Raw genomic sequence first — 56,056 nt, 5'->3', positions numbered from 1 at the left:
GTGACCCGGCGGCTCACCGGCGAACAGATGACGGTGATGGAGGTCAGAGGCCAGGGGACGTGCTGGTTCGCGGACCGCGCGAGCGAGATCAACCTCGTCCGCCTCCAGGGGGACAAGCTGTACGTGGAGTCGAGCAACCTGCTCGCGACGGACGCCGGACTGCACACCGGCACCACGTTCACCGGGCTGCGCGGCGCCGCGCAGGGCAACGGGCTGTTCACGACGACCGTCGAGGGGCACGGCCAGGCGGCGATCACCTCGGACGGACCCGCGGTGGTGCTCCGGGTCAGCCCGCAGTACCCGCTGACCGTCGACCCCGGCGCGTACATCGCGCACCAGGGGAACGTCCGGCAGTCCTTCCAGTCCGGTGTGACGTTCCGCACTTTTCTCGGGGAGGGCGGCGGCGAGGCCTTCCAGATCCGCTTCGAGGGGGACGGACTGGTGTACGTGCAGCCGAGCGAGCGGAACACGGTGGCGGGGGATCTCTGAGATGGCCTTCCGTGAGATCAACTCCAAGATGGTCGAGGCGACCGTCCTCCCGGGACAGCGGCTGTTCAGTCAGCGCGGCGCGATGCTCGCCTACCGGGGCGAGGTGTCCTTCACCCCCGACATCCAGGGCGGCCAGGGCGGGATCATGTCGATGATCGGGCGCCGGGTCGCGGGCGAGGCCACCCCGCTGATGTCCGTCGAGGGCAGCGGCACGGTCCTGTTCGGGCACGGCGGCCACCACGTCCAGGTCGTCCACCTCACCGGCGACACGCTGTACGTCGAGGCGGACCGCCTGCTCGCCTTCGAGGGCACGCTCCAGCAGGGCACGATGTTCATGGGCGCGCAGGGCGGCGTCATGGGCATGGTCCGGGGCCAGGTCACCGGCCAGGGGCTGTTCACGACCACGCTCAAGGGGCACGGCGCGGTGGCGGTGATGGCCCACGGCGGGGTCTTCGAGCTCCCGATCACCCCGCAGCGGCCGGTGCACGTCGACCCGCAGGCGTATGTCGCCCATCACGGCGACGTGCGCAACAAGCTGTCCACGGCGCTGGGCTGGCGCGACATGGTGGGCCGCGGCTCCGGGGAGGCGTTCCAGCTGGAGCTGAGCGGCAGCGGCACGGTCTACGTCCAGGCGTCGGAGGAGAAGCTGTGAGCGGGTACGTGACGGCGGGCGGTCCGGTGGTGCACGACCCGATGACGCTGCCCGTCGACGACAACGTCAACGCCTACACCTTCTGCGTGGAGCTCAAGGGGAGCCAGTGGTTCCTGCAGAAGGGGAAGATGATCGCCTACTACGGGTCGATCGACTTCAACGGCGTCGGGCACGGCCGTTTGGACCGGCTTGTCCGCACGTCGTTTCATTCGCCTCTGCACGCGGCCGAGTGGGTCGTGGCGGAGGGCTCGGGCAAGATGCTCCTCGCCGACCGGGCCTTCGATGTGAATTCGTACGACCTCGACGAGGGCAACCTGACCATTCGCTCGGGCAATCTGCTCGCTTTTCAGCCAAGTCTCGCGCTCAAGCAGTCGATCGTGCCGGGTTTTCTGACCCTTATCGGAACCGGCAAGTTTGTGGCCGCATCTAACGGGCCGGTGGTGTTCATGGAGCCTCCGATCCGGGTGGACCCGCAGGCGCTCGTCGGCTGGGCGGACTGCCCCTCGCCGTGCCATCACTACGACCATGCGTACATGACCGGCGTGATGGGCGGTCTACGTGCGATGACGGGCCTGGGCGGGGCCTCCGGGGAGGAGCATCAGTTCGAGTTCGTCGGCGCCGGCACGGTGCTGCTCCAGTCGACCGAGACCCTCATGGCCGAGCAGGCCACGGGGGTGGTTCCGCACGCGGCGGGCGTGCCCGGCGGCGGCGTCCACGGTGGTCAGGGGCAGCCGTCCGGGGCACCGCGCCTTCCCGGACAGCTGGGAGACCTCCAGCGTCGCTTCGGGCTGTGAGCGGTAGTCTGCGGAGTGTGACATCGAACGCGTGCGCACCGTCACACCACCCTCACTAGTTCGCCTTTCAACCTTTTAGGTAGACTTCATTCATGGAGACCGAAACGGCCACGCGCTGGCTGACCGATGCGGAGCAGTGCGCCTGGCGCACCCACCTGGAGGTCAACAGGCTGTTGAGTTACCAGCTCGAAAAGGACCTCCAGCCGTTCGGCCTGACAATGAACGACTACGAGATCCTGGTGAATCTCTCCGAGTCGGAGGACGTCAGGATGCGGATGAGCGATCTCGCCACCGCCACGCTCCAGTCCAAGAGCAGGCTCTCCCACCAGATCACCCGCATGGAGAACGCCGACCTCGTCCGCCGGGAGAACTGCGAGTCCGACCGGCGGGGGCTGTTCGCGGTCCTCACCGAGCACGGCCTGGAGACCATGCAGAAGGTCGCGCCCCACCATGTGGCGTCCGTGCGGAATCACTTCATCGACCTCGTCTCGCCCGAGGCCCTGGCGGAGCTCGACAAGGCCCTCAAGCCCATCGCCCAGCACCTTCGCGGGCAGCGCGGCCGCCTCTGACGGCACGCCCCGCGCGAGCGGCGGCGGGCGGACGCCCGGACCGGGCTCCGCCCGCCTGCGCGCCCCACGAGGGCGCCGCCGCCCCGGCGGGCCGAGCGAGCGGGCGGGCGGGCACAAGTCGCCACAGTCCGGCGGCGGCCCCGCGCAGGCCCCGCCCGGGGGCCTCGCGGCCGGCCGCGTCAGCTCCGGGTCAGGCCCGCCACCAGTTCGTCGGCGGCACGGTACGGGTCCAGTTCGCCCGCCACGATCCGCTCCGCCAGCGCACTCAGGCGGCGGTCGCCGTGCAGGTCGGCGATGCGCTCGCGCAGCGCCGTGACGGCGATCGTCTCGACCTCGCGGGCGGCGCGGGCCCGGCGGCGTTCGGTCAGGACGCCCCGCTCCTCCATCCAGGCCCGGTGCTTGTCCAGGGCCTCGACGACCTCGTCGATCCCCTCGGCGCGGGCGGCGACCGTCTTGACGATCGGGGGGCGCCAGTCGCCGGGACTGCGGGACTCGCCGAGGCCGAGCATGTGGTTCAGCTCGCGCGCGGTGGCGTCGGCGCCGTCCCGGTCCGCCTTGTTGACGACGTAGACGTCGCCGATCTCCAGGATCCCGGCCTTGGCGGCCTGGATGCCGTCGCCCATCCCCGGGGCCAGCAGGACGACCGAGGTGTCCGCCTGGGAGGCGATCTCCACCTCCGACTGGCCGACGCCGACCGTCTCCACCAGGACCACGTCGCAGCCGGCCGCGTCCAGGACCCGGATCGCCTGCGGCGCGGACCAGGCGAGCCCGCCCAGATGGCCGCGCGTCGCCATGGAGCGGATGTAGACGCCGGGGTCGGAGGAGTGGTCCGACATCCGCACCCGGTCGCCCAGCAGGGCCCCGCCGGAGAACGGCGAGGAGGGGTCGACGGCCAGCACGCCGACCCGCCTGCCCTGCTTGCGGTACGCGGTCACCAGCGCCGAGGTGGACGTCGACTTGCCGACACCCGGGGAGCCGGTCAGCCCGACCACGTAGGCGTTGCCGGTGAGCGGGGCCAGCGCCGCCATGACCTCCCTCAGCTGCGGGGACGCCCCCTCCACCAGGGAGATCAGCCGGGCCACGGCCCGCGGCCGGCCTTCCCTGGCCTGGGTCACCAGAGAGGAGACGTCCTGCATCACAGCTCCGTTCGCGAGAGGTCGTACAGCGGGGCTCAGGCCTTGGCCACCCGCACGATCAGGGCGTCGCCCTGGCCGCCGCCGCCGCACAGCGCGGCCGCGCCGACCCCGCCGCCACGGCGCTTCAGCTCCAGCGCCAGGTGCAGCACCAGCCGGGCGCCGGACATGCCGATCGGGTGGCCCAGGGCGATGGCGCCGCCGTTGACGTTCACCTTTTCCGTGGATACCCCGAGGTCCTTCATTGACTGCACCGCGACGGCGGCGAAGGCCTCGTTGATCTCGATCAGATCGAGGTCGGAGACCTCCAGGCCCTCCTTCTTCAGGGCGTGCAGGATCGCGTTCGACGGCTGCGACTGGAGGGAGTTGTCCGGGCCGGCCACATTGCCGTGGGCGCCGATCTCGGCGATCCACTCCAGACCGAGCTCCTGCGCCTTGGCCTTGCTCATCACGACCACGGCCGCCGCGCCGTCGGAGATCTGCGAGGAGGTACCGGCGGTGATCGTGCCGTCCCGGGTGAACGCCGGGCGCAGCTTGCCCAGGGACTCGGCGGTGGTGTCGCCGCGGATGCCCTCGTCCTTGCTGAAGACGACCGGCTCGCCCTTGCGCTGCGGGATCTCCACCGGGGTGATCTCGGCCTCGAAGATCCCGTTCTTCTGGGCGGCGGCCGCGCGCTGGTGGGACAGCGCGGCGATCTCGTCCTGCTCCGGACGGGCGATGCCCAGGCGGGTGTTGTGCTTCTCGGTGGACTCGCCCATGGCGATGTTCTCGAAGGCGTCGGTCAGACCGTCGTACGCCATCGCGTCGAGCATCTCCACCGCGCCGTACTTGTAGCCCTCGCGGGACTTCGGCAGCAGGTGGGGGGCGTTGGTCATGGACTCCTGACCGCCCGCCACGACGATGTCGAACTCGCCCGCGCGGATCAGCTGGTCGGCCAGCGCGATCGCGTCGAGGCCGGACAGGCACACCTTGTTGATCGTCAGCGCCGGCACGTTCATCGGGATGCCGGCCTTGACGGCGGCCTGGCGGGCCGGGATCTGCCCCGCCCCGGCCTGGAGCACCTGCCCCATGATCACGTACTGCACCTGGTCGCCGCCGATGCCCGCACGGTCGAGGGCGGCCTTGATCGCGAAGCCGCCGAGGTCGGCGCCCGAGAAGGACTTCAGCGAGCCCAGCAGCCGTCCCATGGGCGTACGCGCCCCCGCGACGATCACCGAGCTGTTCGTTCCAGAAGACATGAGCTGCGATCCCCTTACCGGCTTGCACAGCCGAGGAGTGAACGAGGGTTTACTCGAATGTACTGAGCGGTAGTCCACCCGTCATCCGGCTGTCGGTGTGATCGCGCGCACGTTGCGTAACCACTTCCGAAGCGCTGCACTGACAACATGCTGACGCGAATCGACCACATCGGGATCGCCTGTTTCGACCTCGACAAGACCGTCGAGTTCTACCGTGCGACGTACGGCTTCGAGGTGTTCCACTCCGAGGTCAACGAGGAACAGGGCGTGCGCGAGGCCATGCTCAAGATCAACGATACGTCCGACGGCGGCGCCTCGTACCTCCAGCTCCTGGAGCCCACCCGTCCGGATTCCACGGTCGCGAAGTGGCTCGACAAGAACGGCGAGGGTGTCCATCACATCGCTTTCGGTACGGCGGACGTGGACGCGGACGCAGCCGACATCAAGGACAAGGGCGTACGCGTCCTGTACGAGGAGCCACGACGCGGCTCCATGGGGTCGCGAATCACCTTCCTGCACCCCAAGGACTGCCACGGTGTACTGACAGAACTGGTCACTTCGGCGGCGGTTGAGTCACCTGAGCACTGACCCTCGTACATATGGGCCGGTAGGGTTGGGGGCGGTCGCCGCTCACACCAGGGCGACCGCATTCCGGGGTCCGGGTTTCGGGGGACGAGCGTCGGGGCAGCAGCCCATGCTCCGTCGTTGATCTGACACCATTCCCCGGGGGCCCCGTTCGGCGGATGGACGGAGCTCGTTGGAGAAGCTTGCGACCAGGGGACGGATGGGACCGCGCAGTGCGGGGCTACGAGAGCCAGGAGCGAGAGCCGGCGGCTGACGTCGACCACCTCTCTCGATTCGAAGCCGAGATGAAGCGGCTGAAGACCGAGCGGGAAAAGGCGATCCAGCATGCCGAGGACCTCGGCTACCAGGTCGAGGTGCTGCGCGCCAAGTTGCACGAGGCGCGTCGCACCATCATGTCCCGGCCCGCCTTCGACGGCGGCGATATCGGGTACCAGGCCGAGCAGCTGCTGCGTAACGCGCAGATGCAGGCGGACCAGCTGCGCCAGGAGGCCGAGCGAGAGCTCAGCCAGGCCCGCGCGCAGAACCAGCGCATCCTCCAGGAGCACGCCGAGCAGGCCGCGCGCCTCCAGGCGGAGCTCCACCAGGAGGCCGTGACCCGGCGCCAGCAGCTGGACCAGGAGCTGGCGGAGCGCCGGCAGACCGTCGAGTCGCACGTCAACGAGAACGTGGCGTGGGCGGAGCAGCTGCGCGCCCGAACCGAGTCGCAGGCCCGCCGGCTCCTGGAGGACTCCCGCGGCGAGGTCGACCAAGCCATGGCCGCCGCCCGCGCGGAGGCCGAACGGGTCACCGCGGAGACCCGGCAGCGGCTCCAGTCCGAGGCCGAGGCGGCCCGCGCGGAGGCCGAGCAGTTGCTGCGGCGTGCCCGCACGGACGCCGAGCGGCTGCTGAACGCCGCCTCCACCCAGGCCCAGGAGGCCACCGACCACGCCGAGGCGCTGCGCAGCTCCACGGCGAACGAGTCCGACAACGCCCGCCGCCAGGCCACCGAGCTCAGCCGGGCCGCCGAGCAGCGCATCGCCGAGGCCGACACGGCGCTGCGCGAGGCCCGCGCCGAGGCCGAGAAGGTGCTCGCCGAGGCCAAGGAGGCCGCCGCCAAGGCGCTCACCACGGCCGAGTCCACCAACGAGCAGCGCACCCGGACCGCGAAGGAGCAGGTCGCCCGGCTGGTCAGCGAGGCCACCAAGGAGGCCGAGGCCACCAAGTCGAGCGCCGACCAGGTCGTCGCTGACGCCCGTGCGGAGGCCGAGAAGGTCCTCGCCGAGGCCGCCGAGAAGGCCCGCAGCGCCACCGCCGAGGAGACCGCCTCCCAGCTCGGCAAGGCCGCGCGCACCGCCGAGGACGTCCTCAACCGGGCGGAGGAGGACGCGCGCAACACCACCCGGGCCGCCACCGAGGAGGCCGAGCGGATCCGCACCGAGGCGGAGACCGAGGCCGACCGGCTGCGCGCCGAGGCGCACGACATCGCCGAGCAGCTCAAGGGCACGGCGAAGGACGACACCAAGGAGTACCGCGCCAAGACGGTCGAGCTCCAGGAGGAGGCCCGACGGCTGCGCGGCGAGGCCGAGCAGCTGCGCTCCGACGCGGTCGGCGAGGGCGAGAAGATCCGCGCCGAGGCCCGGCGGGAGGCCGTCCAGCAGATCGAGGAGGCGGCCAAGACCGCCGAGGAACTCCTCTCGAAGGCGAAGGCGGACGCGGACGAGCAGCGCCAGAGCGCCACGACGGACAGCGAGAAGGTCCGCACCGAGGCCATCGAGCGCGCCACCGCGCTGCGCCGGCAGGCCGAGGACACCCTGGAGCGCACCCGCAAGGAGGCCGAGGAGCAGCGCGACGAGGCCACCGAGCGGGCCGAGGCCATCACGGCCGACGCCGAGCGGGCCGCGGCCGGACTGCGCGAGGACACCGAGCGCGCCATAGCGGCCCGGCAGGCGGAGGCGGCCGACGGGCTGACCCGGCTGCACACCGAGGCCGAGGAGCGCATCGCGTCGGCCGAGCAGGCGCTGACCGAGGCCCGCGAGGAGGCCGTACGGATCCGCCGCGAGGCCGGCGAGGAGACCGACCGGCTGCGCGGCGAATCCGCCGAGCGCATCCGCACCCTCCAGGCGCAGGCCGAGGCGGAGGCCGAGCGGCTGCGCGACGAAGCCGCCGCCGACGCATCCGTCTCGCGTGCCGAGGGCGAGACCGTCGCCGTACGGCTGCGTTCGGATGCCGCGGCCGAGGCCGAGCGGCTGAAGACGGAGGCCCAGGAGACCGCCGACCGGATGCGTTCGGAGGCGCAGGCCGCCGCCGAGCGGCTGGCCACGGAGGCGTCGGAGACGCTGGCCGCCGCCCAGGAGGAGGCCGTCCGCCGGCGCCGCGAGGCCGAGGAACTCCTCGGCTCCGCCCGCCAGGAGGCCGACCAGGAGCGCGAGCGGGCCCGCGAGCAGAGCGAGGAGCTGCTGGCCTCGGCGCGCAAGCGGGTCGAGGACGCGCAGACCGAGGCCGTGCGCCTGGTCGAGGAGGCCGAGCGGCGCGCCGGCGAGCTGGTGTCGGCCGCCGAGCAGCACGCCCAGCAGGTACGCGACTCCGTCACCGGTCTGCACGAGCAGGCGCAGGAGGAGATCACGGGGCTGCGCTCCGCCGCCGACCACGCGGCGGACCGTACCCGCCGGGAGGCCGAGGAGGAGGCGGACCGGGTCCGCACCGACGCCTACGCCGAGCGGGAGCGGGCCGGCGAGGACGCCGCCCGGCTCCGGCGCGAGACGCACGAGGAGTCCGAGGCCGCCAAGGCGCTCGCCGAGCGCACCATGGCGGAGGCGATCGCCGAGTCCGAGCGGCTGCGTTCGGACGCGGCCGCGCACGCCCAGAACGTGCGCACCGAGGCCTCCGAGGTGACCGCGAAGGCCGAGCAGGACGCCTCGCGCACCCGGGCGGAGGCCCGGGAGGACGCCAACCGGATCCGGTCGGAGGCGGCGGCCCAGGCCGACACCCTCGTCACCGAGGTCACGGCGGAGGCGGAGCGTCTTCAGTCGGAGACGGCCGCGGAGACCGAGCGGGTCCGGGCCGAGGCGGTCGCCAAGGCCGAGAAGCTGATCGGGGACGCGAAGGGCGACGCGGAGCGGCTGCGTGCCGGTGCCGCCGAGACGGTCGGTTCCGCGCAGCGGCACGCCGAGCGCACGCGCGCCGAGGCCGAGCGGGTCCGCACCGTCGCGGCGGCGGAGGCCGAGCGGCTGGTGTCCCAGGCCCGCGAGGAGAGCGAGCGCACCCTCGACGAGGCCCGCACGGAAGCCAACAAGCGGCGTTCGGAGGCGGCCGAGCAGGTCGACACGCTCATCACGGAGACCACGGCCGAGGCCGACAAGCTGCTCACCGAGGCGCAGCAGCAGGCGCTCAAGGCCACGGCGGACGCCGAGTCCCAGGCGGACACGATGGTCGGCGCGGCCCGCAGCGAGGCCGAGCGACTGGTGTCCGAGGCGACGATCGAGGGCAACGGGCTGGTGGAGAAGGCCCGTGCGGACGCGGACGAGCTGCTCGTCGGCGCCCGCCGGGACGCGACGGCGATCCGGGAGCGCGCGCAGGAGCTGCGCGACCGCATCACGTCCGAGATCGAGGACCTGCACTCGCGGGCCCGCCGTGAGGCGTCGGAGACGATGAAGTCGACCGGTGACCGCTGTGACGCGCTCATCAAGGCTTCCGAGGAGCAGCTCGCCAAGGCGCAGTCGAAGGCCAAGGAACTGCTGTCGGAGGCCAGCTCCGAGGCGGGCAAGGTGCGCATCGCCGCCGTGAAGAAGGCGGAGCTGCTCCTGAAGGAGGCCGAGCAGAAGAAGGCGTCGCTGGTGCGCGAGGCCGAGGAGCTCAAGGCGGAGGCGATCCGCGAGGCGCGCAGCACCGTCGAGGAGGGCAAGCGCGAGCTGGAGGTGCTGGTGCGCCGCCGCGAGAACATCAACACCGAGATCTCCCGGGTCCAGGACGTGCTGGAGGCGCTGGAGTCGTTCGAGGCGCCGGGCGCCGGCAAGGACGGCACGGTCAAGGCGGGCGCGACCGTGGGCACACCCCGTCCGGGTAATGGCAAGCCGTCGGAGAGCTGAAAAGCCGGAGAGCCGGCGAGCTGGAGCGATCGGTCGAGGTCCGCCTTTCGGGGCGGACCTCGACCGCTTTGGTAGCCGGTGCCGGTGTCAGTGCGGGTGCGAGTGCCGGTGCGTCGGAGGTGACGTCGGCCCGATGTGACGCAATCGACGCCGAGGGCCGTGAGGTATGAGGAACCCTCGGCGGATCGTGAGAGTTCCGTTAAGGTCTGGGGTCTTTGACCAGGTTTTTGGCAAGCCCTCCTGCGGCGAGCCACCCAAAAGGGGTGTCATTCTCCAGATCAAACACGTATCCGCTCGATGACACACCGCTTAGGCCCCTAGGATTCCACCTATCACCTCACCGGTCTCATTCGACAGGAACCCCATGAGCGACACTTCCCCCTACGGCTTCGAGCTTGTGCGGCGTGGGTACGACCGCGCTCAGGTGGACGAACGCATCTCGAAGCTCGTCTCCGACCGCGACAGCGCTCTGGCCCGTATCACCGCTCTCGAGAAGCGCATCGAGGAGCTCCACCTCGAGACGCAGAACGCTCAGGCTCAAGTGAGCGACGCCGAGCCGTCGTACGCCGGCCTCGGTGCGCGTGTCGAGAAGATCCTCCGCCTCGCCGAGGAGGAGGCGAAGGACCTGCGCGAGGAGGCCCGCCGCGCGGCCGAGCAGCACCGTGAGCTGGCCGAGTCGGCCGCCCAGCAGGTTCGCAACGACGCGGAGTCGTTCGCCTCCGAGCGCAAGTCCAAGGCCGAGGACGAGGGCGTCCGGATCGTCGAGAAGGCCAAGAGCGACGCCTCGCAGCTGCGTGCCGAGGCCCAGAAGGACGCGCAGTCCAAGCGTGAGGAGGCCGACGCCCTCTTCGAGGAGACCCGCGCCAAGGCCGCGCAGGCCGCCGCCGACTTCGAGACGAACCTGGCCAAGCGCCGCGAGCAGTCCGAGCGCGACCTGGCCTCGCGTCAGCAGAAGGCCGAGAAGCGCCTGGCGGAGATCGAGCACCGCGCCGAGCAGCTGCGCCTGGAGGCCGAGAAGCTGCGCACGGACGCCGAGCGCCGGGCCCGCCAGACGGTGGAGACGGCCCAGCGTCAGGCCGAGGACATCGTGGCGGACGCGAACGCCAAGGCCGACCGCATCCGTTCGGAATCCGAGCGTGAGCTGGCCGCGCTGACCAACCGCCGCGACTCGATCAACGCTCAGCTGACGAACGTCCGCGAGATGCTCGCCACGCTCACCGGTGCCGCGGTGGCCGCCGCCGGCAGCCCGGCCGACGACGAGCCGATCTCCCGCGGGGTTCCGGCCCAGCAGACCCGGTAAGTCCTTCACGACAGCAAAAGGCCCGCACCCTCCCCCGGGGGCGCGGGCCTTCGTCGTACCACCGTCCGGCCGTCACCGAAGGCCCGTCCGAGCCCCGCCGCCGCGTTCCGGTCCGGCCGCCTTCGGGCGGTGCTCCGGGCACTCTCGTACAGTCTTCCGGTCGTCGTCGTACGGCCTTTCGACCGGCGTCGTACGGCCTTCGTCGCGCGGTCGGACGCTGTTTGCCCGCCCGGGTGGCAGTCGCCCAACGGCCGCCCTAGCGTGGGCGGCATGATCGAGCTCGAGGGGCTGAGCAAACGGTACGGCGAGAAGGTGGCGGTCAGCAGGCTGACATTCACCGTCAGACCGGGCATCGTCACGGGCTTCCTCGGGCCCAACGGCTCGGGCAAGTCGACGACCATGCGCATGATGCTCGGCCTCGACCGGCCGACTGCGGGCGATGTCCGCATCGACGGCCGGCACTACGCCGATCTCAAGAACCCGCTGAAGTACATCGGCGCCCTGCTGGACGCCAAGGCCGTGCACGGCGGCCGCAGCGCCTACAACCATCTGCTCTGCCTCGCGCAGAGCAACGGCATCCCCAACAGCCGGGTCCACGAGGTGCTCGACACCGTCGGACTGTCCGCGGTCGCAAAGAAGAAGGCCAAGGGGTTCTCGCTCGGCATGGGACAGCGGCTCGGGATCGCGGGGGCGCTGCTCGGCGACCCGCGGATCCTGATGTTCGACGAGCCGGTCAACGGGCTGGACCCCGAGGGCATCCACTGGATCCGCACCCTCATGAAATCGCTGGCCGCGCAGGGCCGGACGGTGTTCGTCTCCAGCCATCTGATGAGCGAGATGGCGCTGACCGCCGATCATCTGGTCGTCATCGGGCAGGGCAGGCTGCTCGCCGACACCTCCATGGCCGACTTCATCCGGCAGAACTCGCGCGCCTACGTCCGCATCCGCACCCCGCAGCGCGAGCGGCTGCTCGACGTGCTGCACGAGGCCGGCATCACGGTCGTGGAGACCGGCAGCGGTGTGCTGGAGGTGGACGCCGGGAAGCCCGAGCTCATCGGGGAACTGGCCGCGCAGCACCACATCGTGCTGCACGAGCTGAGCCCCCAGCAGGCCTCCCTGGAGGAGGCGTTCATGCAGCTGACCGCCGAGTCGGTGGAGTACCACGCGCATGCCGACGCCGCTCTGCCCCGTCAGTGGGGCGACGGCTGGGAAAGGGGCTGAGCATGGCGGCGACGCAGGTCGTCAGGTCCGAGTGGACGAAGATCCGCTCCGTCGCGTCCACGGTGTGGACGCTCTCCCTCGCCGTGGTCGTCACCGTCGCCCTCGGCATGCTGATCTCGGCGCTGTCGCGGAGCCAGTTCGACCGGATGCCGGTCCGGGAGCGGCTCTCCTTCGACCCGACCTTCGTCAGCTTCGCCGGTATGACCCTGGGCCAGCTGGCGATGATCGTGTTCGGCGTGCTGGTGGTGTCCAACGAGTACAGCACCGGCATGATCCGCACCTCGCTGGCCGCCGTGCCGCAGCGCGGCACCTTCCTGGCCAGCAAGATCGCGGTGGCGACCGTGCTCGCCCTGATCGTCGGGATGGTCACCAGCTTCGCCGCCTTCTTCCTCGGCCAGGCCATGCTCGGCTCGCTGCGCACGGAGATCGGCGAGCCCGGCGTGCTGCGCGCGGTGATCGGCGGCGGCCTCTACATGACCCTCATCGCGATGTTCTCGATGGGCGTCGCCACGATGCTGCGCTCGCCGATGCTGTCGCTGGGCATCCTGATGCCGTTCTTCTTCCTGATCTCCAACATCCTCGCCAACGTCGACGAGACCAAGCGGATCGGCCGGTTCCTGCCCGACCAGGCCGGCGGCAGGATCATGCGGGTGGTCCAGAGACTCGACGACGACACCCCCTACGGACCCTGGGGCGGGCTCGGGATCATGGTGCTGTGGGTGATCGCCTCGCTCGCGGGCGGTTACCTGGTGCTGCGCAACCGCGACGCCTAGTGACCGCGCTGACCTGCGCTGACCTGCACCGACCTGTTCGTTGTTTTACCTTCCCTTGAGCGGAACCGTCAGCACACCGATAGGCTCCTTACCCTTACGGGGGGCGTGCGCCCCGCTGTCCTGATCCTCTCGATGGGTGCGGAGCATGATCGAGGCTGTCGGCCTGACCAAGCGCTACGGCGACAAGACCGCCGTGTACAACCTTTCCTTCCAGGTACGACCGGGTGCCGTCACCGGCTTCCTCGGGCCCAACGGCTCGGGCAAGTCGACGACCATGCGGATGATCCTCGGCCTGGACAACCCCACCGCGGGCTCGGTGACGATCGGCGGCTACCCGTACCGCCGGCTGCCCAACGCCGCGCGCCAGGTCGGCGCCCTGCTCGACGCCAAGGCCGTCCACGGCGGCCGGCACGCCCGTAACCATCTGCTGTCCCTGGCCCAGCTCTCGGGCATCCCGGCGCGGCGCGTGGACGAGGTGCTCGGCGTGGTCGGGCTCCAGGACGTGGCGCGGCGGCGCTCCAAGGGGTTCTCGCTCGGCATGGGGCAGCGGCTCGGCATCGCCGCCGCACTGCTCGGCGACCCCCAGGTGCTGCTCTTCGACGAGCCGGTCAACGGCCTCGACCCCGAGGGCATCCTCTGGGTGCGCAACCTGATGAAGACCCTGGCGGCGGAGGGGCGGACCGTGTTCGTCTCCAGCCACCTGATGAGCGAGATGGCGCTGACCGCCGACCACCTCATCGTCATCGGACGCGGCCAGCTGCTCGCCGACATGAGCGTGCGCGACTTCATCTCGGCCAACTCCGCCGACTTCGCGCGCGTGCGCACCCCGGACACCGAGCCGCAGCTGCGCGAGAAGCTCACGTCCGCGCTCGCCGAGGCGGGCGGCCACGTGCTGCCCGAGCAGGACGGCGCGCTGCGGGTGACCGGACTGCCGCTGCCGCGCATCAGCGACATCGCGCACGAGGCCGAGGTACGGCTGTGGGAGCTGTCGCCGCACCAGGCCTCGCTGGAGGAGGCGTACATGCGGATGACGCAGGGCGCGGTCGACTACCGCTCGACGGTCGACCAGAAGGCCGGGCTGATGCAGCCGCTGCCGCCCGGTGCGCAGCCGCCGATACCGATGCCGATACCCGGGCAGGGCCAGCCGGGCTGGTACGCCCCGCCGCCGCCCCAGCACGGCGGACAGCCGTTCGCGATGCAGCCCCAGGCGCCCGGCCAGGTCCCCGCGGGCCCGTACGGCGGTTACGGCGCTCCCGCCACGCCCAACCCGTACGCGGCGCCCACGGCGCCTCCGGTCACCGCACCGCCCGCCGCCGCGCCCCCGGTCACCGCACCGCCCGCCGCTGCCGCGCCGCCGGTCGCGCCCGCCGCCCCGGCAGCCCCGGCAGCCCCGGCAGCCCCGGCAGCCCCGGCAGCAGAGGCAACGCCCGCACCCGCCACCGACGCTCCGACCAAGCCCGAGGACGCCCGATGAGCACGCCCCAGCCCCCGATGCCACAGGCCGCGCCCGACTGGCAGGCTGCGGCCGGTTCCGCGTACCCCACCTACACCTCGCCGATCCCCGTCGTACGCACGCACCTCGGGCACGCCATCGCCTCCGAGTGGACGAAGATCAGGTCCGTGCGCTCCACGATGTGGACGCTGGGCGTGTTCGTCCTGCTCGTCGTGGGCATCGGGCTGCTGGCCGCCCTGGTCATCTCCGCCAACGCGAGCGAGTCGGACCTGTCCGGCGAGAACCCGCTGTCGTTCGGCTTCTTCGGGCTGCTCATCGGCAGCATGTGCATCATCACGCTGGGCGTGCTGACCACGGCCTCGGAGTACGGCACCGGCATGATCCGCACGACCATGACCGCGTGCCCCTCGCGCGGCCGGGTGCTGACGGCGAAGGCGATCGTGTTCTTCCTCGTCGCCTTCGTGGTCACGTTGGTGTCGGCGTCGCTCGTGGCCCTCGCGGACGTGTCCATCCTGGGCGGGGCGCGGCAGCCGTCGGGCGGCGAGTGGTTCAAGGCCACCGTCGGCGTCTCGTTCTACATGGCGCTGCTCGGCCTGCTGTCGCTGGTGCTCGGCTCGATCATCCGGCACTCGGCGGGCGCCATCACCATCATGATCGGCGTGCTGCTGGCCCCGCTGGTCATCGCGCTCTTCATGTTCTCCTCGTCGCTGGAGAAGGTCCGCGAGGCGCTCTTCGAGTACTCGATCCCGAACCAGCTCAGCGTCTTCTACTCGAACTCGCTCAGCGAGTCCGGGCCGTCCGGCTGGGACCCCCTGTGGATCGCGCTGGGCGTCACGGCCGTCGCGTTCGCCGGCGCCTACGCGCTGCTGGAGAAGCGGGACGTCTGACCTTCGCCCCGGCCCGGCTCCAACGGTCGGGCCGGACTCAGAATCTGGGCGCGTTACGGGACCGCTGCACCCTCGTGGTGCGGCGGTCCCGTGCGTTCCAGCACGCCTTGTGCCAGTGCCGGCGCTCGTCCACGCCCGAGTGCTCGGGCCAGGCGACCACGTGCGGCACGCCGTCTGGGATGTTCTGGTCGCAGCCCGGGCAACGGTAGGACTTGCCCTGCGCGCTCGCTCCGGCCACATGACGCACGTTCCACTCCTCGCCCTGCCAGCTGGTCGTGGACTGCCAGCCGCCGTAGCGGCCGGAGGAGTCGTCCTCCTCGCTCCGGCCGGAGCCGGAGCCCTTGGGACGGTTGCGACGCGGGGACACGGAACACCTCACGGCTCTACAGGAAACACGGACCGTGTCCAGCCTACGCGCCGCCGACCGGGGTACGCGTAGGTCGTCAAACCTCACAAGTCCCCCTCTCCTGGGACCGATTCTCCAGACAATCGGCAAATCTCCCCGTCAGGCCGTGACCTAGGCATGTGTCGGACGGTTATGCCGGGTGGGGGAGCTCCATGTCGGAGCCAAGGAAGCAGGAAAGTGCAATGCGTGTAGGAAGTTTCGTGTTGGCGGCCCAGTTCCCCGGACAGGGCCAGGGAGAGGCGCTGCACCGCGCGGTCCGCTCCGCCGAGGTCGCCGAGGAGGCGGGGCTCGACACGGTCTGGCTGGCCGAGCACCACTTCGTGCCGTACGGAACCTGTCCGTCGGCGGTGACCCTGGCAGCGCTGCTGCTGGGCCGCACCCGACGCATCCGGGTCGGCACTGCGGTCAGCGTACTGCCAACCGTCCATCCCGTGGCCCTCGGCGAGCAGGCCGCGCTGCTGCACGTGACCAGTGGCGGCCGGTTCTCGCTGGGCGTGGGGCGCGGTGGGCCCTGGGTGGATCTGGAGGTGTTCGGTGCCGGTCTGAAGGCGTACGAGAGCGGGTTCCCGGAATCGCTCGATCTGCTGGTGCGCTGGCTGCGCGAGCCCTCGGTGGGGGCGTCCGGCGGGCGCTTCGCCTTCCGTGAAGTCCCCGTGGTGCCCCGGCCGTCGGAGTCCCTGACGGACGGCACGGGCCCCGAGGTGGTCGTCGCCTGCACCTCGCCGGCGAGCGTGCGGCTGGCCGCCGAGCGCGGGCTGCCGATGCTGCTCGGCATGCACATCGGCGACGAGGAGAAGGCGGAGATGGTGGCACTGTGGCGGCAGCACGCGCGCGCGGCCGGGCGCCCGGCGCAGGAGGTCCACGACGCGGCCCATGTCTCGGCCGGGGTCTGCCAGATCGCGGACCGGCGCACGGACGCGGTGGAGGCGCTGACCAAGGCGATGCCGGGCTGGCTGAAGCAGGGGCTCGACGCCCATGTGACGGTGGACGGCCGCGCCCGGCAGATGCGGGACCCGCTGGCGTACACCGAACTGCTCTGCGGGCTGCACCCGGTGGGCACGCCACGGCTGTGCGCCGACCGGCTCGCGGCGACCAGCGAGCGGACCGGAATCGACCGTTTCGCCCTGCTGGTCGAGGGCTCCGGCGATCTGGCCGCGACCGAGGAGAACGTACGGCGGCTGGGCGCCGAGGTGCTCCCGCACCTCGGCTGAACACCCCCGCCGCACGGGGAGCTTGCCGCTCCGGCACTGACTGCACCTCCCGCGGACGGAGCGGCAAGCAGGCGGCTCACTGCGTCAGCAGTCCCGGAACTCGGGGGACTGGTTCAACACCTGACTGCGAACCGAGGTGAAACGGGCCAGCGACTCCTCGACCGAGGCGTCCAGCGGGAACACCGCCACCCGGTGGCAGTTCTGAAAGGCCAGACGCACACCGAAGTGTCGCTGGAGGGCTCCGCGGATCGCGTCGCTCGCGAGTGCGCGCAACAGCTGACCGCGGGCCTGCTCGTCCGGCGGGGGCGTCTGGTTGTCGGCGAACGGGCCGCCGTCGACCTTCAGCTGGGCCACCAGGGAACTGACCATCTCCCACGCGTAGGGCAGGGAGGTCCGGACGCAGTCGACGAATTCTGCTTCGTCGACCTCGCCTCGCTCGGCCTGTTCGAGTAGGGCCGGTGAGACGTCGAGCGACATGGGTTCTCCTCTCGCACCCCCGAGACGCAGGGGTTGCCGGACAGGGAAGGGAAGTTCGCACGCCGGAACACCGAGCACGCTGCGTGTACGCATCGCGACCTCCCGTTTACTACGGTAGGCAACCGCCGGGGGCGACACCAGGAGATTGCACACTTAGGGAACTCCCAGTAAGCACACAATCAGCCACCCGTGAACCCAGGTCATCCTGGGCGAATCGCGTGTACCGCCGCCCGTCGAGTAGCGTTGCGGACCATGCGTCTCGTCATCGCCCGGTGTTCCGTCGACTACGCGGGCCGGCTCACCGCCCATCTCCCCTCCGCGCCCCGCCTGATTCTGGTGAAGGCGGACGGCAGCGTCTCCATCCACGCCGACGACCGGGCCTACAAGCCCCTGAACTGGATGTCGCCGCCCTGCACGCTGAAGGAAGGCAGCGGCGACGAGGCCGGCGTGTGGACGGTCGTCAACAAGGCGGGCGAGAAGCTCATCATCACGATGGAGGAAGTGCTCCACGACTCCTCGCACGAGCTCGGCGTCGATCCCGGCCTGATCAAGGACGGCGTGGAAGCGCACCTCCAGGAGCTGCTCGCCGACCGCATCGACACCCTCGGCGAGGGCTACACGCTGATCCGGCGCGAGTACATGACCGCCATCGGGCCCGTCGACATCCTGTGCCGGGACGCCGCGGGCGGGACCGTCGCGATCGAGATCAAGCGGCGCGGCGAGATCGACGGTGTCGAGCAGCTCACCCGTTATCTGGAACTGCTCAACCGTGACCCCCACCTGGCTCCGGTGCGGGGTGTCTTCGCGGCCCAGGAGATCAAGCCGCAGGCCCGCGTGCTGGCGACCGACCGCGGCATCGACTGCCACATCCTGGACTACGACGCACTGCGGGGCATCGAGGACGACAAGCTGCGGCTGTTCTGAGCGGCCCGCACGGGCACAGGTACGCGGCCCGCACGGGCACAGGTACGGGAGAGGGCCGGGTCCGCCGAAGCGGGCCCGGCCCTCTCCCGTACGCGAGCGGCCTCAGATCACCGGTGCCGTGTCGCTGGGCGCGCCGGACCCGGCGTCCTCCGAGGCGGTCATGGAGGCGCTGGCGGACGCCATGCTGCCGGTCGTGTCCGTGGCGGACGGACTGGCGGTGGGGCTGTCGGTGGGCGCGGGCGTGGTCTGCGAGGCGCTCGGGTTCGGCGCCGGCGAGGTCGACGAATTCGTCGGCCGAGGCGACGTCGGCCTCGAGGTGGGCGAGTGCGACGGCTTCTTGGTCGGCGAGCTGGAGGCGCCGCCCGCGCCCTTCGTCCCGGTCGGGTCGTCGGAGGGCCGCGCCGCGCCCGTCGGCGTCGGGTCGTCGGAGGTGCCGTAGGTGCCGTCGGGGCCCGGGTCGGTCGCCGTGGCGGACGGGGCGCCGGTGCCGGTGCCGGTCCTGCCGGTGTCGCTCTTGGACTGGTCGGCGTCCTGGCTGCCGTCGTCCAGGTCCTGGTCGGCCGAGGGGCTGACGCCGACCCGGTCGGAGGGGATGTTGGCGTCGTTCTTGTCGGAGGTGGCGCCGAGCGTCACGACCGTGCCCAGTACGGCGACGAGCAGGGCGCCCGCCCCGGCCGCGACGAGGTTGCGCCGGGCCAGCCCCCGCAGACCGCCGCGCTCCTTGTGGCCTCCGTCGGCCGCAGGCTGGTAGGTGACCAGCGCCGTGGTGTCCAGGGCGAGCGGCCGGCGGACCGTGGGAATCCCGCCGGGCGGGGAGGCGGACTGCTCGGAGCGCGCGTCGGGCACCTCCTCGCCCGCCGTCGCCCGCAGCCCGGGCACGTCGCCCGTGCGGTCGGCGACCAGGGCGAGGGCACGGCGGCCGACCACCGTGCCGCGCTTGTCGGCGGTCGCGCCGCGCAGCCCTATGGCCGCCTCCAGCTCGGCACGGGCCACGTCGTACTCGCCGCAGCACAGCGCGAGAATCCCCAACTCATGCTGGAAGTAGGCCTGTTCGGAGACGTCGTCGACGGTCCGGGCGGCCTCGGTGCCGACCCGCAGCGCCTGCTCCCAGGCGCCCCAGTGCACTCCGGCGGCGAAGGCGGGCGCGGCGGCGCGGGCCAGCCGGACGACGATGTGCTCCTCGGCCCCGGGCCCGTCCTCGCCGGCGTCGGCCGGGGTCACCGTCGGCGCCAGCACCGCGAGGGCGGTGAGCACGGCGTCGGCCTCGGCGCACACCCGGCCGGGGGTGACGGAGGGATGGCCGGCCCACCAGGCGTAGTGCCGGGCGGCGGTCAGGGCGCCGCCCTCGATGTCGTCGGCGTAGCCGGCGGCCTCCAGCTGGGTCAGGACACCGGCGGCCAGCCGGTAGCGGGGGCCGACCGGGGAGACCAGCCCGCAGGCCGCGAGCTCGCCGAGCGCGGCGTCCGCGTGGGTGTCGCCGACCAGTGCGGGCAGATGCGCCTGGTGCGGCACCTCGCCGCCGAGCGCGACGGCGAAGCGCAGCGCTGCCCGGGCCGAGGTGCTCAGCCGGGAGGCGAGCAGCGGGGCGGGCGCGGCCGCCTCGGCGAGGGACGGCAGTGGCACCTCCTCGGTCGACTCGGCGTCGAAGCCGGCGTCGTCGGGCAGTTCGTCCTCGAAGACGCCGAACTCGTCGACGGCCCCGACGTCGGCCCGCAGCCGGTCGCGCTGGCGCAGCAGGGCGCCCGCCTGGACGAAGCGCAGCGGCAGGCCCTCGGACTCGAACCAGAGGTCGCCGGCCCAGTTGTTCTCCTCCTCCGTGAGCACGCGGCCGACGGCACGCTCGATGAGGTCGACACCGCCCGCGCGGTCGAGACCGCCGAGGAAGACCTCCTCCAGGGCCGCCTCGGCGGACGGGGCGGGCACCTCGGGGGTGGCGGCGATCACGAAGGCGCACTCGGGGGTGGCGTCGAGCAGTTCGTCGAGTTCGGCGCCGCCGATCTCCGCGTCGTCGAGGACGACGACCGCGCCGATCTCCCGGACGTGCCCGGCCAGCTCGTCGCGGTCCGGGCGGTGCAGGGGCGCGTCGTACACGGTGTGGAACAGGTCGTACAGCAGGTCGCTCGCGGTGCGGCGGGCGCCGTTGAGGCGGACCACGCCGTCGGGGGCGAGGTCCGTGCAGTCCTCGGCGACGACATCGAGAAGGCTGGTGCGGCCGGAGCCGGCCGGGCCGGTGAGGCGGACGGAGCGACCGCGGGCGAGCAGCCTGACCAGGCGTTCGCGCTCGTCCTGCCGGCCGAGCAGGGGCAGCTCCGGCTGGGCGGGGCCGGCCGGGACGGGCGGCTGGGCGGCGCGTTCGGCCTCGGCGCGGGCGGCGGCGTCGAGCTTCTCGGGCCGGCCGGGGCGCTCGGCGCCGGGCGGGCAGGCCTCGATCTCGCTGCCGTCCACGGGGTTGACGGTGAGCAGCAGATCGCCGGTGACCAGCTGGGCCGTACGGGCCAGGGTCGGCTTGTGCTGCGAGAAGTCGGGGGTGAGGGGGTCCCTGGACGAGCGTGGCCGCGGCGCGTGGCTGTCACCGTCGTGGCCGTACTCCTCGGGTTCCCGGTCGATCGGGTCCATAGGTTCAAGCCCTCACAAGCGTCGAGTGCCGAAAGCCCCTCCCGGCCTTGCCGCACACCGCGCGTCGCTTCTGGTCCGGGCCCGCTAGAGGGTTACGAGGTCAGCGGGCAGCCGAACCCTAAACCTTCGCACAGCATCTCCGACAGCCCGGGGTACCGCGCCGTCCGAGACGTCACACTCTCGTGAGGATTGCGTGCGTCAGGCGTTTCGCCGGAAGCCGACCGGGTCTCCCCCGTCCGGACCCGCTCCGCCCGCCCCGGCGTACCGCACCCACCCTCGTCGGCACGCCCGCCCTGTCGGCACGCCTGCGCCGCACCGGTCCGAACGCGTCCTGTGGCCTGTCCGGCGTCGCCGCACCGGTCCGGGTCCGCCCGTGCGGATCCGCACGCCGTCGCGCCGGACGTCACACCCGGGGCGAGGTCACACGCGGGGCGAGGTCACACGCGGGGCAGGGACTCCACGCCGATGCCGCCCTCGATCGCCAGGATCCGGTGCAGCCGGGTGGCCACCAGCAGGCGCTGCATCTGCGGCGGTACACCGCGCAGCACCAGGCGCCGGCCGATGCGGCCGGCCCGCCGGTGGACCCCCATGATCACTCCGAGTCCTGTGGCGTCCCAGGAGTCGAGTCCGGACAGGTCGAGCACGAGATCGCCGACCCCGTCGTCGACGGCCGAGTGCAGGACCGTACGGGCGTCCGCCGCGCTGCGGACGTCGAGGCGGCCCCCGACGACCAGCTCGGCGTGGTCGCCCCTGATGTACATATGCGCTCCCCGAGAGTGCGGTGGCGTACTCCGTGACGATGACTGTGCAACCTTTGACTGCTTCAGCAGCCACCTGGTTGCCGTCTGTAAGCGAACCGATACCGAATTCACCCCCGGGGGTGATGCCCCCCGGGGTCTGTGCGGTTTCGGCGCCGATACGTACGTGGCGTTCAGTACGTGTAGAAGCCCTGCCCGCTCTTGCGCCCGATGTCACCGGCGTCAACCATCCGGCGCATCAGCTCCGGCGGCGCGAACTTCTCGTCCTGGCACTCGGTGTAGATGTTGCCGGTGGCGTGCAGCAGGATGTCGACGCCGGTGAGGTCCGCGGTGGCCAGCGGGCCCATGGCGTGGCCGAAGCCCAGCTTGCAGGCGAGGTCGATGTCCTCGGCGGAGGCGACGCCCGACTCGTAGAGCTTGGTCGCCTCGACGACGAGCGCCGAGATCAGGCGGGTGGTCACGAAGCCGGCCACGTCGCGGTTGACGACGATGCAGGTCTTGCCGACGGACTCGGCGAACTCCCGCGCGGTGGCGAGGGCTTCGTCGCTGGTCTTGTAGCCGCGGACGAGCTCGACGAGCTGCATCATCGGCACCGGCGAGAAGAAGTGCACCCCGACGACCCGCTCGGGGCGCTCGGTCACCGCCGCGATCTTGGTGATCGGGATGGCGGAGGTGTTGGAGGCGAGCACGGCGTCCTCGCGCACGATCTTGTCGAGCGCGCGGAAGATCTCGTGCTTGACCTCCAGCTTCTCGAAGACGGCCTCGACGACGACGTCGGCGTCGGCGACGGCGTCCAGGTCGGTGGTCGCGGTGATGCGGGCGAGCGCGGCTTCGGCGTCCTGCGCCTCCATCCGACCCTTGGCGACGAACTTGTCGTACGACGCCTTGATCCCGTCGGTGCCACGCTTGAGCGCCTCGTCGGTGACGTCACGCAGGACGACGTCCCAGCCCGCCTGCGCGGAGACCTGGGCGATGCCGGAACCCATGAGGCCGGCTCCGATGACGGCAAGCTTCCGTGCCACTGTGCGACTCCCCTACTGCAACCGTGACTAACACGCTGTTTATGTCTGACTCTCCGGCGGACCCTAGCGCTCGCGCGCCGCTGTGTGACCGGTTAGTAACGCGCGTCACGTCTCATCTGACGGACATCACACCGGCAGGCGCAGACGCCCGCCCCGGACGGCGCAGCCGGGCGCCGCACCGCCCGAAAACCCCTCGATGCCGTCGCGGCGCACGCGCGGCTCTCGTGACGCTTCGCCCGGATTGCGCCCGGCGGCCGTCGCCGGGCCGGACGGGACCGGCAGCGCCGGGCACCCGGCTCCGCGGCGTCCTCGCCGCCGTCGCCCTCGCGGCCCTCGCCGTGACGGTGGGCACACGGGTGTTCCGCGCCGCCGGGGCGTAACTACGCTGGTCCCATGGTCAATCTGACGCGCATCTACACCAGGACCGGCGACCGGGGCACCACCGCCCTCGGCGACATGAGCCGGGTCTCCAAGACGGACCCGCGGATCTCGGCGTACGCCGACGCCAACGAGGCGAACGCCGTGATCGGCGTCGCGATCGCGCTGGGCGCCCTGGACGAGGAGATCGTCACGGTCCTCGGCCGCGTCCAGAACGACCTGTTCGACGTGGGCGCGGACCTGTCGACCCCGGTCGTCGCGGACCCGGAGTTCCCGCCGCTGCGGGTGGAGCAGTCCTACGTCGACAAGCTGGAGGCGGACTGCGACCGCTTCAACGCGGAGCTGGAGAAGCTGCGGTCGTTCATCCTGCCGGGGGGCACCCCGGGCGCGGCGCTGCTGCACCAGGCGTGCACGGTCGTACGCCGGGCCGAGCGCTCGACCTGGGCGGCCCTGGAGACGCACGGCGAGGTGATGAACCCGCTCACCGCGACCTACCTCAACCGGCTCTCGGACCTGCTGTTCATCCTGGCCCGTACGGCGAACAGGGCGGTCGGGGACGTGCTCTGGGTCCCGGGCGGGGAGCGCTGACCCACGGCGCCCCCGGCCCGCCCCGCTCAGCGGCCGGTGTCGTCGCGCGCGGCGTCCCGGTCCGCCTGGGTGAGCGCCGACTCGGCGGCGTCCACCTTCTGCTGCATCTCGGAGTAGCCGGAGGGGGTGGCGGGCGTCCGCTCCGCCGTGCCGCCGTGCCCGCCGCAGCCCGCCGTGAGGACCGCCAGCAGGGCGGCGGCGGCCGCCGCCACGGCCGTGCGGCGCATCACTTGCGCCCCGCGCCGTTGTCGTTCTGCTCGCACCAGGTCTTCACGTCTGCCAGGTCCTTCTGCCGCTGCTGGAGCATCGTCGGAAGGGACTTGCGGAAGGTGAGCCGGTCCTGGAGGTAGGTGGCGATCTCGTCGTGCCCGGCCGACTTCGCGTTGTCCACGCGCTGTTGCAGACGGGCGACCGACCCGCGGGTGCCGGCATCCCCGTTCAGCCGCGTCAGGGCGCGGCCGATCCGGTCTTCGATCTTCGGCAGCCGCTTGCAGAGCGCCCGGGCGCCGTCGCCCGTCGGGGCCGCCGCGGGCGTGCTGTCGGCGGTGGCCGCCGCCGTACCGCCCGCCAGCAGGGCCGCCGTGGCGAGCCCCACGAACAGGTGCCTTCGCCGTGCGTGCATGTCCTCCTCCGTTCCCGGACGGCCGCCGTGGCCGTCCGACGCGTCGGAGGTTAGGAAGTCTCTTTGGGGAAACTCTGTGACCGGTTTGCCCCGGCTGTGCCGATCAGCCAGTCGCGGCGGCCGGGCAGGTCCCCGCCGGTGGACGGCAGCCGCACCTCGAAGCGGGCGCCCGCCCCGGCCGGGCCCTCGGTCACGCTCACGGTTCCCCGGTGCAGCGCGGTCTGCTGGGCCACCAGCGTCAGACCGAGTCCGGACCCGGAGCTGGCGGGACCCCGCCGGAACCGCTCGAAGACCCGGGCGCGGTCCTGCGGCGGCACCCCCGGTCCGCGGTCGTCGACCGTGACCACGACCTGCTCCCCGGAGCGCCGCACCCCGACCGCCACGGTCGCCCGGCCCTGGGCGTCGCGTCCGTGGGCCAGCGCGTTGGCCAGCAGGTTGTCCAGGAGCAGCCGCAGTCCCGGCTCCCAGCCGTGGACCGTCAGGCCGGGCGCCGCGTCGAGGGTGATCATCGCGTCGGGAGCCCGCCGCCGGGCCTGGGCCACCGAGGCGTCCGCCGCCTCCGTCACGTCCACGTCGCGCAGCGCCTCCGCCTCCACCAGGTCGCCGCGGCCCAGCTCCCGCAGCATCACCAACAGGCTCAGCAGCCGGGCGTGTTCGCCGCGCAGGTCGGCCAGCACCTCGGTGCGGTCCGGCTCCGGGAGGTCGGGGTGGCCGGTGAGGATGTCGAGGTTGGTGCCCATGCTCATCAGCGGGGTGCGCAGTTCGTGGGAGGCGGCCGCGGAGAAGGAGCGGGCGGTGTCGAGCGCCTCGGCGGTGCGGGCGGCCTGTTCGTCGTAGCGGGCCAGGACCGTGCGCAGGGTGGCCGCGAGTTCGTCGACCTCGGTGACCCCGGTCGGTTCGTCCGGCAGCCGGGCGGTGCTGGTCCGCGGGTCGAGTCCGGCCGTACGACGGCCCAGGCGCCGCAGCGGACCGGCCGCGCCGGAGGCGATGCCCCAGGCCAGCAGGCCGGACAGGGGTGCGGCGAGCAGTGACGTCACGGCCACCCGGCGCCTGACCAGGCGGAGTTGGGCTCGGTCGGCGGCGTCGGGCGAGAAGACCCACAGGGTGCCCGAGCCGCGCACGGTGGTGAGCGGTACCGCCAGCACACGCCAACTGGTGCCGCCCGCCCGCACGGTGACCGGTCCGCGCGTCCGGCGCGGCAGCGCGACCGAGGCGGCCGGCTGCGGTCCGCCGCTGAAGGTGCCGCCCGACCCCACGACCCGTACGCCGACGTCGAGGACGGCGCTGTACAGCTGCCGCTCCCGGGTGTCGGCCGCCTTGGGCCGGTCGGCGGCGGAGACCCGCAGCAGGGCACGGGCGTCCGGCGCCACGGCGGCGGCACGGGCCCGCAGATGGTCGTCCTCGGCGCGGTGCAGATCGCGGGAGACCAGCTGGAGCAGCAGCCAGCCGGAGGCCAGCACCAGCAGCGGCACGGTCACCCCGACCGCGAGCCCGATCCGGGTCGACAGCCTCACGACGGCTCGCCCCGCAGCACGAAGCCCACCCCGCGCACGGTGTGCACCAGTCGCCGCTGCCCGCCGGCCTCCAGTTTGCGCCGCAGATAGCTGACGAAGGTGTCGACGGCGTCGGTGCGGACGTCGACGTCGTAGCCCCAGACCCGCTCCAGGAGCTGGTCGCGGGTGAGGACCAGTCCGGCGTTGCGGGCGAGCACCTCCAGGAGCTCGAACTCGCGCCGGGTCAGTTCCAGGCTCCGCCCGTCCCGCAGCGCCGTACGGGCCGCCGGGTCGATGACCAGGTCCGCCACCCGCAGCACCTCCCCCGCCGGCGGTCTGCGCCGCAGCAGCGCCCGCAGGCGCAGCACCAGCTCCTGGAGGGCGAACGGCTTCACCAGGTAGTCGTCCCCGCCCGCCTGGAGCCCGGCTATCCGGTCGGCGGTCTCGTCCAGCGCCGAGAGCATGAGCACGGGCAGGTCCTGGCCGTCGGCGCGCAGCCGCGCGCACACCTCGATGCCGCTCGTGCCGGGCATCGACACATCCAGGACGAGCACGTCGGGCGGCGCCTCGCGGACGGCGTCCAGGGCGGCCCGCCCGCTGTCCGCCGTCCGCACGGAGAAGCCGCTCAGCCGCAGTCCGCGCTCCAGCGAGCGCCGGATAGCCGGGTCGTCGTCCACCACCAGCACCGCCCCGGGGCGGACCCTGTCGCTCATACGGTCAGCGTACGGCGCCCGGGCCGGCGGGGGTGCGGCGCGGTGTTCCGCGCAGGGTGCCCCGGACCTTGTTAGAGCAACGGACTACCCTCCCACCGGAGTTGAGGACTCCACTTCCCAACTGCCATAGTGGTCCAGACCTATTGACCTATGGTCCAGACCTTTCTATTCTCACGGGCACCGTGGGCGTGAAGGCTCAGTTACGCCCCCTCCCCCAACTCCCCTTGAGGAGGCGCGGAATGCGCTTCAGACAACGTGCGACGGCGGGGCTCGCCACCCTGCTGCTCCCCCTGGCCGGCCTGGTCGGCCTGGCGAGTCCCGCCCAGGCCGCGAGCACCGCCACCGCCACCTACGCCAAGACCCAGGACTGGGGCACCGGCTTCGAGGGCAAGTGGACGGTCACGAACACCGGCACCGCGGCCATCAGCTCCTGGACGATCGAGTGGGACTTCCCCTCCGGCACGTCCGTCACCTCCGCCTGGGACGCCGACGTCACGTCCTCCGGCACCCACTGGACGGCCAAGAACAAGTCCTACAACGGCACCCTGGCCGCCGGCGCCTCCGTCTCCTTCGGCTTCAACGGCGCCGGAGCCGGCTCGCCCTCCAACTGCAAGCTCAACGGCGGCAGCTGTGACGGCGGCACCACGGTCCCCGGCGACAGCGCACCCAGCGCGCCGGGCACCCCGACCGCCTCCGGCATCACCGACACCTCGGTGCAGCTCTCCTGGAGCGCCGCCACCGACGACAAGGGCGTCAAGAACTACGACGTCCTGCGCGGCGGCACCAAGGTCGCGACGGTGACCACGACGTCGTACACCGACACCGGTCTCACCGCCGGCACCGACTACTCGTACACCGTCCAGGCCCGCGACACCGCCGACCAGACCGGTCCGGCCAGCGGCGCCGTCTCGGTGCACACCACCGGGGGCACCACCACTCCCCCGCCCACCGGCAACAAGGTCCGCCTCGGCTACTTCACCGAGTGGGGCATCTACGGCCGCAACTACAACGTCAAGAACCTGGTGACGTCGGGCTCGGCCGCCAAGATCACACACATCAACTACGCCTTCGGCAACGTCACCAACGGCCAGTGCGCGATCGGCGACTCCTACGCCGACTACGACAAGGCCTTCACCGCCGACCAGTCGGTCAGCGGCGTCGCCGACACCTGGGACCAGCCGCTGCGCGGCAACTTCAACCAGCTCCGCGAGCTGAAGGCCAAGTACCCCAACATCAAGGTGCTGTGGTCCTTCGGCGGCTGGACCTGGTCCGGCGGCTTCGCGCAGGCGGCGGCCAACCCGACCGCCTTCGCCAACTCCTGCTACAACCTGGTCGAGGACCCGCGCTGGGCCGACGTCTTCGACGGCATCGACATCGACTGGGAGTACCCCAACGCCTGCGGTCTGTCCTGTGACAGCAGCGGTGCCGCGGCCTACAAGAACCTGATGCAGGCCCTGCGCGCCAAGTTCGGCTCGAACAACCTGGTCACCGCGGCCACCACGGCGGACGGCACCTCCGGCGGCAAGATCGACGCCGCCGACTACGCGGGCGCCTCGCAGTACGTCGACTGGTACAACGTGATGTCGTACGACTTCTTCGGCGCGTTCAACGCCCAGGGCCCGACCGCCCCGCACTCCCCGCTCACCTCGTACAGCGGCATCCCCACGCCCGGCTTCACCACCGCCGACGCGATCGCCAAGTTCAAGGCGAAGGGCGTGCCCGCGAGCAAGCTGCTCGTCGGCATCGGCTTCTACGGCCGCGGCTGGACCGGCGTCACCCAGGCGGCGCCCGGCGGCACGGCGACCGGCCCGGCGGCCGGCACCTACGAGCAGGGCATCGAGGACTACAAGGTGCTCAAGACGTCCTGCCCGTCGACCGGTCTCGTGGCCGGCACGGCGTACGCCTTCTGCGGCAACAACTGGTGGTCCTACGACACCCCGGCCACCATCGGCACCAAGATGGCCTGGGCCAAGTCGCAGGGCCTCGGCGGCGCCTTCTTCTGGGAGTTCAGCGGCGACACCAGCAACGGTGAGCTGGTGAGCGCCCTCAACAGCGGACTGTCGTAGAACAGTTCGGAGGCTGAAAGACCGACGCTCCCCTGGACCTGGTCCAGGGGAGCGTCGTCGTATGGGGGGAGCGTCAGCCGAGCCTCAGGCGACGTTCACCCGCTGGCCGGGCGGGGCCGCCTCCAGCCAGGCGAGAAAACCGGTCAGCGCGTCCTCGCTCATCGCCAGTTCCAGACGGGTGCCGCGGTGCAGACACGCGAGGATCACCGAGTCGGACAGCAGCGCCAGTTCCTCCTCGCCGTCGGGCAGCCGGCGGCCGGCCACCTCGATCGACGCGCGCTCCAGGACGCGACGCGGGCGGGGGGCGTAGGAGAAGACCCGGTACCACTCGATGCGGTCGCCGTTGTAGCGGGCGACGCCGTAGCTCCAGCCCTTGCCGCTGGTGTCGGACTTCTCGGGAACGTCCCAGCGCAGGCTGCAATCGAAGGTGCCGCCCGAGCGCTGGATGAGTCTGCGCCGCAGTCCGAAGACGAACAGCCCCACCACCACCAGGGCGACGACGATTGCGCACACAGTCAGAGCGAGGACCATCGGCACCGACCTCCTCGTCTCCTAGAGAACCGTAAATAGATAACGGAACGGAAAAAACATCCAGATCTGCCTCAGCCGCGACCGGCACCGGATCGCTCCGGTCCCAGCCGCGGCTGAGGGACGTCATTGCACAGCGCGCCTGCTAGCGCGCTGCCGCCGCGCGCAGTCGTACGTCCGCACGGCGCTCGGCGTGGGCGTCGCCCTCCGCCTTCGCGCGCTCCAGCTCACGCTCCACGCGCTGGACGTCGATCTCGTCCGACAGCTCGGCGATCTCGGCCAGCAGCGACAGCTTGTTGTCCGCGAACGAGATGAAACCGCCGTGCACCGCAGCGACGACCGTTCCCCCCTCACGCGTACGGATGGTCACCGGGCCCGACTCCAGCACACCGAGCAGCGGCTGGTGACCGGGCATGACGCCGATGTCGCCGGACGTGGTGCGCGCGACGACCAGGGTCGCCTCGCCGGTCCAGACCTCTCGGTCGGCCGCGACCAACGCGACGTGCAGCTCAGCAGCCAAGGTTGGCTCCTCGGGTCACCACCCGGCGGGTCTGCCGGGTGTTGGTTACAAGTCTAGTGGGCGTGACGAAGGGGGCGGGACGCGCCCGCCCCCTTCGTCAAGAGCGCGAGGCTCAGGAGACGCCCAGCTCCTTGGCGTTGGCCTTGAGGTCCTCAATGCCACCGCAGAGGAAGAACGCCTGCTCCGGGAAGTGGTCGTACTCGCCGTCGATGATCGCGTTGAACGCGGTGATCGACTCGTCCAGCGGGACGTCCGACCCGTCGACGCCGGTGAACTGCTTGGCGACGTGGGTGTTCTGGGACAGGAAGCGCTCCACGCGACGGGCACGGTGGACGACGAGCTTGTCCTCCTCGCCGAGCTCGTCGATACCGAGGATCGCGATGATGTCCTGGAGGTCCTTGTACTTCTGGAGGACCGTCTTCACACGCATGGCGGTGTTGTAGTGGTCCGCCGCGATGTAGCGCGGGTCCAGGATGCGGGACGTGGAGTCCAGCGGGTCCACGGCCGGGTAGATGCCCTTCTCGGAGATCGGACGGGAGAGAACCGTCGTCGCGTCGAGGTGGGCGAACGTGGTGGCCGGGGCCGGGTCGGTCAGGTCGTCCGCGGGGACGTAGATCGCCTGCATCGAGGTGATCGAGTGACCACGGGTCGAGGTGATGCGCTCCTGGAGGAGACCCATCTCGTCGGCCAGGTTCGGCTGGTAACCCACCGCGGAGGGCATACGGCCGAGCAGGGTCGAGACCTCGGAACCGGCCTGCGTGAAGCGGAAGATGTTGTCGATGAAGAACAGCACGTCCTGCTTCTGCACATCGCGGAAGTACTCCGCCATGGTCAGACCGGCCAGGGCCACGCGCAGACGGGTGCCCGGGGGCTCGTCCATCTGGCCGAAGACAAGGGCGGTCTTGTCGATGACGCCCGAGTCCGCCATCTCCTCGATGAGGTCGTTGCCCTCACGGGTGCGCTCACCGACACCGGCGAACACGGAGACACCGTCGTGGTTGTTGGCGACGCGGTAGATCATCTCCTGGATGAGCACCGTCTTGCCGACGCCGGCACCACCGAACAGACCGATCTTTCCACCCTTGACGTACGGGGTGAGAAGGTCGATGACCTTGACGCCGGTCTCGAACATCTCGGTCTTCGACTCGAGCTCGTCGAAGTTCGGGGCCTTGCGGTGGATGGACCAGCGCTCGCCGTCGTACTTCTCGTCGACGTTCAGCACCTCACCGAGGGTGTTGAACACCTTGCCCTTGGTGAAGTCGCCGACCGGGACGGTGATGCCCGTGCCGGTGTCGGTCACCGGGGCCTGGCGGACCAGACCGTCGGTGGGCTGCATCGAGATGGTGCGGACCAGGCCGTCACCCAAGTGCTGGGCGACCTCCAGGGTCAGCGTCTTCTTCTCGCCCTCGTTCGCCGGGTCTGCGACCTCGACGTGCAGGGCGTTGTAGATCTCCGGCATCGCGTCGACGGGGAACTCCACGTCGACGACCGGGCCGATGACCCGGGCGACGCGGCCCGTGGCAACGGCCGTCTCAGAAGTCGTCGTCATTACTTGTCACTCCCCGCGGTCGCGTCGGCAAGGGCGCTGGCGCCACCGACGATCTCGCTGATTTCCTGGGTGATTTCGGCCTGGCGGGCCGCGTTGGCAAGACGGGAGAGCGTGTTGATCAGCTCGCCCGCGTTGTCGGTCGCCGACTTCATCGCGCGGCGCGTGGCGGCGTGCTTGGAAGCAGCCGACTGGAGCAGCGCGTTGTAGATACGGCTCTCGACGTAGCGCGGCAGCAGGGCGTCGAGGACGTCCTCCGCCGAGGGCTCGAAGTCGTAGAGCGGAAGGATCTCGCCCTGCGGCGCCGCCTCCTGCGCGACCTCTTCGAGGCTGAGCGGGAGCAGACGGTCGTCGAGCGCCGTCTGCGTCATCATCGACACGAACTCGGTGAAGACGATGTGGAGTTCATCCACGCCGCCGTCGGCCGTGTCCTTCTCGATGGCCTCGATCAGCGGAGCCGCGACCTTCTTGGCGTCCGCGTAGGAGGGCTCGTCGGTGAAGCCCGACCACGACTCCACGACCTTGCGCTCGCGGAAGTTGTAGTGGGCCAGACCGCGCCGGCCGACGATGTACGTGTCGACCTGCTTGCCCTCGGCCTCCAGGCGCGCGGTCAGCTTCTCCGCGGCCTTGATGGCGTTGGAGTTGAACGCGCCTGCGAGACCGCGGTCGCTCGTCAGGAGCAGCACCGCGGACCGCACGACCGTCTCGGCCTGCGTGGTCAGCGGGTGCTTCGTGTTCGAGCCGGTACCGACCGCCGTGACCGCGCGGGTGAGCTCGGTCGCGTACGGCGTGGAGGCCGCCACCTTGCGCTGTGCCTTGACGACACGCGAGGCGGCGATCATCTCCATCGCCTTCGTGATCTTCTTGGTCGCGGTGACGGATCGGATGCGACGCTTGTAGACCCGGAGCTGGGCTCCCATGAGTCAGGTCCCTTCCTTACGTCACTTGGCGGCAGCGGCCGGAGCGTCCTCGCCGAGCAGCTTGCCGTCGGAGGTCTCGAACTGCTTCTTGAAGGCCGCGATCGCGTCCGCGACGGCGGTGAGCGTGTCGTCCGACATCTTGCCGCCCTCCTTGATGGAGGTCATGAGGCCCTGCTCCTTGCGGTGCAGGTACTCCAGCAGCTCCTTCTCGAAGCGGCGGATGTCGGAGACCGGGACGTCGTCCATCTTGCCGGTGGTGCCGGCCCACACGGAGACGACCTGGTCCTCGGTCGGCATCGGCTGGTACTGAGCCTGCTTGAGCAGCTCGACCAGACGCTGACCGCGCTCCAGCTGCGACTTCGACGCGGCGTCCAGGTCGGAACCGAAGGCGGCGAACGCCTCCAGCTCGCGGTACTGGGCCAGGTCGAGGCGCAGACGGCCGGAGACCTGCTTCATCGCCTTGTGCTGCGCGGAACCACCGACTCGGGAGACGGAGATACCGACGTTCAGCGCGGGGCGCTGACCGGCGTTGAACAGGTCCGACTCCAGGAAGCACTGGCCGTCGGTGATGGAGATGACGTTGGTCGGGATGAACGCAGAGACGTCGTTGGCCTTCGTCTCGACGATCGGCAGACCCGTCATCGAACCGGCGCCCAGCTCGTCGGAGAGCTTCGCGCAGCGCTCCAGCAGACGGGAGTGCAGGTAGAAGACGTCACCGGGGTAGGCCTCGCGGCCCGGCGGGCGACGCAGCAGCAGGGACACGGCGCGGTAGGCGTCGGCCTGCTTCGAGAGGTCGTCGAAGATGATGAGGACGTGCTTGCCCTCGTACATCCACTGCTGACCGATGGCCGAACCGGTGTACGGCGCCAGGTACTTGAAGCCGGCCGGGTCGGACGCCGGGGCGGCGACGATGGTCGTGTACTCCAGCGCGCCGGCCTCTTCGAGGGCGCCACGCACGGAGGCGATGGTCGAGCCCTTCTGGCCGATGGCGACGTAGACGCAGCGGACCTGCTTCTTCGGGTCGCCCGAGCGCCAGTTGTCGCGCTGGTTGATGATCGTGTCGACGGCCAGGGCGGTCTTGCCGGTCTGGCGGTCACCGATGATCAGCTGACGCTGGCCGCGGCCGACCGGGGTCATCGCGTCGACGGCCTTGTAGCCGGTCTCCATCGGCTCGTGCACCGACTTACGGGCCATGACGCCCGGAGCCTGAAGCTCCAGGGCGCGGCGGCCGGACGTCTCGATCTCGCCGAGGCCGTCGATCGGGTTGCCGAGCGGGTCGACTACGCGGCCGAGGTATCCCTCGCCGACGGCCACGGAGAGCACCTCACCGGTGCGGTGCACCGGCTGACCCTCCTCGATGCCGCTGAACTCACCGAGGACGATGGCGCCGATCTCGCGCTCTTCCAGGTTGAGCGCGAGGCCGAGGGTGCCGTCCTCGAACTTCAGCAGTTCGTTGGCCATGGCCGAGGGAAGACCCTCGACCTTCGCGATGCCGTCGCCGGCAAGGGTGACCGTACCGACCTCCTCGCGCGAGGCCGCGTCCGGCTTGTACGACTGGACGAAGTTCTCCAGCGCGTCCCGGATCTCCTCCGGCCGGATCGTGAGCTCCGCCATCTGGGTTCCCTGCTCTCCTTGTTGGGCCCGAAGTTTCACTTTGGGGGGATGGGGACTCCCCCCTGAAAGAGGTGAATCCTCTGCACGGCCCAACCAGGGCCGTAATTGCTTACGTACTGCTTATTGAGTTGCCGCGGGGGTGCTAGCTCGCCAGTCGGCGGCCGGCGTCCTCGATGCGGTCCGCGACGGAGCCGTTGATGACCTCGTCACCGACCTGCACCCGCATCCCGCCGACGACCGCGGGGTCCACGTCGAGGTTGAGGTGCATCCTGCGGCCGTAGAGCTTCGCGAGGGCGGCGCCCAGGCGCTGCTTCTGCGTGTCGCTGAGCGGCACCGCCGAGGTGACGACGGCGACGGCGCGGTCCCGGCGCTCGGCGGCGAGCGTGGACAGGGACTCGAGTCCCGACTCCAGGCTACGTCCGCGCGCGGCGGTCACCAGACGCGTCACCAGACGCTCGGTGGTGGCCTTCGCCCGGCCGCCGAGCAGCCGGTTCAGCAGCTCGGTCTTGGCCGTGACGGTGGCCTTGCGGTCGGTCAGCGCGGCGCGCAGCTCGGTGTTCGAGGAGACGATCCGGCCGAACCGGAACAGCTCGTCCTCGACGTCGTCGAGCGTGCCCGCCTTCTCCGCGGCGGTGAGGTCGGCGATGCTCGCCAGCTCCTCCAGCGCGTCGACCAGGTCGCGAGTCTGCGACCAGCGCGAGCGCACCGTGCCTGCCACCAGGTCGGCGGTGGTGCCGCTGACCTGGCCGGCGAGCAGGCGCTGGACCAGCTCCGCCTTGGCCTCACCGGCCTGCGCCGGGTCGGTGAGGACCCGACGCAGCGACACCTCGCGGTCGAGCAGCGCGGTGACGGCGGCCAGCTCGTCGGCGAGCCGGGCCGCGTCCACGGACGTGGAGTCCGTCAGCGCGTCGAGACGCTCACGGGCAGCTGCGAACGCCTCGCGGCTCGCTCCGTGTGCTGTCATCGAGCCGCCTCGGCCTTCTCCTCGAGCTCGTCGAGGAAGCGGTCGATCACACGGCTCTGGCGGGCGTGGTCCTCGAGGGACTCACCGACCAGCTTGCCGGCCAGGTCGGTGGCGAGCTTGCCGACGTCCTGCCGCAGCGCGGACGCGGCGGCCTTGCGGTCGGCCTCGATCTGCGAGTGACCGGCGGCGACGATCTCCTCGCGCTGCCGCTGGCCTTCCGCGCGCATCTCTGCGATGAGCGTGGCGCCCTGCTCCTGCGCCTCCTGGCGCAGCCGCGCGGCCTCGTGGCGGGCCTCGGCGAGCTGGGCCTTGTACTGCTCAAGGACGCTCTGGGCCTCGGTCTGTGCGGCCTCGGCCTTCTCGATACCGCCCTCGATGGCCTCGCGACGCTCTTCCAGGACCTTGTTGATGGTCGGAAGAAGCTTCTTGGCGAGGAAGCCGAAGACGATGACGAAGGCGATCAGGCCGATGACGAGCTCCGGCCACGGCGGAATGAGGGGGTTCTCCTTCTCCGCCTCGGCCGCCAGCTGAACCAGGGGGTTCACATCAGTGCCTTTCGTCGAATGGGGCTGTCGCTGTCGTTCGTCTTAGTAGACGAACGGCATGACGAGGCCGATGAGGGCCAGCGCCTCACAGAAAGCGAAGCCGAGGATCTGGTTGGCGCGGATCAGACCGGCCGCCTCGGGCTGGCGGGCGAGGGCCTGGGTGCCGTTACCGAAGATGATGCCGACGCCGACGCCCGGGCCGATCGCGGCGAGGCCGTAACCGATGGAGCCGAGGTTGCCTTCAACCGCAGCGAGGGTCTGGAGAGCGGACATGCCGGTTCTTCCTTCTCTTTCAGTGACCGGTGGGGGTTGGCCACCGGATGTCTCATGGGTGAGGGAGCGACTCAGTGCTGCTCGGCGAGCGCGCCCTGGATGAAGGTGCAGGTCAGGAGGACGAAGACGTACGCCTGGACAGCCTGGATGAAGAGCTCGAAGGCGGTCATCACGATGACCATCACGAACGAGACGGCCGAGTACGCGATGCCGATGCCGTTCAGCATGTACCAGCTGGCGATCGTGAAGAGCAGCAGCAGGGTGTGACCGGCGAACATGTTCGCGAACAGTCGGACGGCGTGCGTGAACGGGCGGACCAGCAGGTTCGAGAAGAACTCGATGGTCATCGACAGCGGCAGCACCGCACCGAGCGACTTGTCGTAGCCGGTGACGTTCTTGAAGAAGCCGACGAAACCGTGGCGCTTGAACGTCAGCGAGACCCAGGTGACGTAGACGATCAGGGCGAGCACCGCCGGGTAGGCGATGATCGAGGTCACCGGGAAGGAGGCGACCGGAATGATCGACCAGAGGTTCATCATCCAGATGAAGAAGAACAGCGAGACGGCGAGCGGTACGTACTTCTCGCCCTCACGCTTGCCGATCGTCTGGTAGACGATGCCGGTCCGGACGAAGTCGTAGCCGGCCTCGGCGACCATCTGGAGCTTGCCCGGGACGAGCTTCGGCTTGGCGAAAGCCGCCCAGAAGAAGCCCACCACGATGATGGAACCGAGCAGTGCCAGCAGCATCGGCTTGTTGAAGTACAGGCCGTCGGTGTCGCCCCAGAGCGGCTCGAACATGAACGAGTGCAGGCCCGGAGCCGGGAAGCCGCACCCGTCGTCACCGAACAGGTGACAGCTCGTGTCGAAAGCGAGCGTCTGCATCGGGTCAGCACTCACCGCGGGCTCCTTCATCGTGGCGCATAGGTACGGCAACCTCGTTGTGTCGGCGCGGCACGGGGCCGCGGTTCGGCACGGGACTGGTGTAACGGATGTGGGGGCGGCTGAGGGGCATCTCGCCTCGCGATCGAACAGGCGTCAGCTCGGATGCCCGCGCCCGCGATGCCGCAGTTGGCACCGGACGATAGCAGGATCTCTCGTGCGGCTTTATCCCGGCCCTACCCCTCACGACTGGTGACCCGGCTTTTCGGGCCCGTCACCCTTCGAAGAGGTGGTCGAATCGGGTTCGACGTAGAGAATCTTGGACTTCATGTGAGCACGCGTCTGCGCGGCGATCCACGTGAGAGTGCCGGCGACGAGCGTGAGCGCGAAGGCCCGGGGGTTGAACAGCGTCGTGTGCTTGAAGGCCGCGACGAAGATGAACAGCAGCAGGATCTGCGCCGCGTAGAGCATCAGACCCATTGCCTGGAACAGGTGCGGAAGCGATCTGGCGGTGCGCTGCAGTACGTAGAGCCCGATTCCCATGAAGAGGATCACGATCAGCGTCGCGACGATCGCCCCGACCGCACCCTTGCCGCCCGCGACCACGCCGCTGACGACGGCGGCGATCGCGCCGACGGCAGCCGTGGGCACAGCAGCCTGGGCCAGGATCCGGACGTCGTTGGACGGCATGGCGGCAACTCCGCTTTCAAGGGGGGCAGGGGTGTCGTCATGGACGAGCGTAGTCCCGGGTCGAGTGTTGGTGACCTCGCGCCAAGGGACCGTCGCATTACGGTCCTTCGGCTCCATCCCGGGTTCTCGTGAACCGTATCACAAACTATTTGATGAGGTCTTTACCTGGTAGGTGTGCTTGCTGTCACACATGAGACTGACGCTGCGCGTCTGTGCAAAAACACGGCCAATGTGTCTGGTATTGGGGTGCTTTGCTCCCCCACGACTTGGCAATGCTCTAGTCAGATTCTTACCTTGTGATGTCAACGCACGCGTGCGCGAGCGCCGATGGCGGTCGCCCCGTTGACCCCTGACGCCCCGTGCATCCCGGCCGCGACCGGAGCCAGTTCCTCGTCCCCGGGCACGTCCTCGGCAGGCAGGTCCTCGGCGGACGCGGCCTCGGCGGGCACGTGCTCGGCCGGAACGGCCTCGGCGTCCGCCGCCCGCTCCTCGTGGGCCGCACCGGCCGCCTCCTGCGCACCGGCCGAGGCACGGGCCTTGCGGCGCCGGTAGCGCGGCGGCACGAACGCCTCGGCCCAGCGCGGGGCGCGCGGCGCGAACCGCGGCAGCAGAAGCAGCACCAGGCCCAGTGCGCAGAAGAAGACCACGCCGAGCACGATCCACATGGACGCCGCGTTCACGGAGTAGGCGAGCGCGCCGAAGGAGATCAGCGCGGACCAGAAGTACATGATCAGCACCGCGCGGCTGTGCGAGTGCCCGATCTCCAGCAGCCGGTGGTGCAGATGCCCGCGGTCCGCCGCGAACGGCGACTGGCCGCGCCAGGTGCGCCGCACGATCGCCAGAACCAGGTCCGCGGCCGGGATGGCGATGATCGTCAGCGGCATCAGCAGCGGGATGTAGACCGGCACCATCTGGTGCACGGCGCTGCGCTCGGACCCGGAGAACAGCTTCATCACGTCCGGGTCGACCTGCCCGGTCACGGAGATCGCGCCGGCCGCCAGCACCAGGCCGATCAGCATCGAACCCGAGTCGCCCATGAAGATCCGCGCGGGATGCGCGTTGTGCGGCAGGAAGCCCAGGCACATGCCCATCAGGATCGCCGCGAACAGCGTGGCCGGAGCGGCCGCCTCGATGCCGTACGAGTACCAGATCCGGTAGGCGTACATGAAGAACGCGGCCGCCGCGATGCACACCATGCCGGCGGCCAGACCGTCGAGACCGTCCACGAAGTTGACCGCGTTGATCGTGATGACGACCAGCGCCACGGTCAGCAGGGTGCCCTGCCACTGGGTCAGCGCCACGGTGCCGACGCCCGGCACCGGCAGCCACAGGATCGTCAGACCCTGCATGACCATCACACCGGCGGCGATCATCTGGCCGCCCAGCTTGATCAGGGCGTCGATCTCGAACTTGTCGTCCAGGACGCCGATCAGCCAGATCAGCGCGGCTCCGGAGAGCAGCGCGCGCGGCTCGTTCGACTTCTCGAAGACCTCGTTGAGGTTGGTGAGGTGGTCCGCGACCAGCAGTCCGGCGCACAGGCCGAAGAACATCGCGATCCCGCCGAGCCGCGGAGTGGGCTCCCGGTGCACATCACGTGCCCGGATCTCCGGCATCGCTCCGGCCACGATCGCGAACTTACGTACCGGCCCTGTCAGCAGATACGTCACGGCGGCCGTGATGCAGAGCGTCAGCAGGTATTCACGCACGGGCTTCCCCACAGGTCTCGCAGGCCATCTCAGCCCCACACCCTAGCGAGGGACGCATATGGTTGGGGACTTCCGGGTAGCGACGATGGTTGCACGTGAGTCTGTGCACCCGTGTGCGCCTACCCCCGTTCAACCGGAATACGGCGGAAATTCCAGCGCCAGTTGCCGCGCCTCCTCCCGGGCCAGGACGGTCTCGACATCGCCCCGCAGCACACTCGCGAGCAGTACGGCGATCCGCGTCATCTCGGCCTCCCCCATGCCCTGCGTGGTCACCGCGGCGGTGCCCAGGCGCAGGCCACGGGCGTCGCCGTGCGGCAGCGCACAGCAGTCCAGGATCATCCCGGCCGCCGCGAGCCGCCCCCGCGCCGCACGCCCTTCGACACCGAGCGGCCCCGGATCGGCGGTGATCAGGTGGGTGTCGGTCCCACCGGTGGTGACGGCCAGTCCCTCCGCCGCCAGCCCGGCCGCCAGGACCTTCGCATTGGCGACCACCTGATGGGCGTAGAGGGTGAAGGCGGGCGTCGCCGCCTCGCCGAACGCCACCGCCTTCGCGGCGATGGTGTGCATCTGGGCGCCGCCCTGCGTGAACGGGAAGACGGCCCGGTCCACCCGTTCGGCCAGCTCGCGCCCGCACAGGATCATGCCGCCGCGGGGCCCGCGCAGCACCTTGTGCGTGGTGGCGCAGACGATGTCGGCGTACGGCACCGGGCTGGGCGCCGCTCCCCCGGCGACCAGCCCGATGGGATGGGCCGCGTCGGCGATGAGGGCGGCGCCCACCTCGTCGGCCATCTCCCGGAACAGGGCGTAGTCGAGGTGCCGGGGGTAGGCGATGGAGCCGCACACGATCGCCTTGGGCCGGTGCGTACGGGCCAGGGTGCGCACCTGGTCGTAGTCGATCAGCCCGCTCTCGGCGTCGACGCCGTACCCCACGAAGTCGAACCAGCGTCCGGAGAAGTTGACCGGCGAGCCGTGCGTGAGATGGCCTCCGTACGGCAGCCCGAGGGCGAGGACCGTGTCGCCGGGCCGCAGCAGCGCGGCGTACGCGGCGAGGACGGCGGACGACCCGGAGTGCGACTGCACATTGGCATGCTCGGCCCCGAACAGCGCCTTCGCCCGGTCCACCGCGATCCGCTCGGCGACGTCCACGATCTCGCACCCGCCGTGGTGGCGGGCCCCCGGATACCCCTCGGCGTACTTGTTCGCCAGCGGTGAGCCGAGTGCGGCCAGCACGGCCGGCGAGGTGAAGTTCTCGGCGGCGATCAGCTGCAACGACGTCGACTGCCGGTCCTGCTCGGCGAGCAGGACCTCGGCCAGTTCGGGGTCCTGCCGGCGCAGGACGTCGGCCTCGAGGGCATGTGTGACGGCCATGATGGACTCCGGACGCGTCGACGGTGACGTACGTCCAATGTAGGCCGGGGGCACCCGGCGCGCCCGGCACCGCCGGGCGGGTCCTACATCCGCGCCGGTACGCCGGTCAGCGCCGTCACCACCGGATCCAGCGCCTCGTGTATCTCGTCCCCGATGGACCGGAAGAACGGCAGCGGTGCCCCGTACGGGTCGTACACCTCGTCCGCCTCGGCGGTCGGGGCCAGCAGCCAGCCGCGCAGCGCCGCGGCCGCCCGCACCAGCGCGCGGGCCCGCGCGACCACGCCGTCCTCCAGGGGCGGCAGCGTCGCCGGGTCGATCGCCCGGACCAGCCGGGTGAACTCCTTCAGCGTGAACGTGCGCAGCCCCGCCGAGTGCCCCATCGAGATCACCTGGGCCCGGTGGTCGCGGGTCGCCGTCAGGACCAGGTCGGCCATGATGACGTGCTCGTCGAGGAGCTCCCGGCCGACGAAGCCGGAGGCGTCCGCGCCGAAGTCGGCCAGCACGGTCTCCGCGTTGGCCTCCATGGGCGCGCCCTCGTGGCCCCACGTGCCCGCGCTCTCCACGATCAGCCCGCCGCTCAGCAGACCGCCGAGCCGGTCCGTCACGAAGTGGCGGGTCAGACGCTCGGTGATGGGCGAACGGCACACGTTTCCGGTGCTGACGTGGAGGATGCGGAAGGTGTCACGCGGGAACCCGAAGGTGCCCGTCACTTCCCCGCTGCCTATGCCACGCATGGGGGTGCCCCCTGCGCGCGGGCGGCCGGGAGCTCGGGGCCGAGGGGGGCCGTCAATTCGCCACCTCGAGGTCGGGTACGACCTTGCGCAGCTCCTCCGCGGAGATCGCGCCGGCCCGCAGCAGCAGCGGCACCTCACGGGTGACGTCGACGATCGAGGACGGCACGTTGCCGGGGGTCGGGCCACCGTCCAGGTAGACGGAGACGGAGTCGCCCAGCATCTCCTGCGCGGCGTCGCAGGTCTCGGGGGACGGGTGTCCGGTCAGGTTCGCGGAGGAGACCGCCATCGGGCCGACCTCGGTCAGCAGCTCGATGGCGACCGGGTGCAGCGGCATGCGCACGGCGACGGTGCCACGGGTGTCCCCCAGGTCCCACTGGAGCGACGGCTGGTGCTTGGCGACGAGCGTCAGCGCGCCCGGCCAGAAGGCGTCCACCAGCTCCCAGGCCAGCTCGGAGAAGTCCGTGACGAGGCCGTGCAGGGTGTTCGGGGAGCCGATGAGGACGGGCGTGGGCATGGAGCGGCCCCGGCCCTTGGCGTCGAGGAGGTCGGCGACGGCCGCCGAGGAGAACGCGTCGGCGCCGATGCCGTACACCGTGTCCGTCGGCAGCACCACGAGCTCGCCCCGGCGGACGGCGGACGCGGCCTCGCGCAGACCGGTCACTCGGTCGGTCGCGTCGTTGGTGTCGTATCGCCGTGCCATCTAGCGGGCCTCCTCGTACACGTACTGCTGGACTGAAGTCTGGGACGCGCCGGTCACGGCATCGCCTTGCGGGCGGTCGCGAACCGGGGGCGGTTGTTGAGGTCGGGGTGGTCGGCCGCGTCGGCCCAGCCCTTCTCCTCGGTGAAGATCCACGGCACCTGGCCGCCCTGGGTGTCGGCGTGCTCGACGACGACGACACCGCCGGGGCGCAGCAGCCGGTGCGCGGTGCGCTCGAGGCCGCGGATGAGTTCGAGTCCGTCCTCGCCCGAGAACAGGGCGAGCTCGGGATCGTAGTCCCGCGCCTCGGGAGCGACGTACTCCCATTCGGTCAGCGGGATGTACGGCGGGTTGGAGATGACCAGGTCGACCTGGCCGTCGAGGTCGTGGAAGGCGTCCAGGGCGTTTCCCTGGCGCAGGTCGACCCTGGACCCCTCCATGTTCTTGCGGGTCCACCGCAGCGCGTCCTCGGACAACTCCACGGCGTGCACGCGCGAGCGCGGCACCTCCTGGGCGAGCGCGAGCGCGATGGCGCCCGAGCCGGTGCACAGGTCGACGATCAGCGGCTCGACCACGTCCATGGCGCGTACGGCGTCTATGGCCCAGCCGACCACGGACTCCGTCTCGGGGCGCGGCACGAAGACGCCGGGGCCGACCTGGAGCTCCAGGTAGCGGAAGAAGGCACGGCCGGTGATGTGCTGGAGCGGCTCGCGCTGCTCACGGCGCGCGATGACCTCCCAGTAGCGGGCGTCGAAGTCCGCGTCCTTCACGGAGTGCAGCGCGCCCCGCTTCACGCCGTGCACGAACGCGGCGAGCTCCTCCGCGTCGTTGCGCGGCGAGGGCACGCCGGCGTCGGCCAGCCGCTGGGTGGCCTGGGCCACCTCTGCGAGCAGCAGGTTCACGCAAGTCCTCCGTGTCGTACTCGTCCTCGTACGTGGGTACGTCCGCCCTTACGCGGCCGCGAGCTTGGCGGCCGAGTCCGCGTCGACGCAGGCCTGGATCACCGCGTCGAGTTCGCCGTCCAGGACCTGGTCCAGGTTGTACGCCTTGAAGCCGACGCGGTGGTCCGAGAGCCGGTTCTCCGGGAAGTTGTACGTACGGATCTTCTCGGAGCGGTCGACGGTGCGGACCTGGCTGCGGCGGGCGTCGGCGGCCTCCCGCTCCGCCTCCTCCTGAGCCGCCGCAAGCAGCCTGGAGCGCAGGATACGCATCGCCTGCTCCTTGTTCTGCAACTGGCTCTTCTCGTTCTGGCAGGAGGCGACGACTCCGGTGGGCAGGTGCGTGATGCGCACCGCGGAGTCGGTGGTGTTGACGGACTGGCCGCCGGGGCCGGACGAGCGGTAGACGTCGATGCGCAGGTCGTTCGGGTTGATCTCCACGTCGACCTCCTCGGCCTCCGGGGTGACCAGCACGCCCGCCGCCGAGGTGTGGATACGGCCCGCGGACTCGGTGGCCGGCACCCGCTGCACGCGGTGCACGCCGCCCTCGTACTTCAGCCGGGCCCAGACGCCCTGGCCGGGCTCGGTGGCGCCCTGGCCGCCCTTGGTCTTCACCGCGACCTGGACGTCCTTGTAGCCGCCCAGCTCGGACTCGGTGGCGTCGATGATCTCGGTCTTCCAGCCGATGCGCTCGGCGTAGCGCAGGTACATGCGCAGCAGGTCGCCCGCGAACAGCGCGGACTCGTCGCCGCCCGCGCCCGCCTTGATCTCCAGGATGACGTCCTTGTCGTCGCTGGGGTCGCGCGGGACGAGGAGCAGCCTCAGCTTCTCCGTCAGCTCTTCGCGCTGCTTCTCCAGCTCCTTGACCTCGGCGGCGAAGTCCGGGTCGTCGGCGGCCAGTTCGCGCGCGGTCTCGATGTCGTCGCCGGTCTGCTTCCAGGAGCGGAAGGTGCCGACGATCGGGGTGAGCTCGGCGTAGCGCTTGTTCAGCTTGCGCGCGTTCGCCTGGTCGGCGTGGACCGACGGGTCGGCGAGCTTCGTCTCCAGGTCGGCGTGCTCACCGACGAGTTCCTCGACGGCCTCGAACATCTTGGGCTCCTGTACTGCGTTGCGAAGGGGAAGACGGGCGACCAAAAACGCCGGTCCCGGGCGCACCCCGGTGAAGGGCGCGGCCGTGGACCGGCGAAATGGGGCTCGCTACTTCTTGGAGCCGGCAGCAGCCTTGCCGAAGCGGGCCTCGAAGCGGGCCACACGGCCACCGGTGTCGAGGATCTTCTGCTTGCCCGTGTAGAACGGGTGGCACTCGGAGCAGACCTCGGCCCGGATGGCTCCGGACGTGATGGTGCTACGGGTGGTGAACGACGCGCCACAGGTGCAGCTGACCTGCGTCTCGACGTACTCGGGGTGGATGTCGCGCTTCAAGGTGTCTCCTAGTTTCGGGAGGGCGCCGGGTCGCCGCCGCGGGATGCGGAAGCGTGAACCGGAGCCGACGTACCAGTCTGCCAGGACTGGCCGCATCCCCCAAAACCGAGAGGCGGGCGCATCTATTCCCCGCGCCCCCGCGAGCGCCTCAGGGCGAGGCCACGACCCCCTTGGCGGCACCGCGCGCGGTGCCCTGCGTGGCGGCCTTCGGCACGGCCCGGTCGGCCTTCAGGGCGTCCCAGACCAGTTTCGCCTTCGCGTCGGCGACGACGACGCGGTTGGGGTCGGCGGGGTCGTACCGCACCGGAAGGGTGACCATGGTCATATGGGACGGACTGATCCGCTTCAGCCCGTTCGTGAAGTCGAGCAGGGAGTTCACCGAGCCCAGCTCGGAGTCGGTGGTGACGGCCTTGGTCGCGGTGTCGGCGAGGTCGACCAGCTCGGTGGGGCTGGTGAAGAGGCCGATGTTCCTGACCTGGGTGACCAGTGCCTTGAGGAACGCCTGCTGGAGCTGGATCCGGCCGAGGTCGGAGCCGTCGCCGACGCCGTGCCGGGTGCGGACCAGGGCGAGCGCCTGCCGGCCGCTGAGCCGGTGGGTGCCGGCCTTCAGGTCCAGGTGGCTCTGGTGGTCGCTGATGTTCCGGGTGGTGGTGACCTCGACGCCGCCGAGTTCGTCGACGAGCCGCTGGAAGCCGCTGAAGTCGACCTCCAGGTAGTGGTCCATCCGCATCCCGCTGAGAGCCTCGACCGTCTTCACCGCGCAGGCGGCGCCGCCGGTGGTGTACGCGGAGTTGAACATCACCCCGGTCGCGGCCCGGTGCGTGGCGCCGTGGGCGTCCGTGCACGCCGGGCGGTCGACGAGGGTGTCGCGCGGGACGGAGACCACACTGGCCTTCTTGTGGCCCTTGTAGACGTGCACGATCATCGCCGTGTCGGAGCGGGCGCTGCCGTCGTCGGTGCCGCCGCCGAGCTTCTTGTTGGCGCCGGAACGGGTGTCCGAGCCCAGGACCAGGATGTTCTCGGAGCCGTTGTCGGCCTTGGCGGGCCGGTCGGTGCCCAGCAGCTGGTTGATGTCGATCGACTTGAGGTTGTCGTTGAGCCTCAGGAACAGATAGCCGCCGCCCGCACCGCCGAGCGCGACGATGCCGGCCACCGTCCAAGCCATGATCATCAGGCTCCTGCCACGGCTGCGGCGGGGGCCGCTGGTACCGGGTTCGCCGGGTATGGCGGACTCCGGCGTCTTGTCGGCAGACATGTGCTCCTCGACTCTCCGCGTCGCTCGACCGGGGGAAACCCCTGTCGCTTTATCGTCACTCCATCCGCTCAGACGGGTGAACTCGAGCGGGAGGTTGCATGACGTGCCGTGTTCCCCCGATGCCCGCCCGTACACCGCGCGTCGCCGCCGAACCGGGCCGTACGGCGCTCACCTGCGGTTTCCGCCGCCGGGCCGTCCCGGCTCCACCGCGACCCCGCAGGAGCCCGCTGTGGTGAAGCTCTCGCCGCACAACCCGGCGCCGACGGCAACACGACGGCGCGGGGCACGGGAGGGCCGGGAGGGGGCCACGGGAGGGGCACGGAAGGGGCCGTACGGGCGCTACGGGGCCGGTCGTACGACGGCAGCGCGTGGGGCTCTGGAAGTCGGGCTCCGGGCGTGGAGGTGGGGGCCGGGGCGCAGTGGCCCCGGACAGCCCGAAGGGCCGCTCCCCGGTCGGGAAGCGGCCCTTCGTGTGTCACTGCCTGTCGGTACGACCTCAGTCGCCGTTGCCCGGCATCGGGGTCGTCTTCTGGATCTGGAGCAGGAACTCGGCGTTCGACTTCGTCTGCCGCATCTTGTCCAGGAGCAGTTCGATCGCCTGCTGCTGGTCGAGCGCGTGCAGCACCCGGCGCAGCTTCCAGACGATGGCCAGCTCGTCGCTGCCGAGCAGGATCTCTTCCTTACGGGTACCGGACGCGTCGACGTCCACCGCGGGGAAGATGCGCTTGTCGGCGAGCTTGCGGTCGAGCTTGAGCTCGGCGTTGCCGGTGCCCTTGAACTCCTCGAAGATGACCTCGTCCATGCGCGAGCCGGTGTCGACCAGCGCGGTGGCCAGGATCGTCAGCGAACCGCCGTCCTCGATGTTGCGCGCGGCACCGAAGAAGCGCTTCGGCGGGTAGAGCGCGGTCGAGTCGACACCACCGGACAGGATGCGGCCGGAGGCCGGGGCGGCGAGGTTGTACGCACGGCCCAGACGCGTGATCGAGTCGAGCAGGACGACGACGTCGTGGCCCAGCTCCACCAGACGCTTGGCACGCTCGATGGCGAGCTCGGCGACCGTGGTGTGGTCCTCGGCCGGACGGTCGAAGGTCGAGGAGATGACCTCGCCCTTGACCGACCGCTGCATGTCGGTGACCTCTTCCGGACGCTCGTCGACCAGGACGACCATCAGGTGGCACTCGGGGTTGTTGTGCGTGATCGCGTTGGCGATCGCCTGCATGATCATGGTCTTGCCGGTCTTCGGCGGGGCCACGATCAGACCGCGCTGGCCCTTACCGATCGGCGCGACGAGGTCGATGATACGAGTCGTCAGCACGCCCGGGTCGGTCTCCAGACGGAGCCGGTCCTGCGGGTACAGCGGCGTCAGCTTGTTGAACTCCGGGCGCCCGCGACCGGAGTCGGGGGCCATGCCGTTGGTGGAGTCCAGGCGCACCAGCGCGTTGAACTTCTCGCGGCGCTCGCCGTCCTTGGGCTGACGGACCGCGCCGGTGACGTGGTCACCCTTGCGCAGGCCGTTCTTGCGGACCTGGGCGAGGGAGACGTACACGTCGTTGGGACCCGGCAGGTAGCCCGACGTACGGATGAACGCGTAGTTGTCGAGGATGTCCAGGATGCCGGCGACCGGGATCAGGACGTCGTCGTCGGCGAGTTGCGGCTCGGCGGTGCCGATCTCGTCGCGGCCGCGACGGCCACGGCGGTCGCGGTAACGGCCGCGACGGCCACGGCGTCCGCCGTCGAAGTCGTCGTCGTCCTGGGGGCCGTTGTCGCGCTGCGGGCCGTTGTCGCGCTGACGGTCCTGACGGTCCTGGCGCTCCTGACGGTCCTGGCGACCGCCGCCCTGCTGCTGGCCCTGCTGACGCTGCGGCTGGCCGCCCTGCTGGTCGTCCTTGCCCCGGCGGTCGCGGTCGCGGCCGCGCTCACGGCGGTCGCGGCGGCGGCCCTCGGCGCCGTCACCGGCGTCGCCCTGCGACGGCGCGGCGGTCTCGGTCTTGGCCTCGGCGGCGATCGTCTCGGTGCCGCCCGCCGCCGGGCTGCCCGCGTCGGCGGTGGCACGCCGACGGCGGCGCTCCGCGGCGGTGTCGTCGGCCGCGGGCTGGCCGGGGATCTCGATCTGCTGCTGGGCCACGGCCTTCTCGGCCTGGTCCGCGGAAGCCTCGGCCTTCTTCTCGGCGGGGGCGTCGTCGCCCGTACGCGCCTTCGAGGTGGCCCGGCGCTTCGGCTTGGTCTCGGCGGCGGACTCGGCGGTCTTCGCCGGAGCGGCCTGAGAGGTACCCCCTGCCTGCGCCTCCTTGATGACCTCGATCAGCTGGCTCTTGCGCATACGCGCGGTGCCCCTGATGCCGAGGCCGGATGCGACCTGCTGCAGCTCTGCCAGCACCATGCCCTCGAGGCCGGTACCGCGGCGCCGCCGGGAGCCGGCACCGGCGGCAGGCGCGGAGGCGTCCGTGGCGGGCGCGGCAGCGGTCTCCTCGACACGTGCGCCCATCAGATCGGTGGTGTCGCTCACGAAGGGTCCTTCCCTGGAGCGGACGTCGGCCTGTCTGGCTCGGCGACCGGTTGTGCTGTCCGGCAGTGGTCCCGTCTGTGTGGACCGTGCCGGGGCGGTGGTCCGCCAAAACGGCGGAAGAGGAATTTCTGGTGATGGCGCTTCCAGGAAGCCGTGGCACGGACTGTCTGTGTCACGCGGCGTGGTCGCACCGATTCCGGAGCGTGCCCTGTGATCCGCTCAGCACCCGTGTACGGCGTACTGCCCAGATACGACGTACGGAACGCAGTGCGGCTTGGGGAGCTCCCGGAAGAATGTTGGTCCCGGACGGGGACACGAAGCACCTCGCCATGGTGGGGTCGGGTGCAGACTTGAGGTTAACACTACCGGATCCAACAAACATTCCCCCTCTCGAAATCCGGCAACCGTGTCTCAGGGCGCAAGCGGCAGCACGCTCGCTCCCTGGAGATCAAGGCTCAGCCGGTTCGCAGCCCAGCCGGTGCCGGCCAGCTGCTCGACCTTGTCGGCGGTACCCGCGTCGGCCAGTGCCATGACGGTGGGTCCGGCGCCGGAGATGACGGCCGGAATGCCGTCCGCACGCAGTCGTTCCACCAGTGCGGCGCTCTCCGGCATGGCGGGTGCGCGGTACTCCTGGTGGAGACGGTCCTCGGTGGCGGGCAGCAGCAGCTCGGGGCGCCGGGTGAGGGCCTCGACGAGCAGGGCGGCACGGCCCGCGTTGGTGGCGGCGTCGACGTGCGGGACGGTGCGCGGGAGCAGACCGCGCGCGGTCGCCGTCAGTACCGGTTTCCCGGGGACGAAAACCACCGGAACGACTGAATCGGCAGGCTTCATGCGGATCGCCCGCGCGGATCCCGACTCCATCCAGGAGAGCGTGAACCCGCCGAGCAGACAGGCCGCGACGTTGTCGGGGTGCCCCTCGATCTCGGTGGCGAGTTCGAGCAGCGCGGCGTCGTCCAACTTCGCCTCGCCGCCTATGGTCACGGCCCGCGCGGCCACGATGCCGGCGCAGATGGCGGCCGAGGAGGAACCCAGGCCGCGGCCGTGCGGGATGCGGTTGGCGCACACGATCTCCAGACCGCGCGGCTGCCCGCCCAACAGGTCGAACGCGGTACGCAGAGACCGTACGAGAAGGTGGCTCTCGTCACGCGGGAGGGTCTCGCTGCCCTCACCCGCGATGTCGATGTGCAGCCCGGAGTCGGCCACCCGGACGACGACGTCGTCGTAGAGCCCCAGCGCGAGGCCGAGGGCGTCGAAGCCCGGCCCGAGATTGGCGCTGGTGGCGGGGACGCGCACCCGGACGGCGGCGGCGCGGAACGCTGGACCGGCCATCGCTCGATGAACTCCTTGAGCTGCGGGACTGTCGAATGACATTCGATGCGAACAATGCGATACGTACGTGAGGACCCTCGGGCCGAGTGGGCGGCGCGACGCCGTGCCGGATGCGGAGGCATATGCGGCGGGCGGGTTCACTACAGCCTATCGAAGGAAGGTTCTGCCGCGACATAGGGCGCACAGGCGGCGCACGATGCGTGTCGCAAGCCCCCTGTGCACCCCCGATGGGGTTGTCCCTCGTCGAGCCGCCCCGAGGCGGACGGACCGGCTCGATCCCGTCACCGGGCGCCCCGGTTGCGCCGGGGCCGACCGACTCCTCACCGGCCGCCCCGAGGCGATGGAACCAGCCAATCCGAGGCTGTCGAACCGGCCACCCCGAGGCGGTGGAACCAGCTGGATCCGGCCACTGGCCGACGACCTCCGACCGCCGACCGGTCCGGAGCGTGCCTCGGACCGGTCCGGTTTCCACCGGGCCGGTCCGGGACGTCCGTCAGGCCAGTCCGAGGCGCTCGGCCGCCGTCGCCGCGTCGACCGGGACGGTGACCGGCTGCGGGGCTCCCGCGACGGCCCAGTCCGGGTCCTTGAGACCGTTCCCGGTGACCGTGCACACGATGGTCTGCCCCGGGTCGACCCTGCCCTGCTCGGCGGCCTTCAGCAGACCGGCCACCGACGCGGCGGACGCGGGCTCCACGAAGACACCCTCCTGCGCGGCCAACAGCCGGTAGGCGCGCAGGATCTCACGGTCCGTCACCTCGTCGATGACGCCGCCGGACTCGTCCCGCGCGGCCAGCGCGAACTGCCAGGAAGCGGGGTTGCCGATGCGGATCGCGGTCGCGATGGTCGACGGGTCCTTGACGACCTCGCCGCGCACGATCGGAGCGGAACCGGAGGCCTGGAACCCCCACATACGGGGAGTCCGCGCGGCGATGCCGTCGGCCGCGTACTCGGTGTACCCCTTCCAGTACGCGGTGATGTTGCCCGCGTTGCCCACCGGCAGGACGTGGATGTCGGGGGCGTCGCCCAGCATGTCCACGATCTCGAAGGCGGCGGTCTTCTGCCCCTCGATACGCACCGGGTTGACCGAATTGACCAGCGCCACCGGGTAGTTGTCGCTCAGCGACCGGGCCAGGGTGAGGCAGTCGTCGAAGTTGCCGTCGACCTGGAGGATCTTCGCGCCGTGGACGAGGGCCTGGCCCATCTTGCCGAGCGCGATCTTCCCCTGCGGGACGAGGACGGCCGACACCATCCCGGCCCGCACGGCGTACGCGGCCGCCGACGCGGACGTATTGCCGGTGGAGGCGCAGATGACGGCCTTCGCCCCCTCCTCCTTGGCCTTGCTGATGGCCATGGTCATACCGCGGTCCTTGAAGGACCCGGTGGGGTTCGCGCCCTCCACCTTGAGGTGGACCTCGCAGCCCGTGCGCTCGGAGAGCACCTGCGCGGGCACGAGCGGCGTGCCGCCCTCGCGGAGCGTCACGACCGGCGTGGTGTCGGAGACCGGCAGCCGGTCCCGGTACTCCTCGATGATTCCGCGCCACTGGTGGGTCATTGCTCGTTACTCCCCTTCAACCCGCATGATGCTGGCGACACCCCGCACGGTGTCGAGCTTGCGCAGCGCCTCGACGGTCCCGCTCAGGGACGCGTCGGACGCGCGGTGGGTGACGACGACGAGGGAGGCCTCGCCGTCCTTTCCCTGCTGCCGAACGGTGTCGATCGACACCCCGTGCTCGGCGAACACGGTCGCCACCTGGGCGAGAACACCCGGCTTGTCGGCCACATCGAGGCTGATGTGGTAGCGCGTGACGACATCGCCCATGGGCGACACGGGCAGCGCTGCGTACGCCGACTCGCCGGGACCGGTGGCGCCGTTGAGCCGGTTGCGGCAGACGGCGACGAGGTCGCCGAGCACGGCGGAGGCGGTGGGCGAACCGCCGGCGCCGGGGCCGTAGAACATGAGCTGCCCCGCGGCGTCGGACTCGACGAACACGGCGTTGTAGGCGCCGCGCACGGAGGCCAGCGGGTGGCTCAGCGGAATCATCGCCGGATGCACGCGCGCGGTGACGGACCCGCCGTCGGCCGCGCGCTCGCAGATGGCGAGCAGCTTGATGGTGCAGCCGATCCGCTTGGCGGCGGCGAAGTCGGCGGCGGTGACCTCGGTCATGCCCTCGCGGTAGACGTCGTCGAGGCGCACGCGCGTGTGGAAGGCGATCCCGGCGAGGATGGCGGCCTTGGCGGCGGCGTCGAAGCCCTCGACGTCGGCGGTCGGGTCGGCCTCGGCGTAACCGAGGGCGGTGGCCTCGTCGAGGGCCTCCTGGTAGCCCGCCCCCGTGGAGTCCATCTTGTCGAGGATGAAGTTGGTGGTGCCGTTGACGATGCCGAGCACGCGGTTGACCTTGTCGCCGGCGAGGGACTCGCGCAGCGGCCTGATCAGCGGGATGGCCCCGGCGACGGCCGCCTCGTAGTAGAGGTCCTCGCCGTTGTCCTCGGCCGCCGCGTGCAGCGCTGCGCCGTCCTGGGCGAGCAGGGCCTTGTTGGCGGAGACCACGGACGCGCCGTGCTCGAACGCCGTCACGATGAGGCTGCGGGCGGGCTCGATCCCTCCGATGACCTCGACCACCACGTCGATGTCGCCGCGTTTGACGAGGGCGGTGGCGTCGGTGGTGACCAGGGCGGGGTCGATGCCCTCCCGGACCCTGGACGGCCGCCGCACGGCCACACCGGCGAGTTCCACGGGCGCGCCGATGCGTGCGGCGAGGTCGTCGGCGTGCGTCGTCATGATGCGCGCCACCTCTGAGCCGACCACTCCACAGCCCAGCAGCGCCACCTTCAGCGGACGCGTACGCATCATCCGACCTCGTTTCCTCATACCTCTACGGTTCGACCAGTCTCACTCACCGAACGGGACTTTCTTCCTCCAGTCCGGATCGTGAGACATCCATTTCATTTCTGTGGGGGCGGAGACCGGAGATCTTCCGCCGTCCCACCGTCCCGGCTTCGCGCCTTCCGGGAACGGGCCCACCCGGATTCTTCCGGAGGCGGGCCCGACCGGCTTCCGATTTCCGGTTTCCCGGATCCCCGTGTCCCGGCGTGTGCGCGAGTCCCGGCGTCCGGGGGTCCGGAGGCCGGGCGTCCGAGCCGTCCGGGTGCTCAGCCGACGTCGAGACGCAGCAGGTCCTCCTCCGTCTCGCGGCGCACGATGAGCCGGGCCTCGCCGTCGCGCACGGCGACGACCGGCGGGCGGGTCACGTGGTTGTAGTTGCTGGCCATGGACCGGCAGTACGCGCCCGTGGCGGGCACGGCGATGAGGTCGCCCGGCGCCAGGTCGGCCGGCAGGAAAGCGTCCCTGACCACGATGTCCCCGCTCTCGCAGTGCTTGCCGACGACCCGGGCGAGCATCGGCTCGGCGTCACTGGACCGGGAGACCAGGGCGACGCTGTACTCGGCGTCGTACAGCGCGGTGCGGATGTTGTCGGACATGCCGCCGTCGACCGACACGTACGTACGCAGCCCGTCCAGCGGCTTGATGGTGCCGACCTCGTACAGCGTGAAGGCGGTCGGGCCGACGACGGCACGTCCGGGCTCGACCGAGATGCGCGGGGTGCGCAGCTTCGCGGCTTCACACTCACGGGTGACGATCTCCGTCAGCGCCTTGGCGATCTCGTGCGGCTCCCGGGGGTCGTCGTCGCTGGTGTACGCGATGCCGAGACCACCGCCGAGGTCGATCTCCGGCAGTTCGACACCGTGCTCGTCCCGCACGCTCCGCAGCAGCGACACGACCCGGTGGGCGGCGACCTCGAACCCGGACATGTCGAAGATCTGGGACCCGATGTGGCTGTGGATGCCGATGAGCTCCAGCCCGTCGAGCTGGAGGGCCCGGCGCACGGCCTCCGCGGCCTGCCCGCCGGCCAGCGGGATGCCGAACTTCTGGTCCTCGTGCGCGGTGGCGATGAACTCGTGGGTGTGCGCCTCCACGCCGACGGTGATACGGATCTGCACCCGCTGCCGCTTCCCGAGCGACTGGGCGATGTGGGCGACCCGGACGATCTCCTGGAAGGAGTCGAGCACGATCCGGCCGACCCCGGCGGTCACGGCCCGCTCGATCTCCTCGGCCGACTTGTTGTTCCCGTGGAAGGCGATGCGCTCCGCGGGCATCCCCGCGGACAGCGCGGTCGTGAGCTCACCGCCGGAGCACACGTCGAGGTTGAGCCCCTCCTCGTGCAGCCACCGCACCACCGCGCGGGACAGGAAGGCCTTGCCGGCGTAGAAGACGTCGGCGTCCGGGCCGAACGCGGTCCGCCAGGCGCGGGCACGGGCGCGGAAGTCGGCCTCGTCCATGACGTAGGCCGGGGTGCCGAACTCCTCGGCGAGCTGCTTGACGTCGACACCGCCGACGGTCGCGACGCCGTGCTCGTCACGGGTGACGGTCTGCGCCCAGACCTTGGGGTCGAGGGCGTTGAGGTCGGCGGGCGGGGCGGAGTAGTGCCCCTCGGGAAGGACGTCGGCGTGGCGGGGCCCGGCGGGGTGTGCGGAACGGCTCATGGCTGGTTGGACTCTCTCTGGCTCTCCGGGGCGCCCTCGGGCGCCCTCAGAGGTGGTCGGGTGCGTCGATGCCGAGCAGGGACAGGCCACCGGCCAGCACCGTCCCGGCGGCTTCGGCGAGAGCGAGCCGGGCACGGTGGGCGGCCGAGGGTTTCTCGTCGCCGACGGGCAGGACGGCGGGCAGGAACGGGAGCGTGGCGTCGGCGAGGGCGAGCAGATGACGGGTGAGACGCGAGGGCCCGCCGCCTTGCTCCACCGCTGCTGCCGCGAGAACACGGGGATGATCGGCCAGCACGGCGAGGACCGCGGGGTGGGCCTCCGTGCCGCCGACCGGGCCGGGCTCGGGGCCGAAGCCCAGATCGGCGGCGTTGCGCAGCAGGGCCCGGGTGCGGGCGTGGGCGTAGCGGACACGGAAGAGCGGGTTGCTCTCCCGCTGGACCAGGTGGTCGGCACCGATCCGGGGCCGGTCGTGCGGCGCGGGATGCAGCAGGGCCCAGCGGGCGGCGTCGCGGCCGAGCGGGGCGGGGTCCTCCGGGGCCGGCACGGGCCGCAGATCGGCGGGCTCGCCGTGCTCGGTCTCGACCCGCCCGCCCTGGGAGCCGACGATCCGTACGAGCGCGTCGGCGACGGCCTCGGCACGGACCTCGTAAGGAATACGAAGACGGACGACCCGGCCCGCGAGAGCGTCGGAGTGCCCGTACCGCGTCCCTTCCCGCAGGATCCGCCGTACGAGCGCGACGGAGGCCGCGTCCAGGTCGAGACTGATGTTGAGGAACCCGGGCCCGGTGATGTCGACGCCGGTGACACCGGCCGAACGCGCGAGATAGGGCTGGAGCACCTCGGCGACCCGCCGGGGCGTGCACCCCGCCGGGCGGGCCAGCTGGAGCGCGATGTTGGTGGCGTAGTCACCGCAGCCACCGGGACCGGGCACGGTCACCAGGGCCTTCTCGGGCACGGCCACCGTCAGCCGCCCGTCGTCGACAGCGCTGCACACCGCGCGCAGCACGGTACGGGAGAGCTCGACGGGGGTCACGGGACAAGCCTAGGGGAGGAGGGGGGTGGAAATGCGAGCCGATGAGGACGACAGTCCGAGATGTGGACGGCCAACCCGAAATCAGAAAAGAGACGGGGCAGCCGGCGACAGAAGCACGCTCGAAAAACCCCGACACCCCACCGGCCGACCCCTCAGCCCCCGCCGATCAGCCACCGATTCAGCCCTGTGCCGATCAGCCCCTCTGCCGATCAGCCCCTCTGCCGATCAGCCGCCGATCAACCCTCCGTCAACCGCCGATCAACCCTCCGTCGAGGTCGCCCCTCCGCCGACGATCAGCCGCCGGCCCGCTCGGCCGCCTCACCGAGGCTGAGAACACCCCGCAGAGAGCCGTGCTCCCCGCTCTCGACGACCCTGCTGCTCCCGCCCTCGATCAGCTCCCGCACGAGCCGAACCAGTTCAGCGGGCTCGAACGGCTTGGCAAGGAAGGCGTCCACGCCGACATCGAGCCCGGCATCGACCTCGAACTGCGTACAGGCGCTGACGATGGCAAGCGGAAGACCACGCGTCCGGGGGTCGGCCCGCAACCGGGCGGCGGTCCTGAGCCCGTCCAGCCGGGGCATCACGACATCGAGGGTGACCACGTCGGGCCGCACCTGATGAACGACTTCCAGACACTCGGCACCATCGGCCGCGGTCACGACCTCGAGACCCTCCAGCTCGAGATTGACCCTGATCAGCTGCCGGATGACCTTGTTGTCGTCCACAACAAGCACCCGGCCCGAAGTGCCTGGCACAACTCGAGAGTAGGTCCGGACCGGCCACCGCGTCCGGCTTTTCCCCACTTCCACCCGCCCGGGGCACCACCCCCCGGACCCGGCCCCCGACACCACCCGACAAAACCCGTTCATGACCACCCAGGCCGAGCTGGTAGTGTTCTACCCGTCGCCGCGAGCAACACCTCACGACGAACGCGCCCCCGTAGCTCAGGGGATAGAGCAACGGCCTCCGGAGCCGTGTGCGCAGGTTCGAATCCTGCCGGGGGCACTTCGCATGAAGTGCCCAAAGACCCCGTCACCAGCGGAAACGCTGGGTGCGGGGTCTTCGTGTTTGTGCAGGCGTATGCGGCTCGAAGCGGGCGTATGTCGGGGTCTGTGGACGAGGCGTGGACGGGATCTTGGAGCATCGCGCCAGGTGAGCCCCGCAAAGTCACGGCAACAGAGGCGGCCGGACGACTGGGCTCGACAACGTGATCTACCACCGCCGCAACGAAGTGAACGGACTCAGAGGTCCGTCGCATCCGGGTAGTGGCAACGAAGCTCGCTGAGCACGCGCTCGTCGACGGCCCTGACATCCCACCACGAGCTGTCCGCTTCGGTCAGGACGACCACCAGCTTGTCATCGGCGAACCCACGCGCCTCGGCGTCGATCAGCTGAAGGAACGGCGTCGTCAGCGACAACAGCGTCAACGTGTCCATGCCGGCACCGGCGGACCGTCTCTCAATCTCCAGACAGCGCGGATCCACGATCTCGTCGCACTCGACGCGCCACGTCAGATCCAGGCCGAAGCTGCCGAGGCGGACCAGCATCTCGGCCAGAGTCACGTAGTGCTCTCCGTACCAGGCAGGGAACGTGATCCCCTTCATCCCTGCCTCTGC

At 70.8% G+C, this 56,056-nt stretch carries 52 protein-coding genes and 1 tRNA gene (1 of these 53 cut by a window edge); 16 read left to right on the top strand and 37 right to left on the bottom strand.

The window, feature by feature from the left end; translation table 11 throughout:
* The 4 genes from ACZ7OY_RS39790 to ACZ7OY_RS39775 form a co-directional block, all read left to right on the top strand.
* Positions 1-489: the 3' portion of an AIM24 family protein gene (locus ACZ7OY_RS39790; RefSeq protein WP_472250475.1), read on the top strand. 144 nt of this gene lie to the left of the window's left edge; the window shows 489 of its 633 coding nt (coding positions 145-633); its start codon lies beyond the left edge, outside the window; it ends in the stop codon at positions 487-489.
* Between the two features lies 1 nt (position 490).
* Positions 491-1,141 carry an AIM24 family protein gene (locus ACZ7OY_RS39785; RefSeq protein ID WP_472250436.1) on the top strand — a complete coding sequence of 217 codons (651 nt, stop codon included), beginning with the start codon at positions 491-493 and terminating at the stop codon, positions 1,139-1,141.
* Between the two features lie 41 nt (positions 1,142-1,182).
* Positions 1,183-1,935, top strand: a complete 753-nt coding sequence (locus tag ACZ7OY_RS39780) for an AIM24 family protein (RefSeq protein WP_472250474.1) — start codon at positions 1,183-1,185, stop codon at positions 1,933-1,935.
* 92 nt (positions 1,936-2,027) lie between these two features.
* Positions 2,028-2,504, top strand: a complete 477-nt coding sequence (locus ACZ7OY_RS39775) for a MarR family winged helix-turn-helix transcriptional regulator (protein WP_472250435.1) — start codon at positions 2,028-2,030, stop codon at positions 2,502-2,504.
* Between the two features lie 179 nt (positions 2,505-2,683).
* Here ACZ7OY_RS39775 and meaB read toward each other — a convergent pair whose 3' ends face one another.
* Together meaB and ACZ7OY_RS39765 are read right to left on the bottom strand one after the other, a co-directional pair.
* Positions 2,684-3,640 (bottom strand): methylmalonyl Co-A mutase-associated GTPase MeaB, encoded by a 957-nt coding sequence (meaB, locus tag ACZ7OY_RS39770; RefSeq protein ID WP_472250434.1) that lies wholly within the window; start codon positions 3,638-3,640, stop codon positions 2,684-2,686.
* 35 nt (positions 3,641-3,675) lie between these two features.
* Positions 3,676-4,875, bottom strand: coding sequence for an acetyl-CoA C-acetyltransferase (locus ACZ7OY_RS39765; protein ID WP_472250433.1), 1,200 nt, complete (start codon positions 4,873-4,875; stop codon positions 3,676-3,678).
* A gap of 147 nt (positions 4,876-5,022) precedes the next feature.
* Here ACZ7OY_RS39765 and mce point away from each other — a divergent pair, with 147 nt between their 5' ends.
* The 7 genes from mce to ACZ7OY_RS39730 all read left to right on the top strand — a co-directional run bounded on the left by mce (position 5,023) and on the right by ACZ7OY_RS39730 (position 15,158).
* Positions 5,023-5,463, top strand: coding sequence for a methylmalonyl-CoA epimerase (gene mce / locus ACZ7OY_RS39760; RefSeq protein ID WP_351610591.1), 441 nt, complete (start codon positions 5,023-5,025; stop codon positions 5,461-5,463).
* Between the two features lie 209 nt (positions 5,464-5,672).
* The gene (scy, locus tag ACZ7OY_RS39755) at positions 5,673-9,524 is read left to right on the top strand and encodes a polarized growth protein Scy (RefSeq protein WP_472250432.1); all 3,852 of its coding nucleotides are present in this window, start codon (positions 5,673-5,675) and stop codon (positions 9,522-9,524) included.
* A 364-nt stretch (positions 9,525-9,888) separates the two neighbouring features.
* Positions 9,889-10,824 (top strand): coiled-coil domain-containing protein, encoded by a 936-nt coding sequence (locus ACZ7OY_RS39750; RefSeq protein WP_385526675.1) that lies wholly within the window; start codon positions 9,889-9,891, stop codon positions 10,822-10,824.
* A 270-nt stretch (positions 10,825-11,094) separates the two neighbouring features.
* Positions 11,095-12,045 (top strand): ABC transporter ATP-binding protein, encoded by a 951-nt coding sequence (locus ACZ7OY_RS39745; protein WP_472250431.1) that lies wholly within the window; start codon positions 11,095-11,097, stop codon positions 12,043-12,045.
* 2 nt (positions 12,046-12,047) lie between these two features.
* Positions 12,048-12,818 carry an ABC transporter permease gene (locus ACZ7OY_RS39740; protein WP_472250430.1) on the top strand — a complete coding sequence of 257 codons (771 nt, stop codon included), beginning with the start codon at positions 12,048-12,050 and terminating at the stop codon, positions 12,816-12,818.
* Positions 12,819-12,963: 145 nt separating this feature from the next.
* Positions 12,964-14,292, top strand: a complete 1,329-nt coding sequence (locus ACZ7OY_RS39735; protein WP_472250429.1) for an ABC transporter ATP-binding protein — start codon at positions 12,964-12,966, stop codon at positions 14,290-14,292.
* Positions 14,289-15,158 (top strand): ABC transporter permease, encoded by an 870-nt coding sequence (locus ACZ7OY_RS39730; RefSeq protein ID WP_472250428.1) that lies wholly within the window; start codon positions 14,289-14,291, stop codon positions 15,156-15,158. Before ACZ7OY_RS39735 ends, ACZ7OY_RS39730 begins: the two co-directional genes overlap by 4 nt.
* Positions 15,159-15,195: 37 nt before the next feature.
* On the opposite strand, the gene ACZ7OY_RS39725 is transcribed toward ACZ7OY_RS39730, so the two are convergent.
* Complete coding sequence (locus ACZ7OY_RS39725; protein ID WP_472250427.1) at positions 15,196-15,525, bottom strand: ATP/GTP-binding protein; 330 nt, start codon at positions 15,523-15,525, stop codon at positions 15,196-15,198.
* Positions 15,526-15,746: 221 nt separating this feature from the next.
* Between ACZ7OY_RS39725 and ACZ7OY_RS39720 the strand changes: the two genes are divergently transcribed.
* Entirely contained in the window at positions 15,747-16,775 is a 1,029-nt protein-coding gene (locus ACZ7OY_RS39720) for an LLM class flavin-dependent oxidoreductase (RefSeq protein ID WP_472250426.1), read from the top strand.
* 84 nt (positions 16,776-16,859) lie between these two features.
* Here ACZ7OY_RS39720 and ACZ7OY_RS39715 read toward each other — a convergent pair whose 3' ends face one another.
* Positions 16,860-17,252 (bottom strand): SCO5389 family protein, encoded by a 393-nt coding sequence (locus ACZ7OY_RS39715; RefSeq protein WP_152890897.1) that lies wholly within the window; start codon positions 17,250-17,252, stop codon positions 16,860-16,862.
* A 252-nt stretch (positions 17,253-17,504) separates the two neighbouring features.
* Between ACZ7OY_RS39715 and nucS the strand changes: the two genes are divergently transcribed.
* The gene (nucS, locus tag ACZ7OY_RS39710; protein WP_351619964.1) at positions 17,505-18,176 is read left to right on the top strand and encodes an endonuclease NucS; all 672 of its coding nucleotides are present in this window, start codon (positions 17,505-17,507) and stop codon (positions 18,174-18,176) included.
* 102 nt (positions 18,177-18,278) lie between these two features.
* Here nucS and ACZ7OY_RS39705 read toward each other — a convergent pair whose 3' ends face one another.
* From ACZ7OY_RS39705 to ACZ7OY_RS39695, 3 genes are all read right to left on the bottom strand, one after another.
* Complete coding sequence (locus ACZ7OY_RS39705; protein ID WP_472250425.1) at positions 18,279-20,792, bottom strand: ATP-binding protein; 2,514 nt, start codon at positions 20,790-20,792, stop codon at positions 18,279-18,281.
* Positions 20,793-21,229: 437 nt separating this feature from the next.
* Positions 21,230-21,553 (bottom strand): STAS domain-containing protein, encoded by a 324-nt coding sequence (locus tag ACZ7OY_RS39700; RefSeq protein WP_152892817.1) that lies wholly within the window; start codon positions 21,551-21,553, stop codon positions 21,230-21,232.
* A gap of 170 nt (positions 21,554-21,723) precedes the next feature.
* Positions 21,724-22,572: a 3-hydroxyacyl-CoA dehydrogenase family protein gene (locus ACZ7OY_RS39695; protein WP_472250424.1), complete on the bottom strand. Its 849-nt coding sequence runs from the start codon at positions 22,570-22,572 to the stop codon at positions 21,724-21,726.
* A gap of 393 nt (positions 22,573-22,965) precedes the next feature.
* Here ACZ7OY_RS39695 and ACZ7OY_RS39690 point away from each other — a divergent pair, with 393 nt between their 5' ends.
* A complete protein-coding gene (locus ACZ7OY_RS39690; RefSeq protein ID WP_472250423.1) occupies positions 22,966-23,538 on the top strand; it encodes a cob(I)yrinic acid a,c-diamide adenosyltransferase in 573 nt (190 codons plus the stop codon).
* 26 nt (positions 23,539-23,564) lie between these two features.
* On the opposite strand, the gene ACZ7OY_RS39685 is transcribed toward ACZ7OY_RS39690, so the two are convergent.
* From ACZ7OY_RS39685 to ACZ7OY_RS39670, 4 genes are read right to left on the bottom strand one after another with little or no spacing between them, the layout of a single operon-like run.
* Positions 23,565-23,765 (bottom strand): hypothetical protein, encoded by a 201-nt coding sequence (locus tag ACZ7OY_RS39685; protein WP_472250422.1) that lies wholly within the window; start codon positions 23,763-23,765, stop codon positions 23,565-23,567.
* Positions 23,765-24,160, bottom strand: a complete 396-nt coding sequence (locus ACZ7OY_RS39680) for a hypothetical protein (RefSeq protein ID WP_472250421.1) — start codon at positions 24,158-24,160, stop codon at positions 23,765-23,767. The genes ACZ7OY_RS39685 and ACZ7OY_RS39680 overlap by 1 nt, the downstream gene beginning before the upstream one ends.
* Positions 24,161-24,210: 50 nt before the next feature.
* Positions 24,211-25,674 carry a sensor histidine kinase gene (locus ACZ7OY_RS39675; protein WP_472250420.1) on the bottom strand — a complete coding sequence of 488 codons (1,464 nt, stop codon included), beginning with the start codon at positions 25,672-25,674 and terminating at the stop codon, positions 24,211-24,213.
* Positions 25,671-26,366 carry a response regulator transcription factor gene (locus ACZ7OY_RS39670; protein WP_384726731.1) on the bottom strand — a complete coding sequence of 232 codons (696 nt, stop codon included), beginning with the start codon at positions 26,364-26,366 and terminating at the stop codon, positions 25,671-25,673. Before ACZ7OY_RS39670 ends, ACZ7OY_RS39675 begins: the two co-directional genes overlap by 4 nt.
* Before the next feature lie 239 nt (positions 26,367-26,605).
* Between ACZ7OY_RS39670 and ACZ7OY_RS39665 the strand changes: the two genes are divergently transcribed.
* Positions 26,606-28,432, top strand: coding sequence for a glycosyl hydrolase family 18 protein (locus ACZ7OY_RS39665; protein WP_472250419.1), 1,827 nt, complete (start codon positions 26,606-26,608; stop codon positions 28,430-28,432).
* 84 nt (positions 28,433-28,516) lie between these two features.
* Here ACZ7OY_RS39665 and ACZ7OY_RS39660 read toward each other — a convergent pair whose 3' ends face one another.
* The 25 genes from ACZ7OY_RS39660 to ACZ7OY_RS39540 all read right to left on the bottom strand — a co-directional run bounded on the left by ACZ7OY_RS39660 (position 28,517) and on the right by ACZ7OY_RS39540 (position 55,309).
* Positions 28,517-28,963 (bottom strand): DUF2550 domain-containing protein, encoded by a 447-nt coding sequence (locus ACZ7OY_RS39660; protein WP_384726727.1) that lies wholly within the window; start codon positions 28,961-28,963, stop codon positions 28,517-28,519.
* A 142-nt stretch (positions 28,964-29,105) separates the two neighbouring features.
* Positions 29,106-29,480: a F0F1 ATP synthase subunit epsilon gene (locus ACZ7OY_RS39655; RefSeq protein WP_351602836.1), complete on the bottom strand. Its 375-nt coding sequence runs from the start codon at positions 29,478-29,480 to the stop codon at positions 29,106-29,108.
* A 112-nt stretch (positions 29,481-29,592) separates the two neighbouring features.
* A complete protein-coding gene (atpD, locus tag ACZ7OY_RS39650) occupies positions 29,593-31,029 on the bottom strand; it encodes a F0F1 ATP synthase subunit beta (protein ID WP_472250418.1) in 1,437 nt (478 codons plus the stop codon).
* A complete protein-coding gene (locus tag ACZ7OY_RS39645) occupies positions 31,029-31,946 on the bottom strand; it encodes a F0F1 ATP synthase subunit gamma (protein ID WP_351602832.1) in 918 nt (305 codons plus the stop codon). The genes atpD and ACZ7OY_RS39645 overlap by 1 nt, the downstream gene beginning before the upstream one ends.
* A gap of 21 nt (positions 31,947-31,967) precedes the next feature.
* Entirely contained in the window at positions 31,968-33,560 is a 1,593-nt protein-coding gene (gene atpA, locus ACZ7OY_RS39640; RefSeq protein WP_385526716.1) for a F0F1 ATP synthase subunit alpha, read from the bottom strand.
* Between the two features lie 142 nt (positions 33,561-33,702).
* On the bottom strand, positions 33,703-34,524 hold the full coding sequence (locus ACZ7OY_RS39635; protein WP_472250417.1) for a F0F1 ATP synthase subunit delta: 822 nt from the start codon (positions 34,522-34,524) through the stop codon (positions 33,703-33,705).
* Positions 34,521-35,069 carry a F0F1 ATP synthase subunit B gene (locus ACZ7OY_RS39630; RefSeq protein ID WP_351602828.1) on the bottom strand — a complete coding sequence of 183 codons (549 nt, stop codon included), beginning with the start codon at positions 35,067-35,069 and terminating at the stop codon, positions 34,521-34,523. The genes ACZ7OY_RS39635 and ACZ7OY_RS39630 overlap by 4 nt, the downstream gene beginning before the upstream one ends.
* A 42-nt stretch (positions 35,070-35,111) precedes the next feature.
* Complete coding sequence (atpE, locus tag ACZ7OY_RS39625; RefSeq protein WP_006381669.1) at positions 35,112-35,342, bottom strand: ATP synthase F0 subunit C; 231 nt, start codon at positions 35,340-35,342, stop codon at positions 35,112-35,114.
* A gap of 71 nt (positions 35,343-35,413) precedes the next feature.
* Positions 35,414-36,253, bottom strand: a complete 840-nt coding sequence (gene atpB, locus ACZ7OY_RS39620; protein WP_472250416.1) for a F0F1 ATP synthase subunit A — start codon at positions 36,251-36,253, stop codon at positions 35,414-35,416.
* A gap of 210 nt (positions 36,254-36,463) precedes the next feature.
* Positions 36,464-36,910 (bottom strand): hypothetical protein, encoded by a 447-nt coding sequence (locus ACZ7OY_RS39615; protein WP_351602824.1) that lies wholly within the window; start codon positions 36,908-36,910, stop codon positions 36,464-36,466.
* A gap of 302 nt (positions 36,911-37,212) precedes the next feature.
* A complete protein-coding gene (locus tag ACZ7OY_RS39610; RefSeq protein WP_472250415.1) occupies positions 37,213-38,616 on the bottom strand; it encodes an MraY family glycosyltransferase in 1,404 nt (467 codons plus the stop codon).
* A 129-nt stretch (positions 38,617-38,745) separates the two neighbouring features.
* Positions 38,746-39,984: a serine hydroxymethyltransferase gene (locus tag ACZ7OY_RS39605; protein ID WP_472250414.1), complete on the bottom strand. Its 1,239-nt coding sequence runs from the start codon at positions 39,982-39,984 to the stop codon at positions 38,746-38,748.
* A gap of 83 nt (positions 39,985-40,067) precedes the next feature.
* Entirely contained in the window at positions 40,068-40,718 is a 651-nt protein-coding gene (locus ACZ7OY_RS39600; protein WP_472250413.1) for an arsenate reductase/protein-tyrosine-phosphatase family protein, read from the bottom strand.
* Positions 40,719-40,770: 52 nt separating this feature from the next.
* Positions 40,771-41,418 carry an L-threonylcarbamoyladenylate synthase gene (locus ACZ7OY_RS39595; protein WP_469384577.1) on the bottom strand — a complete coding sequence of 216 codons (648 nt, stop codon included), beginning with the start codon at positions 41,416-41,418 and terminating at the stop codon, positions 40,771-40,773.
* Positions 41,419-41,471: 53 nt separating this feature from the next.
* On the bottom strand, positions 41,472-42,317 hold the full coding sequence (gene prmC / locus ACZ7OY_RS39590) for a peptide chain release factor N(5)-glutamine methyltransferase (RefSeq protein ID WP_472250412.1): 846 nt from the start codon (positions 42,315-42,317) through the stop codon (positions 41,472-41,474).
* 48 nt (positions 42,318-42,365) lie between these two features.
* Positions 42,366-43,442 (bottom strand): peptide chain release factor 1, encoded by a 1,077-nt coding sequence (prfA, locus tag ACZ7OY_RS39585; RefSeq protein ID WP_152892834.1) that lies wholly within the window; start codon positions 43,440-43,442, stop codon positions 42,366-42,368.
* A gap of 108 nt (positions 43,443-43,550) precedes the next feature.
* On the bottom strand, positions 43,551-43,775 hold the full coding sequence (gene rpmE, locus ACZ7OY_RS39580; protein ID WP_003997877.1) for a 50S ribosomal protein L31: 225 nt from the start codon (positions 43,773-43,775) through the stop codon (positions 43,551-43,553).
* A 148-nt stretch (positions 43,776-43,923) separates the two neighbouring features.
* Positions 43,924-45,030, bottom strand: coding sequence for an LCP family protein (locus ACZ7OY_RS39575; protein WP_472250411.1), 1,107 nt, complete (start codon positions 45,028-45,030; stop codon positions 43,924-43,926).
* A gap of 496 nt (positions 45,031-45,526) precedes the next feature.
* Complete coding sequence (gene rho, locus ACZ7OY_RS39570; RefSeq protein ID WP_472250410.1) at positions 45,527-47,536, bottom strand: transcription termination factor Rho; 2,010 nt, start codon at positions 47,534-47,536, stop codon at positions 45,527-45,529.
* A gap of 411 nt (positions 47,537-47,947) precedes the next feature.
* On the bottom strand, positions 47,948-48,865 hold the full coding sequence (thrB, locus tag ACZ7OY_RS39565) for a homoserine kinase (protein ID WP_152889172.1): 918 nt from the start codon (positions 48,863-48,865) through the stop codon (positions 47,948-47,950).
* 493 nt (positions 48,866-49,358) lie between these two features.
* Positions 49,359-50,417: a threonine synthase gene (gene thrC / locus ACZ7OY_RS39560; protein ID WP_385521851.1), complete on the bottom strand. Its 1,059-nt coding sequence runs from the start codon at positions 50,415-50,417 to the stop codon at positions 49,359-49,361.
* Between the two features lie 6 nt (positions 50,418-50,423).
* Positions 50,424-51,716, bottom strand: a complete 1,293-nt coding sequence (locus ACZ7OY_RS39555) for a homoserine dehydrogenase (RefSeq protein ID WP_351602803.1) — start codon at positions 51,714-51,716, stop codon at positions 50,424-50,426.
* 299 nt (positions 51,717-52,015) lie between these two features.
* Positions 52,016-53,407: a diaminopimelate decarboxylase gene (lysA, locus tag ACZ7OY_RS39550; RefSeq protein ID WP_384730017.1), complete on the bottom strand. Its 1,392-nt coding sequence runs from the start codon at positions 53,405-53,407 to the stop codon at positions 52,016-52,018.
* Positions 53,408-53,453: 46 nt separating this feature from the next.
* Complete coding sequence (gene nrtL, locus ACZ7OY_RS39545; RefSeq protein ID WP_472250409.1) at positions 53,454-54,440, bottom strand: ArgS-related anticodon-binding protein NrtL; 987 nt, start codon at positions 54,438-54,440, stop codon at positions 53,454-53,456.
* A 293-nt stretch (positions 54,441-54,733) separates the two neighbouring features.
* Positions 54,734-55,309: a response regulator gene (locus tag ACZ7OY_RS39540; RefSeq protein WP_472250473.1), complete on the bottom strand. Its 576-nt coding sequence runs from the start codon at positions 55,307-55,309 to the stop codon at positions 54,734-54,736.
* Positions 55,310-55,373: 64 nt separating this feature from the next.
* On the opposite strand from ACZ7OY_RS39540, the gene ACZ7OY_RS39535 reads away from it, so the two are divergent.
* Positions 55,374-55,445 (top strand) — tRNA-Arg (locus ACZ7OY_RS39535).
* Between the two features lie 236 nt (positions 55,446-55,681).
* On the opposite strand, the gene ACZ7OY_RS39530 is transcribed toward ACZ7OY_RS39535, so the two are convergent.
* Positions 55,682-56,056, bottom strand: a 375-nt coding sequence (locus tag ACZ7OY_RS39530; protein WP_472250408.1) for a hypothetical protein, incomplete at its 5' end; no start/stop codon positions are given.

Source organism: Streptomyces sp. NPDC107559 (assembly GCF_055657365.1).
Note: the sequence above shows the minus strand (reverse complement) of the source record. Positions and strands in the feature narration are given on the sequence as shown.

Bases quoted from the DNA above. Each gene is read 5' to 3' on its own strand.
- ACZ7OY_RS39785 (WP_472250436.1), top strand. From the start codon at position 491: ATGGCCTTCCGTGAGATCAACTCCAAGATGGTCGAGGCGACCGTCCTC.
- ACZ7OY_RS39780 (WP_472250474.1), top strand. From the start codon at position 1,183: ATGACGCTGCCCGTCGACGACAACGTCAACGCCTACACCTTCTGCGTG.
- ACZ7OY_RS39775 (WP_472250435.1), top strand. From the start codon at position 2,028: ATGGAGACCGAAACGGCCACGCGCTGGCTGACCGATGCGGAGCAGTGC.
- meaB (WP_472250434.1), bottom strand. From the start codon at position 3,640: ATGCAGGACGTCTCCTCTCTGGTGACCCAGGCCAGGGAAGGCCGGCCG.
- ACZ7OY_RS39765 (WP_472250433.1), bottom strand. From the start codon at position 4,875: ATGTCTTCTGGAACGAACAGCTCGGTGATCGTCGCGGGGGCGCGTACG.
- mce (WP_351610591.1), top strand. From the start codon at position 5,023: ATGCTGACGCGAATCGACCACATCGGGATCGCCTGTTTCGACCTCGAC.
- ACZ7OY_RS39750 (WP_385526675.1), top strand. From the start codon at position 9,889: ATGAGCGACACTTCCCCCTACGGCTTCGAGCTTGTGCGGCGTGGGTAC.
- ACZ7OY_RS39745 (WP_472250431.1), top strand. From the start codon at position 11,095: ATGATCGAGCTCGAGGGGCTGAGCAAACGGTACGGCGAGAAGGTGGCG.
- ACZ7OY_RS39740 (WP_472250430.1), top strand. From the start codon at position 12,048: ATGGCGGCGACGCAGGTCGTCAGGTCCGAGTGGACGAAGATCCGCTCC.
- ACZ7OY_RS39735 (WP_472250429.1), top strand. From the start codon at position 12,964: ATGATCGAGGCTGTCGGCCTGACCAAGCGCTACGGCGACAAGACCGCC.
- ACZ7OY_RS39730 (WP_472250428.1), top strand. From the start codon at position 14,289: ATGAGCACGCCCCAGCCCCCGATGCCACAGGCCGCGCCCGACTGGCAG.
- ACZ7OY_RS39720 (WP_472250426.1), top strand. From the start codon at position 15,747: ATGCGTGTAGGAAGTTTCGTGTTGGCGGCCCAGTTCCCCGGACAGGGC.
- ACZ7OY_RS39715 (WP_152890897.1), bottom strand. From the start codon at position 17,252: ATGTCGCTCGACGTCTCACCGGCCCTACTCGAACAGGCCGAGCGAGGC.
- nucS (WP_351619964.1), top strand. From the start codon at position 17,505: ATGCGTCTCGTCATCGCCCGGTGTTCCGTCGACTACGCGGGCCGGCTC.
- ACZ7OY_RS39705 (WP_472250425.1), bottom strand. From the start codon at position 20,792: ATGGACCCGATCGACCGGGAACCCGAGGAGTACGGCCACGACGGTGAC.
- ACZ7OY_RS39700 (WP_152892817.1), bottom strand. From the start codon at position 21,553: ATGTACATCAGGGGCGACCACGCCGAGCTGGTCGTCGGGGGCCGCCTC.
- ACZ7OY_RS39690 (WP_472250423.1), top strand. From the start codon at position 22,966: ATGGTCAATCTGACGCGCATCTACACCAGGACCGGCGACCGGGGCACC.
- ACZ7OY_RS39685 (WP_472250422.1), bottom strand. From the start codon at position 23,765: ATGCGCCGCACGGCCGTGGCGGCGGCCGCCGCCGCCCTGCTGGCGGTC.
- ACZ7OY_RS39680 (WP_472250421.1), bottom strand. From the start codon at position 24,160: ATGCACGCACGGCGAAGGCACCTGTTCGTGGGGCTCGCCACGGCGGCC.
- ACZ7OY_RS39670 (WP_384726731.1), bottom strand. From the start codon at position 26,366: ATGAGCGACAGGGTCCGCCCCGGGGCGGTGCTGGTGGTGGACGACGAC.
- ACZ7OY_RS39665 (WP_472250419.1), top strand. From the start codon at position 26,606: ATGCGCTTCAGACAACGTGCGACGGCGGGGCTCGCCACCCTGCTGCTC.
- ACZ7OY_RS39660 (WP_384726727.1), bottom strand. From the start codon at position 28,963: ATGGTCCTCGCTCTGACTGTGTGCGCAATCGTCGTCGCCCTGGTGGTG.
- atpD (WP_472250418.1), bottom strand. From the start codon at position 31,029: ATGACGACGACTTCTGAGACGGCCGTTGCCACGGGCCGCGTCGCCCGG.
- ACZ7OY_RS39645 (WP_351602832.1), bottom strand. From the start codon at position 31,946: ATGGGAGCCCAGCTCCGGGTCTACAAGCGTCGCATCCGATCCGTCACC.
- atpA (WP_385526716.1), bottom strand. From the start codon at position 33,560: ATGGCGGAGCTCACGATCCGGCCGGAGGAGATCCGGGACGCGCTGGAG.
- ACZ7OY_RS39635 (WP_472250417.1), bottom strand. From the start codon at position 34,524: ATGACAGCACACGGAGCGAGCCGCGAGGCGTTCGCAGCTGCCCGTGAG.
- atpE (WP_006381669.1), bottom strand. From the start codon at position 35,342: ATGTCCGCTCTCCAGACCCTCGCTGCGGTTGAAGGCAACCTCGGCTCC.
- atpB (WP_472250416.1), bottom strand. From the start codon at position 36,253: ATGAAGGAGCCCGCGGTGAGTGCTGACCCGATGCAGACGCTCGCTTTC.
- ACZ7OY_RS39615 (WP_351602824.1), bottom strand. From the start codon at position 36,910: ATGCCGTCCAACGACGTCCGGATCCTGGCCCAGGCTGCTGTGCCCACG.
- ACZ7OY_RS39605 (WP_472250414.1), bottom strand. From the start codon at position 39,984: ATGGCCGTCACACATGCCCTCGAGGCCGACGTCCTGCGCCGGCAGGAC.
- ACZ7OY_RS39600 (WP_472250413.1), bottom strand. From the start codon at position 40,718: ATGCGTGGCATAGGCAGCGGGGAAGTGACGGGCACCTTCGGGTTCCCG.
- ACZ7OY_RS39595 (WP_469384577.1), bottom strand. From the start codon at position 41,418: ATGGCACGGCGATACGACACCAACGACGCGACCGACCGAGTGACCGGT.
- prfA (WP_152892834.1), bottom strand. From the start codon at position 43,442: ATGTTCGAGGCCGTCGAGGAACTCGTCGGTGAGCACGCCGACCTGGAG.
- ACZ7OY_RS39575 (WP_472250411.1), bottom strand. From the start codon at position 45,030: ATGTCTGCCGACAAGACGCCGGAGTCCGCCATACCCGGCGAACCCGGT.
- thrB (WP_152889172.1), bottom strand. From the start codon at position 48,865: ATGGCCGGTCCAGCGTTCCGCGCCGCCGCCGTCCGGGTGCGCGTCCCC.
- thrC (WP_385521851.1), bottom strand. From the start codon at position 50,417: ATGACCCACCAGTGGCGCGGAATCATCGAGGAGTACCGGGACCGGCTG.
- ACZ7OY_RS39555 (WP_351602803.1), bottom strand. From the start codon at position 51,716: ATGATGCGTACGCGTCCGCTGAAGGTGGCGCTGCTGGGCTGTGGAGTG.
- lysA (WP_384730017.1), bottom strand. From the start codon at position 53,407: ATGAGCCGTTCCGCACACCCCGCCGGGCCCCGCCACGCCGACGTCCTT.
- ACZ7OY_RS39540 (WP_472250473.1), bottom strand. From the start codon at position 55,309: ATGAACGGGTTTTGTCGGGTGGTGTCGGGGGCCGGGTCCGGGGGGTGG.